This window comes from Bacteroides sp. Ga6A2 (assembly GCF_000702225.1).
GTDB lineage: Bacteria > Bacteroidota > Bacteroidia > Bacteroidales > Bacteroidaceae > Ga6A1.
The window spans coordinates 1-56,966 of sequence record NZ_JNKX01000027.1 but is presented as its reverse complement, the minus strand read 5'-3'; the positions used below and the strand labels follow the sequence as shown (position 1 = coordinate 56,966).

General features: G+C 43.3%; 47 protein-coding genes and 1 pseudogene. 18 read left to right on the top strand and 30 right to left on the bottom strand.

The features are described from left to right. Positions 1-154: 154 nt before the first annotated feature. Both yfcE and T538_RS0108120 read right to left on the bottom strand, forming a co-directional pair. Positions 155-709, bottom strand: coding sequence for a phosphodiesterase (gene yfcE / locus T538_RS0108125; protein ID WP_031535958.1), 555 nt, complete (start codon positions 707-709; stop codon positions 155-157). An 82-nt stretch (positions 710-791) separates the two neighbouring features. Beyond that, on the bottom strand, positions 792-1,283 hold the full coding sequence (locus T538_RS0108120) for a TlpA family protein disulfide reductase (RefSeq protein WP_031535960.1): 492 nt from the start codon (positions 1,281-1,283) through the stop codon (positions 792-794). Positions 1,284-1,591: 308 nt separating this feature from the next. Here T538_RS0108120 and T538_RS0108115 point away from each other — a divergent pair, with 308 nt between their 5' ends. Continuing rightward, complete coding sequence (locus T538_RS0108115) at positions 1,592-2,950, top strand: DEAD/DEAH box helicase (protein ID WP_051655967.1); 1,359 nt, start codon at positions 1,592-1,594, stop codon at positions 2,948-2,950. A gap of 408 nt (positions 2,951-3,358) precedes the next feature. On the opposite strand, the gene T538_RS0108105 is transcribed toward T538_RS0108115, so the two are convergent. Continuing rightward, a complete protein-coding gene (locus T538_RS0108105; RefSeq protein ID WP_051655966.1) occupies positions 3,359-4,087 on the bottom strand; it encodes a DUF4738 domain-containing protein in 729 nt (242 codons plus the stop codon). Between the two features lie 240 nt (positions 4,088-4,327). Between T538_RS0108105 and T538_RS0108100 the strand changes: the two genes are divergently transcribed. From T538_RS0108100 to T538_RS0108090, 3 genes are read left to right on the top strand one after another with little or no spacing between them, the layout of a single operon-like run. Continuing rightward, the gene (locus T538_RS0108100) at positions 4,328-5,443 is read left to right on the top strand and encodes an HU domain-containing protein (RefSeq protein WP_051655965.1); all 1,116 of its coding nucleotides are present in this window, start codon (positions 4,328-4,330) and stop codon (positions 5,441-5,443) included. Between the two features lies 1 nt (position 5,444). Then, a complete protein-coding gene (locus tag T538_RS0108095; protein ID WP_031535970.1) occupies positions 5,445-5,984 on the top strand; it encodes an FHA domain-containing protein in 540 nt (179 codons plus the stop codon). Then, positions 5,977-6,792 (top strand): Cof-type HAD-IIB family hydrolase, encoded by an 816-nt coding sequence (locus T538_RS0108090; protein WP_031535971.1) that lies wholly within the window; start codon positions 5,977-5,979, stop codon positions 6,790-6,792. The genes T538_RS0108095 and T538_RS0108090 overlap by 8 nt, the downstream gene beginning before the upstream one ends. 6 nt (positions 6,793-6,798) lie before the next feature. Here the strand turns inward: T538_RS0108090 and T538_RS0108085 are convergent, their stop codons facing one another. Further along, a complete protein-coding gene (locus T538_RS0108085; RefSeq protein WP_031535974.1) occupies positions 6,799-7,674 on the bottom strand; it encodes an AraC family transcriptional regulator in 876 nt (291 codons plus the stop codon). Positions 7,675-7,932: 258 nt separating this feature from the next. Here T538_RS0108085 and T538_RS0108080 point away from each other — a divergent pair, with 258 nt between their 5' ends. The 3 genes from T538_RS0108080 to T538_RS0108070 are packed head-to-tail and all read left to right on the top strand — an operon-like array spanning position 7,933 to position 13,519. Continuing rightward, positions 7,933-8,967 (top strand): efflux RND transporter periplasmic adaptor subunit, encoded by a 1,035-nt coding sequence (locus tag T538_RS0108080; RefSeq protein WP_231497087.1) that lies wholly within the window; start codon positions 7,933-7,935, stop codon positions 8,965-8,967. After that, a complete protein-coding gene (locus T538_RS0108075; protein ID WP_031535977.1) occupies positions 8,967-12,164 on the top strand; it encodes an efflux RND transporter permease subunit in 3,198 nt (1,065 codons plus the stop codon). The genes T538_RS0108080 and T538_RS0108075 overlap by 1 nt, the downstream gene beginning before the upstream one ends. After that, positions 12,164-13,519 (top strand): TolC family protein, encoded by a 1,356-nt coding sequence (locus T538_RS0108070; RefSeq protein WP_031535980.1) that lies wholly within the window; start codon positions 12,164-12,166, stop codon positions 13,517-13,519. Before T538_RS0108075 ends, T538_RS0108070 begins: the two co-directional genes overlap by 1 nt. Positions 13,520-13,569: 50 nt before the next feature. On the opposite strand, the gene T538_RS0108065 is transcribed toward T538_RS0108070, so the two are convergent. The 4 genes from T538_RS0108065 to T538_RS0108050 all read right to left on the bottom strand — a co-directional run bounded on the left by T538_RS0108065 (position 13,570) and on the right by T538_RS0108050 (position 16,839). Further along, positions 13,570-14,019 (bottom strand): tetratricopeptide repeat protein, encoded by a 450-nt coding sequence (locus T538_RS0108065; RefSeq protein ID WP_155993071.1) that lies wholly within the window; start codon positions 14,017-14,019, stop codon positions 13,570-13,572. Positions 14,020-14,231: 212 nt separating this feature from the next. Further along, positions 14,232-14,633 carry a hypothetical protein gene (locus T538_RS0108060; RefSeq protein WP_155993069.1) on the bottom strand — a complete coding sequence of 134 codons (402 nt, stop codon included), beginning with the start codon at positions 14,631-14,633 and terminating at the stop codon, positions 14,232-14,234. Positions 14,634-14,833: 200 nt separating this feature from the next. Then, a complete protein-coding gene (locus T538_RS0108055; protein WP_031535985.1) occupies positions 14,834-15,352 on the bottom strand; it encodes a GNAT family N-acetyltransferase in 519 nt (172 codons plus the stop codon). A gap of 119 nt (positions 15,353-15,471) precedes the next feature. Further along, a complete protein-coding gene (locus T538_RS0108050) occupies positions 15,472-16,839 on the bottom strand; it encodes a TrpB-like pyridoxal phosphate-dependent enzyme (protein ID WP_031535987.1) in 1,368 nt (455 codons plus the stop codon). A 202-nt stretch (positions 16,840-17,041) separates the two neighbouring features. On the opposite strand from T538_RS0108050, the gene T538_RS0108045 reads away from it, so the two are divergent. Beyond that, positions 17,042-17,908 (top strand): patatin-like phospholipase family protein, encoded by an 867-nt coding sequence (locus T538_RS0108045; RefSeq protein WP_051655969.1) that lies wholly within the window; start codon positions 17,042-17,044, stop codon positions 17,906-17,908. On the opposite strand, the gene T538_RS0108040 is transcribed toward T538_RS0108045, so the two are convergent. From T538_RS0108040 to holA, 4 genes are all read right to left on the bottom strand, one after another. Next, positions 17,892-18,806 carry a dihydroorotate dehydrogenase gene (locus T538_RS0108040; RefSeq protein ID WP_031535991.1) on the bottom strand — a complete coding sequence of 305 codons (915 nt, stop codon included), beginning with the start codon at positions 18,804-18,806 and terminating at the stop codon, positions 17,892-17,894. The two genes, T538_RS0108045 and T538_RS0108040, sit on opposite strands and share 17 nt — an antisense overlap. Next, the gene (locus T538_RS0108035) at positions 18,794-19,570 is read right to left on the bottom strand and encodes a dihydroorotate dehydrogenase electron transfer subunit (protein ID WP_031535993.1); all 777 of its coding nucleotides are present in this window, start codon (positions 19,568-19,570) and stop codon (positions 18,794-18,796) included. Before T538_RS0108035 ends, T538_RS0108040 begins: the two co-directional genes overlap by 13 nt. A 152-nt stretch (positions 19,571-19,722) precedes the next feature. Further along, positions 19,723-20,430 carry a helix-turn-helix domain-containing protein gene (locus T538_RS17685; RefSeq protein WP_051655962.1) on the bottom strand — a complete coding sequence of 236 codons (708 nt, stop codon included), beginning with the start codon at positions 20,428-20,430 and terminating at the stop codon, positions 19,723-19,725. Positions 20,431-21,370: 940 nt separating this feature from the next. After that, positions 21,371-22,405 carry a DNA polymerase III subunit delta gene (gene holA, locus T538_RS0108025; RefSeq protein WP_031535997.1) on the bottom strand — a complete coding sequence of 345 codons (1,035 nt, stop codon included), beginning with the start codon at positions 22,403-22,405 and terminating at the stop codon, positions 21,371-21,373. A 64-nt stretch (positions 22,406-22,469) separates the two neighbouring features. Here holA and T538_RS0108020 point away from each other — a divergent pair, with 64 nt between their 5' ends. Continuing rightward, on the top strand, positions 22,470-22,919 hold the full coding sequence (locus T538_RS0108020; RefSeq protein WP_031535999.1) for a type I restriction enzyme HsdR N-terminal domain-containing protein: 450 nt from the start codon (positions 22,470-22,472) through the stop codon (positions 22,917-22,919). A 307-nt stretch (positions 22,920-23,226) separates the two neighbouring features. Here T538_RS0108020 and T538_RS0108015 read toward each other — a convergent pair whose 3' ends face one another. Together T538_RS0108015 and T538_RS0108010 are read right to left on the bottom strand one after the other, a co-directional pair. After that, a complete protein-coding gene (locus tag T538_RS0108015) occupies positions 23,227-24,054 on the bottom strand; it encodes a zinc ribbon domain-containing protein (protein ID WP_031536001.1) in 828 nt (275 codons plus the stop codon). Position 24,055: 1 nt separating this feature from the next. After that, positions 24,056-24,835 carry a Nif3-like dinuclear metal center hexameric protein gene (locus T538_RS0108010; protein WP_031536003.1) on the bottom strand — a complete coding sequence of 260 codons (780 nt, stop codon included), beginning with the start codon at positions 24,833-24,835 and terminating at the stop codon, positions 24,056-24,058. Positions 24,836-24,986: 151 nt separating this feature from the next. Here T538_RS0108010 and T538_RS0108000 point away from each other — a divergent pair, with 151 nt between their 5' ends. From T538_RS0108000 to T538_RS0107980, 5 genes are all read left to right on the top strand, one after another. After that, positions 24,987-26,105 carry an agmatine deiminase family protein gene (locus T538_RS0108000; RefSeq protein WP_031536005.1) on the top strand — a complete coding sequence of 373 codons (1,119 nt, stop codon included), beginning with the start codon at positions 24,987-24,989 and terminating at the stop codon, positions 26,103-26,105. A 10-nt stretch (positions 26,106-26,115) separates the two neighbouring features. Further along, complete coding sequence (locus T538_RS0107995; RefSeq protein WP_031536007.1) at positions 26,116-27,000, top strand: carbon-nitrogen hydrolase; 885 nt, start codon at positions 26,116-26,118, stop codon at positions 26,998-27,000. A 277-nt stretch (positions 27,001-27,277) separates the two neighbouring features. Then, positions 27,278-28,123: a diaminopimelate epimerase gene (gene dapF / locus T538_RS0107990; RefSeq protein ID WP_031536009.1), complete on the top strand. Its 846-nt coding sequence runs from the start codon at positions 27,278-27,280 to the stop codon at positions 28,121-28,123. Between the two features lie 41 nt (positions 28,124-28,164). After that, on the top strand, positions 28,165-29,394 hold the full coding sequence (locus T538_RS0107985) for an LL-diaminopimelate aminotransferase (protein ID WP_031536011.1): 1,230 nt from the start codon (positions 28,165-28,167) through the stop codon (positions 29,392-29,394). Between the two features lie 98 nt (positions 29,395-29,492). Further along, positions 29,493-31,685: a glutamine synthetase III family protein gene (locus tag T538_RS0107980; protein ID WP_031536013.1), complete on the top strand. Its 2,193-nt coding sequence runs from the start codon at positions 29,493-29,495 to the stop codon at positions 31,683-31,685. A 145-nt stretch (positions 31,686-31,830) separates the two neighbouring features. Here the strand turns inward: T538_RS0107980 and T538_RS0107975 are convergent, their stop codons facing one another. The 4 genes from T538_RS0107975 to glf form a co-directional block, all read right to left on the bottom strand. Beyond that, the gene (locus T538_RS0107975; protein WP_031536015.1) at positions 31,831-32,529 is read right to left on the bottom strand and encodes a macro domain-containing protein; all 699 of its coding nucleotides are present in this window, start codon (positions 32,527-32,529) and stop codon (positions 31,831-31,833) included. A gap of 3 nt (positions 32,530-32,532) precedes the next feature. After that, entirely contained in the window at positions 32,533-36,954 is a 4,422-nt protein-coding gene (locus T538_RS0107970) for a DarT ssDNA thymidine ADP-ribosyltransferase family protein (RefSeq protein WP_031536016.1), read from the bottom strand. Next, the gene (locus T538_RS0107965; RefSeq protein WP_081835071.1) at positions 36,951-40,766 is read right to left on the bottom strand and encodes a DEAD/DEAH box helicase; all 3,816 of its coding nucleotides are present in this window, start codon (positions 40,764-40,766) and stop codon (positions 36,951-36,953) included. The genes T538_RS0107970 and T538_RS0107965 overlap by 4 nt, the downstream gene beginning before the upstream one ends. A 367-nt stretch (positions 40,767-41,133) precedes the next feature. Beyond that, complete coding sequence (glf, locus tag T538_RS0107960) at positions 41,134-42,267, bottom strand: UDP-galactopyranose mutase (RefSeq protein ID WP_031536018.1); 1,134 nt, start codon at positions 42,265-42,267, stop codon at positions 41,134-41,136. A 549-nt stretch (positions 42,268-42,816) separates the two neighbouring features. On the opposite strand from glf, the gene T538_RS0107955 reads away from it, so the two are divergent. Genes T538_RS0107955 through T538_RS0107945 form a run of 3 tightly spaced genes read left to right on the top strand, consistent with a single transcriptional unit; the run spans position 42,817 to position 45,611 of the window. Beyond that, positions 42,817-43,500, top strand: a complete 684-nt coding sequence (locus T538_RS0107955; RefSeq protein ID WP_031536019.1) for a DUF4230 domain-containing protein — start codon at positions 42,817-42,819, stop codon at positions 43,498-43,500. 2 nt (positions 43,501-43,502) lie between these two features. Continuing rightward, on the top strand, positions 43,503-44,243 hold the full coding sequence (locus tag T538_RS0107950; protein WP_081835072.1) for a DUF4230 domain-containing protein: 741 nt from the start codon (positions 43,503-43,505) through the stop codon (positions 44,241-44,243). A 6-nt stretch (positions 44,244-44,249) separates the two neighbouring features. After that, positions 44,250-45,611 (top strand): alanine/glycine:cation symporter family protein, encoded by a 1,362-nt coding sequence (locus T538_RS0107945; protein WP_031536023.1) that lies wholly within the window; start codon positions 44,250-44,252, stop codon positions 45,609-45,611. A 77-nt stretch (positions 45,612-45,688) separates the two neighbouring features. Here T538_RS0107945 and T538_RS0107940 read toward each other — a convergent pair whose 3' ends face one another. The 5 genes from T538_RS0107940 to ndk form a co-directional block, all read right to left on the bottom strand. Beyond that, the gene (locus T538_RS0107940) at positions 45,689-46,045 is read right to left on the bottom strand and encodes a GntR family transcriptional regulator (protein ID WP_031536025.1); all 357 of its coding nucleotides are present in this window, start codon (positions 46,043-46,045) and stop codon (positions 45,689-45,691) included. Further along, a complete protein-coding gene (locus tag T538_RS0107935; protein WP_155993067.1) occupies positions 46,042-46,569 on the bottom strand; it encodes a hypothetical protein in 528 nt (175 codons plus the stop codon). The genes T538_RS0107940 and T538_RS0107935 overlap by 4 nt, the downstream gene beginning before the upstream one ends. 148 nt (positions 46,570-46,717) lie before the next feature. Then, positions 46,718-47,389, bottom strand: a complete 672-nt coding sequence (locus T538_RS0107930) for a hypothetical protein (RefSeq protein ID WP_031536031.1) — start codon at positions 47,387-47,389, stop codon at positions 46,718-46,720. Between the two features lie 5 nt (positions 47,390-47,394). Next, the gene (locus T538_RS0107925; protein ID WP_031536033.1) at positions 47,395-48,198 is read right to left on the bottom strand and encodes an ABC transporter ATP-binding protein; all 804 of its coding nucleotides are present in this window, start codon (positions 48,196-48,198) and stop codon (positions 47,395-47,397) included. A gap of 261 nt (positions 48,199-48,459) precedes the next feature. Continuing rightward, positions 48,460-48,924 carry a nucleoside-diphosphate kinase gene (gene ndk, locus T538_RS0107920; RefSeq protein WP_031536035.1) on the bottom strand — a complete coding sequence of 155 codons (465 nt, stop codon included), beginning with the start codon at positions 48,922-48,924 and terminating at the stop codon, positions 48,460-48,462. A 139-nt stretch (positions 48,925-49,063) separates the two neighbouring features. Here ndk and T538_RS0107915 point away from each other — a divergent pair, with 139 nt between their 5' ends. Next, positions 49,064-49,879: an alpha/beta hydrolase gene (locus T538_RS0107915; protein ID WP_051655961.1), complete on the top strand. Its 816-nt coding sequence runs from the start codon at positions 49,064-49,066 to the stop codon at positions 49,877-49,879. Positions 49,880-49,898: 19 nt separating this feature from the next. On the opposite strand, the gene upp is transcribed toward T538_RS0107915, so the two are convergent. From upp to T538_RS0107880, 7 genes and pseudogenes are all read right to left on the bottom strand, one after another. Next, positions 49,899-50,558: a uracil phosphoribosyltransferase gene (upp, locus tag T538_RS0107910; protein WP_031536039.1), complete on the bottom strand. Its 660-nt coding sequence runs from the start codon at positions 50,556-50,558 to the stop codon at positions 49,899-49,901. Positions 50,559-50,572: 14 nt separating this feature from the next. Next, positions 50,573-51,349: a leucine-rich repeat domain-containing protein gene (locus T538_RS0107905; RefSeq protein ID WP_081835073.1), complete on the bottom strand. Its 777-nt coding sequence runs from the start codon at positions 51,347-51,349 to the stop codon at positions 50,573-50,575. Between the two features lie 5 nt (positions 51,350-51,354). Next, a complete protein-coding gene (locus T538_RS0107900) occupies positions 51,355-52,089 on the bottom strand; it encodes a hypothetical protein (RefSeq protein ID WP_031536043.1) in 735 nt (244 codons plus the stop codon). Between the two features lie 11 nt (positions 52,090-52,100). Next, positions 52,101-53,426, bottom strand: a complete 1,326-nt coding sequence (locus T538_RS0107895; protein ID WP_051655960.1) for a GH25 family lysozyme — start codon at positions 53,424-53,426, stop codon at positions 52,101-52,103. Continuing rightward, the gene (locus T538_RS0107890) at positions 53,423-54,547 is read right to left on the bottom strand and encodes a hypothetical protein (protein WP_031540982.1); all 1,125 of its coding nucleotides are present in this window, start codon (positions 54,545-54,547) and stop codon (positions 53,423-53,425) included. The genes T538_RS0107895 and T538_RS0107890 overlap by 4 nt, the downstream gene beginning before the upstream one ends. 106 nt (positions 54,548-54,653) lie before the next feature. After that, positions 54,654-56,441 (bottom strand): 30S ribosomal protein S1, encoded by a 1,788-nt coding sequence (rpsA, locus tag T538_RS0107885; protein WP_031536049.1) that lies wholly within the window; start codon positions 56,439-56,441, stop codon positions 54,654-54,656. 205 nt (positions 56,442-56,646) lie between these two features. After that, positions 56,647-56,966: pseudogene (locus T538_RS0107880) on the bottom strand (transposase); the annotation flags it as partial.

Below are 56,966 nucleotides of genomic sequence, written 5' to 3'. Positions count from 1 at the left end.
CCTTCTTCCTACCTTCTTCCTACCTTCTTCCTACCTTCTTCCTACCTTCTTCCTACCTTCTTTTTTATATATACCAAGCGAACAATTTCTGACGAAATTGTTCGCTGTAAGCCCTCTGCTATTATGAAAGCAATTTTGAATTATTCATTGTGAATTATGAATTATGAATTTTCAACTTTAAACTCTTCAGAACAGAGCCGTCGAGCTGACGGATAGACACCTCGCCGTTGCTCAGCACAGCAAAAGTCGGTACGTTTCCGCCTTTCGGAAAAGTTACAGAGCCAGTGTTGCACACAAGCAGACCGTCGGCATTGCGTTCAAGTTTCCACAAGTGCGTGTGACCGCAGAACAAGGCATCAGCCCCAAGCGGAAGCGATGACTCGCCGTATTTGTGCCCATGCGTAAGGAAGAGCTTCTTGCCGTTGTCAACCACAATGGTATAATCAGCCATCATCGGGAACGAGAGCAGCATCTGGTCAACCTCGCTGTCGCAGTTTCCGCGCACCGCCACAATACGGTCTGCCATTGCGTTGAGCCTCTCAACGATGGCTGCGGGATTTATATCGCCGGGAATACGGTTACGCGGTCCGTAGTTTAGAATATCGCCCAAGATAAGCAGCATATCGCCTTTCTCCCTCTCGAAGAAGGCAAGCACCTTGTCGAGTGCCGAGATGCTACCGTGAATGTCAGAAACAATTATATACTTCATAATGAAAACAAGTTTTTTCGTGAGTAAAAAAGAAGGAGTCATCATTTTTGTGTGATGACTCCCTTCTTATTTCAGAAACAGATTAGTCGAGATATGTCTTTATCTGTTCGGCAGCGACATCGCAAGCAATAACTCTGCCCTCTTTGTCGAGGAGATAATTGTGAAAATTACGTCCGAGATAATACTTGCGGTACAAAGGCGAATGAGTGCCTCTTGTATCAACAAAACTCAAATCAGCGTTGAGTTTGTCTTTCCTTACCACCTCATCAAAAATTGATGAATACTCATCAAACGATACAGACACCATTTTTATCTCTGAGCCAAGCCCCTTCACAGCGTTACTGCAACGTACGTTCTGCAATCTTGATTTTGCATCGTAACTTGCCCAGAAACTTACTAATACGTAGTGGCCCTTTAAGTCTGTCAAGTTCATCTTTTCGTTTCCTGCCGGACTTATTACGAAGTCGGGAGCAATCTCGCCCACCTTCAGTCCAGAGATTTCGTGATCCTTACCTACAAACGAGATAAATGTGGTGAACAACAACAGAACAAAAATCCATCTAACTCTTTTCAAAATAAATAACTTTAATTAAACATATCCAGCCTGACCGCAGCCATGGTTTCGCGTCTGGACGTTAATTATCCCAGAAAACACAATCATATGTCTTCGCAGTATCAGTGAAACCCGCTGCAAAGATAATGTTTTAAAGCATAAATTGAATACAAATCGGTGTAAAAAGTATGTTTTCGAGCACAATTCTTGACATTTGTCACTTTTCTGTACAAATTAAATGTTATTATAATCGTCTATTATTGAGTATATTTAAATATTTTTTCATAATTTTGTACACATTTTTTTAAAGAACAAAACATTACAACACTGTGGATTTTTACGATTTAGATTTGGAAGACTGCGTTTTCGACGCGCTCGATGCAATGAAATTCAAACAATGCACTCCGGTGCAGGAACAATCTATACCCATAATATTAGAAGGACACGACCTTATTGCCGTGGCTCAGACAGGAACAGGAAAGACTGCCGCCTATCTGCTGCCCGTAATCAGCGAACTTTGCCGATATTCATACCCCGAACATGCCATAAACTGCGTGGTGATGTCGCCTACACGCGAACTGGCCCAGCAGATTGACCAGCAACTCGAAGGATTCTCGTACTACAACGACCTTACAAGCATTGCCATCTATGGCGGAAACGACGGCGACCGATACAACAACGAGGTGAAGAGCCTTCAGCTTGGAGCCGACATCATCGTTGCCACTCCGGGACGACTTCTGAGCCACATAAAACTTGGAAACGTAGACCTATCGCAGGTTTCGTTCTTCATTCTCGACGAGGCAGACCGTATGCTCGACATGGGCTTCTACGACGACATCATGAGCATCATCAAACTAACTCCAAAAGACCGCCAGACAATAATGTTCTCGGCAACCATGCCGCCTAAAATCCACGAACTGGCAAAGAACATTCTGCACAATCCAAAGGAGGTAAAGATAGCCAACTCAAAGCCTGCCGAGAAGATAAAGCAGACGGCTTACATCTGCTACGAACCGCAGAAAATAAAGATTCTGAAGAGCATAATAAAGAAAGACGATCCTAAGCGCGTAATCATCTTCTCATCGTCAAAACAGAAGGTAAAGGAAGTTACTCGCACGCTCAAGCAGATGCACGTAAACACCGCCGAGATGCACTCGGATCTTGAACAGGCTGAACGCGACGTGATTATGCGCGATTTCAAGAACAACCACATCGACATTCTGGTGGCAACAGACATCGTTTCGCGAGGCATCGACATCGACGATATCACGCTCGTTATCAACTACGACGTTCCGCGCGACAGCGAAGACTACGTTCACCGCATAGGCCGAACGGCTCGCGCCAACCGCGATGGAGCCGCCATCACCCTCGTCAGCGAGGACGACCAGATTCGCTTCCGCCTAATTGAGAAAATGATTGAGAAGGAGGTAGAGAAAACGCCCGTGCCTGCCGAATTTGGCGAGACACCGGAATACAAGCCTCTGCCAGAAAAGAAAGGTCGCGGCAGAAGAAAGAACTACGGCAAGCCTAACAACCGCAACGGAAAGGGCAACAACAAGCCAAAGCCAAATGGCGGTCAAGGTGGCGGAAAGCCCCACCAAAAGGGCAGAAAAGGCAAGCCTCAGGGCAACAAGCCTCACACCCATTCCGAAGGTAACAAGTCAAACGGCGCTGAAAACAAGCAATAAAAAACATCTCGCAGAAAGATTCAGATTCTTTTTGCGAGATGTTTTTATCATATTCATCACTCCGTCTATAAGAATCCTCACTAATGTCTGCTCCAACAGAATCAATCTTAATGTATCCGTTAAACCGACAAAGATTCTGTTTCACCCTGCTTACGCCCTTTACAATGTTGCGCGAAGCATCGTTTTTATCCTTGTAAACGGTGTCGAAAGCATGTAAAGCCCTTGGAAATTATTCCCGATATAACCAAGAGGATTTACTTCTTTGAAAATTTGGCTATAATCAAAGTTTAGCATATTGGCCTTAGTCTGACAATGCCCATAAACAGCAAAAAAGGCAGACATAATCATTGCGATTAGCTGTCTGCCAAATATTGTCTCTGTAGTCTTTCGGACTGATTTTCAGCGGTATCAGTATTCAAGCAACTCGCTCGAAGATTTGCCGTCGAAGCCCACGGTTATCTCTACCATATAGCAGCTCGAGCCCTCTGGCGCACAGATTGTAGCATCGAACTTGCAGCCCTTGGCATCAATTCCGGCAAACACAACATCGCTCAGAATCGCACTCTTTATAAACTGCGGCGGAATCATCTTTCCGAAATCCTCCTTGTGAATATCTTTTTTATAAAGGCACTGCGTTCCGTGATATACGCAGATGTTAATCACGTTGTCGTAATAGATATTGTCAACGCTCAGTCCCTCAGCCGAATATGAAGTGCAGACAACCTTTCTCTTCGTTGGATTCACAGCCACATAGCAGTGATAACGCTCTTTGTTGTAGTTGAGCACCGTATCGCGCTTTGTTACCTCGGTATAAATTTTCGGAGAATATGAACTGCTCTTGAACTGTACGATATCATCCTCACTATCAGACTTATGCAGTTTTAAGACATCATCGTTGAGAGAATGTAACCAAACCACGCTTTCGGTACGCTTATCAATCTTGTAATGCGTTTCTGTTCCGCCCTTAAAAACAAGTGTATCACCAACAATCTCGAAGTAAACAGGTGCAACCGAACCGTCCGGGTAGAATATAGAATCGCCTTTGGCCTGAAAAATGGCCTCTTCGGTATCATCATCAACCCAAACTCCCTGAAAAAGTTTTTTTGCCTCCTCGTCTTCTCCCGACTGTTTTGTCACCTTGTCCGAAGAACAAGAAACGACACAAAAAAACGTTGCCAATCCTGAAAAAAAGTTTAATATTTTCATCTTCTTTTATTTAAGGCGGAACAAACAATCTGTAAACGCAAAATGCTATCTCGTCTTATTTTTCTGCAAAGGTAGAAAAAAAAAACAAACGGCAATATTATAGTCAAAAAAATTAGGATTTTTTGGTCAATAATATGGTGGAATGTGGATTTTTTATTATAATTTTGCAGCATGATAAATTTAGCAAGACATATTGAGGTCTTATTGTTGACAAACGACTGCGTAATTGTGCCGGGGCTGGGAGGCTTTCTGGCACAACATGTGTCAGCGCGTCGTGTTGAGGAAGAGAACATCTTTCTTCCACCAAGCCGCACAATCGGCTTTAATGCACATCTGAGCATGAACGACGGACTGCTCGTGCAATCTTATATGGAAACGTACGACGATTCGTTTCCCGAGGCAACGAAAAGAGTTGAAGAAGAAGTTAACGAACTAATCGAAGTATTGCGCAAGGAAGGCGAATACGAACTTAACGGCATCGGCACACTTTCAATGAATATAGATGGTGTTTACAGTTTCTCACCTAATCAGGCGGGAGCATTGTCACCATATTTATACGGATTCAGTTCTTTTGAGATGAAGGCACTTTCGGACGTTGCAGAAACCGAAGAGAGCGCACAGAGAAGAATTGCCGCAGCACAGCCTGCTGAGAAGAAGCACGAGAGCAAGGCTGCGCACCAGTCGGTATTCACAATCGTGAAGCCAGAGGCTGGCAGCAACGACAAGAACAAATCTATTAACATCAATCTGAAATTGAGTTGGATAAGAAATACGGTTGCCGTAGCAGCCGCTATTCTGCTTTTCTTCCTTGTTCCAGACAAGGTTGAGAACACTTATGTAAACAAAGCATACTACGCATCGAACAACCAAGGCAAGCTGTTCGACGCAATAAAGGATAAATCGCTCGCAACAGCCATCATCAGCCTTGAGCAGCCAATGGAGACTGTAAACGCCGCTCCTGCTATTAAGGCTACTCCAAAGCCGGAGGTTGCTGCAAACCAGAGTGCAGGCACAACAGCCGCAGCAGTTCCAGCCGAGGCAGCAACAATTTCTTCAGACGAGAAGTATTGCGTTGTTGTGGCAAGCGCAGTTCCACGCACATCGGCACTAAAGTTTGTCGAGGAACTGAAGAGCGAGGGCTTCAAGAAGACACACCTTTACGAAAGCAACAATATCATCAGGGTTGTTTACGGCAGCTATTCTTCAAAAGAAGAGGCTCTGAACGAACTGAAGAAGTTGAGAGAAAACAAATTTTTCACCGATTCTTGGGTTCTAAAGCAAGAATAAGATGAAGAGAGTAAGGTGTCCTAAATGTCAGAACTATATTCTGTTCGACGAGACCAAATACAAAGACGGTCAGTCGCTTGTATTCGTATGCGATGAGTGTAACAAACAATTCAGCATACGAATTGGTGTGTCTAAACTGAAAGCCACACGCAAGGAAGAAAAGATTGACGAGCAGGAGAACAAAGAGGCTTTCGGCAGCATCGTTGTCATCGAGAATCAGTTTGCATACAAGCAGGTTATTCCGCTGCGAGAGGGCGATAACGAGATTGGACGCTTCAACCGCGACACCAACATCAACTGCCCTATCGAGACAACCGACCCAAGCGTTGATTTCCGCCACTGCATCATAAATGTTAAGCGCAACAAAAAAGGCGAACTCGTATACAATCTGCGCGACGCGAAAAGCGCGGTGGGCGTATTCTACAATAACGACATTCTTGGAAACAAGGAACAGGTAAGACTCGAAGACGGAGCCATCTTCACACTCGGCGCAACAACACTAATTCTGCGCGCCGCAGAACAATCGGACAACAATGAGTAAATACAAGATTCTGGTGCTCGACCTCGACGGCACTCTCACCAACAAGAAAAAGGAAATTACGCCACACACTCTTTCGGTTCTCGAAAAAGCACAGCAGAAGGGACTGAAGATTGTATTGGCTTCGGGCAGACCGACTTTCGGAATAATGCCACTTGCCGAGCAACTGAACCTGAAACAATACGGAGGCTACATTCTGTCGTACAACGGCGGCAAAATAATCAATCTTGCCAACGGAGAGGTTCTTTATCAGAATGTGCTCGACAGTTCGCTTCTACCTTATCTATATAAATGCGCAAAGGACAACGATTTTCAGATTCTTTCGTACAAGAACGAATATGTCTTCTGCGAGAATCCTTCGAACAAGTATGTTGAATACGAAGTAATGCTCAACAAAATGAAGAGCATGAAAGTAGAAAACTGGCTTGATGCCGTTGAAGGAGAACTGCCTAAATGTCTTATAGTTGGCGACCCAGAACCGCTTGCCAGACTCGAAAAAGAGATGTTCGAACATCTGAAGGGCAAGATGAACGTGTTCAGATCGGAGCCATTCTTCCTCGAACTCGTCCCAATGGGAATTGACAAAGCGAAGTGCCTTGCCATTCTGCTCGAAAAGATTGGAATGACAAAGGACGAGATGATTGCCTGCGGCGACGGATTCAACGACCTCACAATGATTCAGTATGCCGGTCTTGGCGTTGCCATGGCAAATGCTCAGGATGTGGTAAAAGAGGCTGCCGACTTTGTTACACTATCTAACGAAGAAGACGGCGTTGCTTTTGCCGTTGAGAAATTCTACCTCAACGACTAAACTTTTCTATCTGGCATTTCGCTTGCGATACTGGAACGGAGATATTCCCGTGTGCTGACGGAAATATTTTCCGAAGAACGACTGGTTGCTGAAACCAAATTCGAGCGCAACCTGCTTTATCGACATAGAAGTCGATTCGAGCACCTGCTTTGCCTCGGCTATGATGGTCTGGTCAACCCACTGAACAGGCGACAAACCGCTTCTGTCTCTTATCAGCTTTGAAAAATATCGAGGCGTAAGACTCTGCATTTCAGCATATTTCTCAACCTTTCGCTCTGTCTTGTAATTTGCGTTGAGGTCGAGCATAAACTGATGGAAAATCTCATCAGCACGGCTAAGTTCAAGCGGCTTTACCGGATGGTTTCCGAAGAAAAGCAAGAACAGCTCGTAGCAGATGCACTGCGCCTTCGCCTTCATCAGTTCAACAAGAAGCAGTTCGGTCTGATTCTCGTTATCCATGAAACGGTCGCTGCCAATGCTGTCGTACAAATCGAGCACCTGACTCTTGAACTTGTCGAAAGCATCGGGTGCAAGCGAAATACATGGATTGCTTCGGATATATAGAATGTTCTGCGGACTCGTTGCCTTGTGTACGAGCGAGATAACGAAATCGACCTTGGAAACGAGAATAACGCCCCTGAAATTTGCGCTGCGACTTAGAAGGCGCAATATAATAGACGATGTGTTTAGATACACATCTCCTCTCTTCATCTTATAGATAGTGCCGTCGTGCGAGATTCGGATTTCACCCTCAAGACAGATGAGAAATCCACACAATCCTATGGTAGAAACAAAGTCTCCATCAGAAATCTCCTTTGTTAATCCAACCGCACTGTTGCCGTTTAGCAATACAAAATAAAAAGGTAATCTTTCTGTTAACATACAAAAAATTTTGATTCTACAATTCGACACAAAAATAATACATATAGAACAAATACAAAAGTATCGGCAATAAATTTTAACATTTTTTTGTACTTTTCGTATAAGGATAATACATTTAGGCGTCATTTTTGCTTTTTTTGCGCTTTCAAATGTTAAATATTATGTTTATCTTCGCAGAGAATTTTAATTATTTTACTGGATAATCTTATAAACTCACAAAATAATATGAAAGTATCTTTTCTATTTAAGTTTCTTGCTATGGGATTAGTACTCACAGCATGCGGAAAAAAAGAAAGCAACGAGAAGGTTGCAAAAATAGTTCAACTGGATGTTGTAACTAATGCCGACAGTCAGAACAGCATGCAATACCCGGGAAAAGTAAAGGCATCGGAAGAGATAAACCTGTCGTTCAAAGTGGCAGGCAATATTTTGAAAAACTACGTCACCGAAGGTCAGCAAGTTAGACAGGGACAACTTATTGCCAGAATTGACCCTACCGACTATCAGATTCAGCTCGACGCTACAGAGGCTGAGTACAGTCAGGTAAAGGCTGAATGCGAGCGAGTTATGGAACTGTACAAGGAAAATGGAACGACAGCCAACAACAACGACAAGGCTGTTTACGGTCTGAAGCAGATTACAGCCAAGTACAAGCACCACAAAGACCAACTTGGCTATACATATCTTTATGCTCCATTCAGCGGAAGCATACAGAAGGTTTACTTCGACAGCCACGAGATTGTTGCCGCAGGAATGCCTGTCGTAACAATGATGAGCAACGGCGTTCCGGAGGTAGAGATTAACATTCCGGCACGCGCCTACACTAAGCGAAATACTTTCAGCGGATATCAGTGCACATTCGACTCATATCCGGGAGTTGTGTACCACCTTAAGCTAATAAACATCAGTCAGAAAGCCAACACAAACCAGTTATACACCATGCGCCTTCAGATTGTGGGCAACGGCAATCCAATGCCATCGCCGGGCATGAACACAACGGTAAGCATCTTCAGCAGCGAGAACGGAGCAACGAAACTTACCGTTCCTAACTCTGCACTGAAAGAGGAGAACGGAAAGAGCTACGTCTTTGCATTCAACAACGACACAAAGAAGGTTGAGCAGAAAGAAGTTGAGATTAAGCAGCTTCTGAGCAACGGAAAGTGCATTGTTACAAGCAACGCACTCCAGCTTGGCGAACAGATTGTTAAGTTCGGCGTTCACCACATAAGCAACGGAGAGACAGTTGAGCCGGTAAAGGCTAATTCACAAACTAACGTAGGAGGGCTGCTATAATGGATTTCAGTAGTTGGGCTTTTAAGAACAAGAATCTGGTTTACTTCCTGATAGCCATACTTATCTGCGGAGGCCTCTTGGCTGCATGGCAGATGAGCAAGTTGGAAGACCCGGAAGTGAAGGTTAAGCAGGCTCTCGTGGTAGCCGTATATCCGGGAGCCGATGCACATCAGGTGGAACTCGAAGCCACCGACATCTTGGAGAAGAGTATACGAACCATGCCGAACGTATCGAGCGTGGAGAGCTACTCTTACAACGACATGGCAATCATCACAGTAGAACTGAACACAACGGTTGCCGACAAGGACGTTGAACAGTGCTGGGACGCTCTGCGCCGAAAGGTTAGCGATGCCACCTCAAAACTTCCTGACGGCGTTACCACTCAGGTACGCGACGACTTCGGAAACGTGTTCGGAATGTTCTACGCCCTTACCGGCGACGGACTTTCCGACCGCGAACTTGCCGACTATGCCGAACTTGTGAAGAGAGACGTGATGAATATGGACGGCGTTGACCGCGTTGACATCTACGGAAAGCGTTCGGACTGCATATACATCTCGCTTCTGCAAGACAGAATGGCTAACCTCGGCGTTAAGCAGATTGAAGTTCTGATGACTCTTAACGGTCAGAACAAGACGACTTACAGCGGATATTTCGACAACGGCGACAACCGCATCCGCGTTACCGTGAGCGACCGCTTTAAGAGCATAGACGATATTGGCAACATGATTATCCAAGGTCATGAGAACGACCAGCTCAGACTGAAGGACATTGCCCAGATTACCACGGGATATGCCGAGCCAACAAGAAACGAGATGTTCTACGACGGCAACCGCTCACTCGGACTTATGATTGCACCGACAAGCGGAGCCGACATCGTAAAGGTGGGAGCTGAGGTAGAGAAGAAAATAAACGAGTTACAAGAGACTCGCCTGCCTGCCGGAATAAACATTCACAAAGTGTTCTTCCAGCCAGACAGAGTGAACGATGCCCTCGGCACATTCCTCATCAACCTTATCGAATCTATCGCCATCGTAATCCTTATCCTGATGTTTGCTATGGGCATCAAGAGCGGAATAATCATCGGAATAAGCCTGCTGATTACTGTCTGCGGCTCGTTCCTGTTCCTTTCTGCCGCTGGCGGAACAATGCAGCGAGTTTCGCTCGGCGCATTCATCCTTGCAATGGGAATGTTGGTCGATAATGCCATCGTAATTATCGACGGAATCCTTATAGATCGTAAGAATCCCGACAAATCCAAGTTCGAGGCTCTTACCGACATAGGAAAGCAGACTGCGATGCCTCTGCTGGGCGCAACAATGATTGCCATCATCGCCTTTCTGCCAATATTTATGTCGCCAGATACAGCCGGTGTTTACACGCGCGACCTATTCATAGTGCTTGCCGTGTCGCTCTCGCTTAGTTGGCTGCTTGCCCTCACACACGTTCCGCTGATGGCAAGCCGATACATAAAGTGGAAGAAGAAAGAAAAAGATACCGACACAACAGACAAGGATTTTGTTGACGACAATGAAAACGTCGACGACGAACAGAACGAAAAATCAGATTTCGATGCCTACACAGGAAAGGGATACGACTATCTGCGCAAGATTCTGATGTTCGGTCTGTCGCACAGACTTGTGTTCACCGTTGCGATGGTCGGACTGCTGCTGCTCTCAATCTTCGGCTACACGCAGATGAAGCAGAAGTTCTTCCCTGATATGACTTACGACCAGCTTTACATGGAGTACAAGCTGCCGGAGGGCACAAACTACACCCGAATAGAGAAAGACCTCCAGAGCATTCAGGATTACCTGAAGACGCGCGATGAGATTACGCACATCACAGCCTCAATCGGCGGAACTCCGGGACGATACAACCTTGTGCGAAGCATCGCCACCCCATCGGTTTCGTACGGCGAACTGATTATCGACTTCAAGAGTGCCAAAGCGCTCATCGAGAACATGGACAGCATTCAGCAGTACCTCAACGCACATTATCCCGACGCTTATGTCAAACTGAAGAGATACAACCTGATGTTCAAGAAATATCCTATCGAGGCTCAGTTTGTAGGTCCTGATCCCGGCGTATTGACACAACTTGCCGACAGTTGCCGCAAGATTATGGAAGAAAGTCCGGAAGTCTGCCTTATCACATCAGACTGGTCTCCGAAAGTTCCGAACATCACTGTTGAGTACGACCAGAGCGCGGCTCGCGCCCTCAACCTGAGCCGAAACGATGTGAGCATGTCGTTGCTTTCTGCCGCCGGCGGATTGCCAATCGGCTCGTTCTACGAAGGCATTCACAAGAACTCTATCTACGTCAAGACGCTCGATTCGAACGGCAATGCCATCGAAAATCTGAACAACGTTCAGGTGTTCTCAACAATGCCGTCGCTCACCGGACTTCTCGACAAGAATCTGCTTTTGCAGATAAAGACCGGAAAACTCGAGAAACAAGACATCATCGAGTCTGTAATGAGCTCAACACCACTCGACCAGATAGCAAAGAGCGTTGACGTTAAGTGGGAAACGCCAGTTGTGCCAAGATGGAACGGACAGCGATGCCTTAGAATGCAGTGCTCGCCTGCCGCTGGCATTGAAACGGAAAAGGCTCGTCAGGTTATAGAAAAGAAACTGGCACGAATCGAACTGCCAAAAGGCTACAGCCTTAGATGGCAGGGCGAGAAGGAAGCGAGCGACAAGAGTATGAAGTATCTGTTCAAGAACTTCCCGATGGCGATAATTCTGATGATTGCAATACTTATCATGCTGTTCAAGGACTATCGCAAGCCAACGATTATCTTCTGCTCAATACCATTCGTGCTGATTGGCGTTGTGTCAGCAATGCTCGTTACAGGCAAGGCATTCGACTTTGTTGCCATTGTCGGAACGCTCGGACTCATTGGCATGATTATAAAGAACGGCATCGTGCTTATCGACGAGATTACGCTCGAACTGAACAACGGTTCTGCTCCGATAGACGCTCTGATAAACAGTGCGATGAGCCGATTCCGCCCTGTGCTTATGGCATCGCTCACCACAATCCTCGGAATGATTCCGCTGCTGTCCGATGCCATGTTCGGCTCGATGGCTGCCGCTATCATGGGAGGTCTGTTCGTGGGTACATGCATCACACTTCTGTTCATGCCAGTACTCTATGCCATTTTCTTCAACATCAAAAAAAAAGATAAATAATGAGATACATAAATATATTAGCACTTGCACTGCTTGCTTCGGCACAACTATCGGCCCAAGAAACGCTTAACATAAAGCAGTGCAGGGAGATGGCTCTGCAAAACAACAAGCAGATAAACGCTTCGGACAAGAAGATAGGCATAGCCGACTTGCAGATTAAGAGCATGAAGGGCAACTTTCTGCCCGACATTTCGGTGATGGGAAACGCCCATTTCTCGACAATGAAAGGCGATCTTTCCGACCGCATAAAAATTGGCGACATGACGCAGATGCTCAACACATTCCTCACTATGTCTGGACTGCCGATGACCATTCCTGCGCCCGACCTAACATACAATCTGCATCAGCTTTATCAGGCAGGCGTGATAATAAAGCAGCCAATCTACATGGGCGGAAAAATCACGGCTGGATACAAAATGTACCAACTAAAGAAAGAGGCTCTGCTCGCAAGCCACAGCCTTACAGAAAGCGAGGTGATTGTACAAACCGACGATGCCTATGCAAAACTCGTAAAGGCTTCGGAACTCGAAAAAGTTGCCAAGCAGTACAACGAACTTCTGCTCGAACTTCAGCGCAACGTTCAGAGCGCGGTAAAACACGGAATGGCTACGCAGAACGACTTGCTTAAAGTAAAAGTGAAACTAAACGAGAGTGAGTTGCAGATGCGCAAGGCTCAAAACGGAATCCGTCTGGCAACAATGAACCTTTGCCACTACATCGGCAAGCCTCTGACATCTGAAATAAAGGTAGTTAGCGAATATCCAACAGTCAACTACCAACCAAGCAACACGCAAGACATCTCTGCGCGCCCAGAATATCAGATGCTCAGCAAAAAGGTAGAAGTGGCACAGCAGAACGTAAAACTCGTGCGTAGCGAACTTCTGCCAAAAGTATCGGTGATAGGAACGGCAAACTATTTCTACGGCGGAGAATTCAGCAACAAAACGATTCTCGACAACAAGGCGTTGGGCGGACTTGTAAACGTAACGATTCCGATTTTCCACTTTGGCGAGCGAATAAATAAACTGAAGGCTGCCAAACTCGAATACGAGCAGGCGCAGATTGAGCAGAACGACCTCAGCGAGAAGATGACTCTGGAGCTTGCCCAATGCGCCAACAAACTCGACGAGGCTAAACTCGAAGCCGATTTGGCAGACAAATCGCTCGAACAGGCTGCCGAAAACATGCGAATGAGCAAAAAGTCGTACGACGTTGGAATGGAAACTCTTTCGAACTATCTCGAAGCACAGACTCTATGGCAAAAAGCCTACGAGACAAAGGTTGAGAGTTATTTCCAACTCTACCTCAACTACATAGCATATCAGAAAGCACAAGGCACTCTGACAAACAATTAACATTCAAAAAGAAAAACGAGGAAGTTTTTAAGGCTTCCTCGTTTTCTTTCTTATAAATCTTTCAACGCTTCTTCAGCGACAGATTTTAATTCTTCATTTTTGCTTCCTAGTAATTTTTCGTAGTACTTTTTTGCTTCCTTTTTATTTCCAAATTTCATGTTGATGAATGCGATGTTGCTTATTACAATTTCATCCGAAGGGTCTATTACATGAATTTTCTCAAAAAAGCCAAGTGCCTCTTTTTCGTTTCCACTCATTGCCAAAAGAGCACCTTTGTTATTTAGAAAATACACACTTTCGGGATAATGCGCAAGAAAATCGTCCACGAGAGCCATTGCCAACGAATCCAACTTGTCATCATACAATTCTGCAAAATATCGCTGATATGAATCCGTTAACATTGTCATTCCATCTTGAATAGCCTCGTCGCCCGACCATTTCCACCTGTTGTTGTTTTCTACGGAACGGTCAAGAACCCTGTGAAGTTCTTTCAGAGCCATATCGTACTCACCGCACGAAAACAAAACATGAGTCTTACCAAAAGCCAAATCAGCTCTATCAGGATACTTCAGAATACCCTCGTTTATCCCAAATCGGTTATTAGGATGGCTATTTTCGTGGTTACTTTCATAACCGTTTGATAACAAACACTTTACAAATTGAATTTTCTAATGACCACCATTAGAAAAACGAACTTACAAGTAGCTTACTTTCAAGGCTTTACAAACTTAACCACGGATTTATGTACTTCTAACGACCGATTTGGGTTTATTGTTTTTATGGCAAGATTCAGATTCACACTGTGCATTCCTAAATCTCCAAAATATGCAACAGCATTGCCTGTTGAATCTACAACGGCAAGCGACTCGCCCTTAGGCTGAGAAGACGTGAAAAGAATCGGCTCACTTCTTTTCTTCAAAATATAGTAGTTGAACCATGCGGCATAAACATCGGCTGTTTTTCCCTTTTCATTCTCCCACTTTTTTATGTAAGAGGCGATAGTCGCAGTATCCGAACTGTTTAGCAACTGCACAAAATCCTTGTAATGTTTGTCTTGCGCAAACAAAGGAGTTACAAAAAGTAACAACAAGATAGATAATCCTAATTTTTTCATTATATCAGTTTTACGGTGAATAAAAATATGCCATTTTTTTGTATCTTTTTGTACTAAAAAAGATAAGTATAGCATCTATGACGAAACAAAATTATAAATATTTTCCGATTCTGCAACATTACTACATCAAAAAGAATATCTGGCAAAATAAAAAGGCATGCCGATGAAAAACAACATGCCTTTTTTATTATTGAAATGTGTTATTTATGCTCGCCAAGCATCTTCTCCATCCACACCATGTCGTACCACTTGCCAAACTTCTTTCCGCATTTATGAAAGTGTGCAACTAATTCATAACCAAGTTTTTCATGAAAGTGGACGCTGCCATTTGTAAGATGGTCATCTTCCACCTCGGCATACGAGATACATGCATTGGAATTCAAGATTCCCTGCTCTCTTAAACGCTGTTCGAGGGCTTCGTAAAGCAGACGCCCAACTCCGTTCTGCCTCTTCTGCATATCAACATAAATCGAGGTCTCGACTGCCCACTGATAGGCGGCGCGCTCCTTAAAGGCACTGGCGTATGCGTAACCAACAATTTTTCCGTCCTCTACCGCGGCAATGTAAGGATATTTGCTGCTGATTTTCTTTATTCGCTCTACAAATTCACCAACCGACGGAACGTCATACTCGAACGTTATTGCTGTCTGCTCCACATAAGGAGCGTAAATGTCAAGCAGTTCCTTGGCATCGTCTACCGTTACTTTTCTAATCTCCATTTTTTACTATTCATTTTTCTGCGGCAAATGTACAATAATAATTCAGAAATCCGATAGTCTGACAATAAAAAAAGGCTGCCGCAACGGGCAACCTTTCAGTTTATAACTTTTATCTGTTATCAAATTACTTTTTCCAACTCTGCGATGTTCTTTGAAACGTCTTCGTCGGTAATTTCGAAATCTTGCAGAGAACCAGACAAATACTGGTCGTATGCAGTCATATCGATAAGTCCGTGGCCAGAGAGGTTGAAGAGGATAACCTTCTCCTCGCCTGTCTCCTTGCACTTGTTTGCCTCCTTGATGGTTGCCGCGATGGCATGGCAACTTTCTGGAGCTGGAATGATTCCCTCGGCCTGAGAGAACAGCAAACCAGCCTTGAAAGTCTCAGACTGCTTAACATCGACTGCTTCCATAAGACCGTCCTTCAGCAACTGGCTCACAATAACGCCCGCACCGTGATAGCGCAATCCGCCGGCATGAATGTTTGCAGGCATAAAGTTGTGTCCGAGAGTGAACATTGGTAGCAGCGGAGTATATCCGGCAACATCGCCAAAATCGTACTGGAACACGCCGCGAGTCAATTTCGGACAACTTGCAGGCTCGGCAGCCACAAAGCGAGTCTTCTTGCCTTCGAGAATATTATGACGCATGAATGGGAACGAAATTCCACCGAAGTTACTACCACCGCCAAAGCATCCGATAACAACATCAGGATACTCGCCAGCCTTCTCCATCTGCTTCTCAGCCTCAAGGCCGATAATTGTCTGATGCAGAGCTACATGACTCAACACAGAGCCAAGAGTATAACGGCAGTTTGGAGTGCTTAGAGCCAACTCTATAGCCTCGGAAATGGCAGTTCCGAGCGAGCCCTGATTGTTAGGGTCTTCAGTCAGAATTTTACGACCAGCCTTTGTTGACATTGATGGCGAAGGTGTTACCTGAGCACCGTAAGTCTGCATAATCAGACGGCGATATGGCTTCTGGTTGTAACTGATTTTTACTTGATACACAGCGGCTTCCAACCCGAACACCTTAGCTGCGTAAGAGAGGGCTGCACCCCACTGTCCAGCACCAGTCTCGGTTGTTACGTTGGTTATGCCCTGCTGCTTGCAGTAGTAAGCCTGCGCAAGAGCCGAATTCAATTTGTGTGAACCAACCGGGCTGACACTCTCGTTCTTGAAATAGATGTGCGCCGGTGTGCCAAGAGCCTTCTCCAATCCGTAGGCACGGACAAGCGGAGTTGAACGATAGTATTTGTACATATCGCGAACCTGCTCAGGAATGTCAATCCAAGCATTGGTCTGATCAAGTTCCTGATGACACAGCTCCTTTGCAAAGATTGGGTACAAATCTTCAGGCTTCAGAGCCTCTTTTGTCTGCGGATTCAACGGCGGCATAGGCTTGTTAACCATATCGGCCTGAATGTTATACCACTGAGTCGGAATCTCTTCTTCTGTCAGAAAATATCTCTTTTGTTGTTTGCTCATTGAGTTTTTATCTTTTTTATCAGGTTAATCAAAAAAATTCAGTATCGGAATGCAAAGTAAAATCTTTTTTTTCAAAACCAATAACATTTTATCAATAAAAAGCGTATTTATGTTTTAAAATATTAAATCATTTGCATTTTTAACAGAAAATATTTATTTTTGTGTCTCATTACAATAAACAGAACAATAACAGAAAATGAACATGGACAATAACGAAAAGAATGTAGCCTTGGTTCTTGCAAGCGGAGGAGCAAAGGGATACGCACACATCGGGGCAATCGAGGCTCTCCTTGACGAAGGTTACACAATCACCTCGATAGCCGGGACATCTATGGGAGCACTAATCGGAGGTATCTATGCTGCCGGCGGACTGGAAGAAGTGAAGAAATGGATGTTCGAACTTAACAAAAAGCAAGTTTTCTCGCTCGCCGACTTCAAGATTGGCAGAAGTGGCATATTAAAAGGTGAAAGCGTTATCGAGGCTATGAAAGATATTGTTCCAGACAGAAATATTGAAGAACTTGACATTCCGTTCTGCGCATCGGCAACAGACCTAAACACCGGCTCCGAATATGTTTTCAGAACGGGCAAACTTTACGATGCCATCAGAGCGAGCATATCCGTGCCAATGTTCTTTCATCCAGTTACTTACAAAGGCATGAAACTCATAGACGGCGGAATAACAAACGGGCTACCCCTTAACAGAGTAGCCCGAAATGAAGGCGATATTCTTGTAGCCGTGAATCTGGACAACTATCATCACGAGACGATTTTCAACGAAGAGGTCGTTCCGAAGAAAAAGACAAAATCGAAGAACAAGTTAAGCGGTTTTGTTGAAAACACGCTCGAGAACTTCAAATCGCTCGGCAACAACGTGTCGCAGATAAACGATAGCATTTCAATCTTGATGCGTACAAACGTAAATCTGTCGCTACAACTCAACAAACCAGATATTTACGTCAATATCGACCTGAAAAACAAATTCGGAAGCTATAACTTCGACCATGCCGAAGAGATAGCCCGAATTGGCTACGAGCAAATGCTCGAGAGGCTTAAACAAGTCCAATAATCTCGTTTACCGACTTGTAGCCCTTGCGGTCGAGATATTCGTTTATTCCCTTTGCCACCTTAACCGTTATGGCTGGGTCGATGAAGTTTGCCGTACCAATCTCTACCGCCGTTGCGCCGGCAAGAAGGAATTCTATGGCATCTTCAGCCTTCATAATTCCGCCCAGACCAACAACAGGGATGTTAACGGCGTGAGCAACCTGCCATACCATTCTGAGAGCCAGCGGCTTGACTGCCGGACCGCTCATTCCGCCGGTTTTTGTAGAGATTACAGGCTTCTGCTTTTCAATATCAATAGCCATTCCGAGCACCGTATTTATAAGCGAAACGGCATCTGCTCCGGCACTTTCTACGGCTTTTGCAATACTAACGATGTCGGTTACATTTGGCGTGAGCTTAACAATCAGCGTCTTGTCGTACACCTTTCTTACAGCTTCTACAACCTCGGCCGCGCTCACAGGGTCTACGCCCCACGCCATGCCTCCGCCGCCAGTGCTGCGTTGGTTCGGGCAACTGATATTCAGTTCGATAGCCGGAATTTTATCTAATCCGTTCACAACCTTGGCACACTCAACATAACTCTCAAGAGTTGTTCCACCGAGGTTTACAATCATGTTTGTATCAATATCCTTTACCTTCGGATAAATATTCTCGGCAAAATAATGAACGCCTTTGTTCTGCATTCCAACGGCATTAATCATTCCCATCGGAATCTCAGCCATTCGCGGATAAGGATTTCCCTCGCGATGCTCGATTGTTGTACCTTTCATTATAATGCCGCCGATTTCGTCGAGATTAACAAAATCGGCAAATTCCAATCCGTAGCCGAATGTTCCTGACGCGGTCATCACCGGATTCTTCAGTTCCAGACCGCCCAACTTAACACTTAAATCTGCCATAGTAGTTTTTCGATATTAAAAACAGGACCGTCTTTACATACGCACAGATGTCCTTCAGTAGTATTCTCAACACAACACAGGCACGCGCCCAATCCGCACGCCATCATATTCTCGAGCGATGCCTCGCACTGCACTCCGTTAGCCTTGGCATATTTTGCCACCGAAACCATCATTGGCTTTGGTCCGCAGGTCGATATACGAGTGAATTTCTGGCTTGCCAGAATTGAATGATTCGTAACAAAGCCCTTCTCGCCAAGCGAGCCATCCTCAGTAGTGACGTATACGTTGCCGTATTTCTTGAATTCGTCGAGTTCGAGAACATCGGCAGCCGAACGTGCTCCAAGCAGGAAGGTTGGAACAGCACCGCCTTCAACAAGTCTCTTGCCATATAATAAAAGAGGTGCAGTTCCGGCACCGCCGCCGATAAGCAAAACTTGCTCGCCCTCGACAACTGGCGAAAATCCGTTTCCAAGCGGAAGAACAATGTTTACCGTATCGCCTTCGCTCAATTTTGCAAGTGTTCGTGTTCCCTTGCCGACCAACTGAATGAGAAGCCATAGTTCGTTTGTCTCCTCGTCGACAAAATTTATAGAGATTGGACGACGCAAAAATACATCGCTGTTACCATCAATCCGTACCTCGACAAACTGCCCCGGCAGCATCTCCGGCAACTTATCACCTGAAGTCAACTTTAGTAAAATAAACTTGTCGTTCATCTTAATATTAGCAGAAACCTTCAGATCGAGAATATGTTTCTTTACCATAAAAAGTTTGTTTAATTTTGCTGGTTGCAAAGATATTACAATTAGCGCGTAGTACAAAAAAAGCGCACTTGTTTTTGCTTTACAAATATAGCCAAACAAGTGCACAGATATTTTTCATTTTCGTGTTCCGTCTTTTTTTGAAGCGACAAATATCAATGATTTCCCGGATACAGAATCTGGTAAGTACCGTCGTCGAAAAATACGCGAATTTCAGTAATCTGTCTGAGGAACTGCTTAGGATTGATGTTCTGTACATTCAACGGCTCAGTTCCGTTTTTCTTCGTCGGTTCCCCTTGCTGGTTATGCTGCGAATCAACCGAATAGTTATTGTATATTTTTTGTTTTTTTGATTCCTGCTGATAAACGCCTGCCATCGGCTTCTGACCACCAGCGAACACATCGCTAAGCTGAGGTGAATAAGCATTGGTCTGCTGTGCAGACTTCGTATCGTTAATAAGCGATGACGAACCAGACTGTTGGTAAGTACTGTCTGATATCTGCGCCTCTGGCGCAGCCTCGAAAAGTGATTGCGAGACACCATTATGTACGCTGTCGTTTACCGGATTTATACAATAAGGTGTATTATCCCCGTCAGGGGTCGACGAATTTACACCATTATTATATGTATCTGCGTTAAGCAGATTTCCAGATGCGGCAGCATATTCTCCTGTGCCCTCAACCAGCCAATCGAATGTTACGTCAGGAAAACGCTTCAATATTTTCTGGACTATTGGTAGGGTAGCGTTGTTACGCCCAGAAAGTATATGAGACAAACTTGCCTGAGAAATTCCAATTGCCTCGGCAAAACTTTTAGGGCTCAAACCCTTTACTTGCATTATGTGGTTTATGCGATCCTTCATTTTTTACTGTATTTTTGAAAAACTTTACAAAAGTAAGCATAATTTACAACTTAACAAAATTTTACATGTATAAATTTATACCAAATTCACATTGTTTACAAATGTATTGTTTTGTTTTTACTTTATATATTTGCAGATGTAAAATAATAAGCTATAGTTTTGTAAATTACATTGATGTATAAGACCTTAAATAATATGTATAACACACATAATTAAGATGTTACAGATGTATAAAAAGTCATTTTATCCCAATTTTACAAGCAATATAAACCAAAATGAATAATTTACAAGTATTTAGCACTTAAAACAGACTAATAAAACAGGTTATTTCAATATAATTCAGCGAATTACAAGCGTCGAAAAAATATGCATAAATATAAATTTACTTATGTTTATTAATGTAAATTAATATAAAAGCTTAATATATTTTACATTTGTAATATTACAAAAAGTGCGATTCAATTCTTTATTATTTACATTTGTTAACCACATAAACATTTAACAAATGTAATATAATACTATTATAACTTTACAAACATAAATTCAAATAATTAAAACTCATCAGATTATTTAAATTTTGAAAAATCCGAACAACCGTTCATTCCGACTTCAAATTTTAAAATCTCATGCATGTTGAATTTACAGAAATCCGTTACAGAATAGTATTTTAAGCACATTTTTAACCACCTATCCAAATCCTCAAAATAGACTAAAACAGAATCATTTTTAAGCAGAATTTACGACTTCCCCACCATAAAACATCCCGAAAATCACATTTTCGGAGCACAGAAATACAGATTTTACATTTGTTCAACTCTTCAGAACGAACAAAAGAAAAATCTCTGCCAATATTCATCAAAATACAGGCAGAGATTCTTGTTCGGATTTTTCCCCGAAATAGAGATTACGAAATTTTACACTAAGATAACGACACCAAAAACTAATGCAGAATATAATAAACAAGTTCGCGCAGAAGGTCGGAATCTGAAGCACCACCATTCCCTACGCCTTTCGATTTTGCATCCGTTGCCCTCAAGCCACCAATTATATTCATACACTTAACACCGTTGAAAACCCTCATCCCTTTCAGGTATGGTTCTACCCTATATCGTATCTGACCGGGTGCACCCTTAATGTCTAAAAATTGTGCAATTCCGGCTTCAGTTTTTTGCGGCGCATAATAGGCAACCATCAAATTTGAGAAGTACGAATACAGTGCTCCGATTGTAAGAACCAACGGATTGGATTTCGGATTAGCCTCGAAATAGTTTACAATTCTGTTAGCCTTCAATACATCTTTATTAATGAGAGCATCACGCAGTTCAAAGACGTTAAATTCCTTACTTATGCCAATGTTCTTTTCTACATCTTCGGGACGAATAATATTTCTGCCAGACGGCATTGTCAATGCAAGTTTTTCAATCTCGCCGTCCATGCGGTTTAGGTCATTTCCAACATATTCGCACATCAGATTCAGAGCCTGCGCATCAATCTGAACCTTGCGACGCTGACAGCATCCCTTCACAAAATCGGGAAGTTGATTGTCGTAGAGTTTCCTTGATTCGTACAGCACGCCAACCTTTGCAATTATCGGAGCCAGTTTCTTTCTTCTGTCCAAAGTCTTACCCTTCATGCACACTATAAGAACGGTGCTTGGCATTGGCTTTTGCAGATAAAATTCGAGAGCTTCGATATCCTTAACATTCTGGGCTTCGCGAAGCACGACCACCTGCCGTTCTGCCATCATCGGATAGCGTTTGCAGGCGTTTATAACATCGCCAATCTGAGTTTCCTGCGTGCCATAGACGATGGTGAGATTAAATTCCCTGTCCTCTGGCTTCTGCGCCACATCCATTATATAGTCAGAGATGCGGTCGATATAGTAAGGCTCTTCACCCATCAGAAAATAGATTGGCGCAAAGTTGCCGTCTTTAACATCCTTTATTATTTCTTGATATGTTATATCCTTTGCCATTTTGTAATTTATGCGTATTTTTGCCACGAAAAATTAGAAATGCAAACATACACAAAAAATTCTTATGAAGCAACTCAATCTTCCACCTTTTAAATACAAAGTGATAAAGCAGAACGGCAAGCCTGCGATTTTCGATGTCATAAGAAAAAAATATGTGGCGCTGACTCCGGAAGAATGGGTAAGACAGCATTTCGTTCATTATCTGATTGAGCACAAAGGCTACCCTGCCGCACTAATGGCAAACGAGATGGCGATAACGCTTAACGGCATGACGCGCCGATGCGATTCGGTCTTGTACGATATAAAAATGCAGCCAAGGATGATTATCGAGTACAAGGCGGCAACCGTGCCGATTACTCAGCAAGTTTTTCAGCAGATATGTTCGTACAACTTTGTTTTAAAAGTAAAATGGCTGATTGTAAGCAACGGTTTACAACATTATTGTTGCTATTTACATCCTGAAACACAACAATTTACCTTTGTAAAAGATATTCCATTTTACGAAGAATTATGACTTTACGGAAGTTTACCTTCAGACAAAATTGCGCATTTTTCGGCTTTTACACTCGAAAAAAGCGCGATTTTCTTAAAAAGCCGAATAGCCAGTGAAAAAAATCACCGGCTATTCTCCAATAGTCTAAATCAAGACTAAGGGGACCCAGCTTCGCGGGCTGGTTTCAATGGTCATATCTCCCATGTCCCCAAAATACACCATAATTTTCAGCCAGCAAAATTTTCACAGAAGTTTTTTTACTACTTCACAAAAAGGTCCCACAACTAAAAAGTCGCGGGGCTTGAATATTTCTTGAAATGAGATAGAATTACTCCTCAGTCTTACGACGACGGATGCTTCTCTTCTTTGGCTTCTCCTCTGATGCCGATGCAGTATCAAGTTTAACACCAGCAAGTTCTGGGTCGATCATGATTCTACCGCAATACTCGCAAACGATAATTTTCTTGCGCATACGGATATCCAACTGACGCTGTGGCGGAATCTTGTTGAAGCAACCACCGCACGCATCACGCTCAACATAAACAATACCAAGACCGTTGCGGCTGTTCTTGCGGATACGCTTGAAAGCAGTGAGCAGACGAGAGTCGTCGAATGAAGCCTCGAGGTTCTTAGCCTTCTCACGGAGAGACTCCTCCTCAGCCTTAGTCTCGGCAACGATTTCCTCAAGTTCGGTACGCTTTACGTCGAGATCCTTCTCGCGCTCAACAAGAAGCGCGCTGCTTCGGCTGATTTCGTCCTGCTTCTGAGCGATGCTCTGGCCTGCCTCTCTGATTTTCTTCTCGCAAAGTTCAATTTCAAGACCCGTAAACTCAATCTCCTTGTTAAGAGTATCGTACTCACGGTTGTTGCGAACATTGTCGAGCTGCGACTTGTAACGGGCAATCATTGCCTCGTTCTCGCCTATGGCATGCTCTTTTTCCTTAATGGCATTGTCCAATGCCTCGATGTCGCTCTGAGCCTTTTCGATACGAGTCTTCAGACCCTCGATTTCATCCTCAAGATCCTGAACCTCAAGAGGAAGTTCACCACGCAAAGTTTTAATTTTGTCAATCTCAGACAACAGTGTCTGCAACTGATACAAGGCTTTCAATCTTGCCTCTACCGACATTTCTGCCTCTTTCTTTTCTCTAGCCATTTTATAAATAAATTATAGGATTAGTGTTTACATTTGTCACAAAGACAGGTACGTTTGTATCCACTTCCTTTATAATTGATGTAAATATTTCTGTCGTAAACTGCTCGCTCTCGTAGTGTCCGAGTGCGCAGAGCATCATTTTGTCGTCGTAGCCGAAATAATCGTGATACTTTATCTCGCCCGTAACAAAGGCATCTGCCCCACTTCTCAACGCATCGCCAATTAAGAACGCGCCGGCTCCTCCGCAGAGGGCAACCTTTCTTATCGTTCCGCCGAAAGCGTTGTGCGCCAGAGCCTTTACGTTGAACGTACGTTTCAGAAATCTCACAAAATCTTCAGCCGAAAGCGGAGTCGGAAGATTTCCAATCAGTCCGTCGCCAGAACCTTCGGCAAAGCGTGGGTTGATAATCTCGCAATCGGCAAGTCCGATTTTTTCGGCCATTTTGTACATAACCCCGTTCTTTGCCGAATCAAGATTTGTATGTGCCGAATAAATAGAGATTCCGTTACGTATTGCCATAGCTATGCAGCGTTCAACATACGTTGTGCCGGTTATGTGCTTCACACCTCTGAAAATCAGCGGATGGTGCGAGATTATTAGGTTGCAGTTTTTCTCAACCGCCTCCCGAATCACAGGCTCGGTCACGTCCAAACACAACAATACCCCTGTAACTTCTTCCGTCTCTGTTAATCCGATTTGCAGGCCGGCATTATCATAGTCTTCCTGCAATGGCAGAGGCGCGAAATTCTCAAGGGCATTCACAATTTCCTTAATTATCATTTATTCGCTCCTTATTTGTAGCGCGCGAAAGCAATAAAGATATTGCCTCCACTTAAATTTGGCGCAAAAGTAACCATTTTATTTTGAAACAACAAATTTTTTTCGCACCATTTAAAAAATAGCATTATCTTTGTGCTCAAAACAACAAAATATGGCTCTTACATATAGCAAAAAGGAAGATGACTTTGCAAAAATAAGCACTTTGAAGTTTAACATTGTTGAAGACACCGTTAAGCCCAAACGTTTTCTGCCAGCCGAGTGGTTTCCGCAGAGCGGCGTTCAGTTAACGTGGCCTAACAAAGATACCGACTGGAACTATATATTGGACGAGGTGGTGGATTGCTACAAAAAGATGGCTTTCAACATAGCCTCGCGCGAGCATCTGCTCATCGTGGCAGCCGACGTCGAGAGTGTACGCTCGGAGCTTAGCGCAACTTTTCCTTCGCACGTTTTTGCAAACATCACTTTTGCCGAAATGCCTATAAACGACACATGGGCAAGAGACCACGGTTTTATAACTGTAATTTCCGACGAATCACCTCTTTTGATGGACTACACCTTCAACGGATGGGGAATGAAATTTGCCGCAAACCTCGACAATCAGATTAACAAGACCTTATATAATAACGGATTTTTCTGGGGAAAATACTGCAACAATCAGGATTTTGTGCTCGAAGGCGGCTCTATCGAAAGCGACGGATGTGGCACTCTGCTTACAACGAGCGAATGTCTTCTGTCTGAAAACAGAAACAGTACGCTCTCGAAAGAGCAGATTGAAAGCCAACTGAAGCACGACTTCTGCGTTGAGCGCGTGCTGTGGCTCGACCACGGATATCTTAGCGGCGATGATACTGACAGTCACATAGATACACTCGCACGTCTCTGCCCTAACGATACAATCGTCTATGTCAGATGCACCGACAAAGACGATGAACATTTCGAAGAACTCAACAAGATGGAAGAACAGTTAAAACAGTTCAAGACATCCGACGGCAATCCGTACCGACTGCTCGCGCTGCCGATGGCAGACGAAATTGTGTTCGACGGCGAAAGACTGCCTGCAACATACGCCAACTTTCTGATTATAAACAAGGCGGTGCTCTACCCTACATATAATCAGCCAGATAATGACGAAAAGGCAAAGGAAGTGCTTCAGCAAGCATTTCCAGAATATGAAATTGTGGGCATAGACTGCACACCTCTTATAAAACAACACGGCTCACTTCATTGTTGCACAATGCAATTTCCGAAGGGAGTTCTGATACAATAGACGAAAGAAAATGAACAAGTTAAAAGTAGGAATAATACAGCAAGCCAATTCTGCAAACGTCGAAGACAATTGCAACCGACTTGCACAACGCATAGCAAAACTTGCACAGCAGGGCGCACAACTCGTTGTTTTGCAAGAACTTCACAACAGCCTGTACTTCTGTCAGACTGAAAATGTCGATTTATTCAATCTGGCATCGCCAATCCCAGGCAAGGATACCGAGTTTTATAGCAAGGTTGCCAAGGAGAACGGCGTGGTGCTGGTTACATCGCTTTTCGAGAAACGCGCCGCAGGATTGTATCATAACACAGCCGTTGTTTTCGAGAAGGACGGTAGCATCGCCGGAAAATACCGCAAGATGCACATTCCCGACGACCCAGCATACTACGAGAAATTCTACTTCACCCCAGGCGACTTGGGCTTCCACCCTATCCAGACATCTGTAGGAAAACTCGGAGTGCAGGTATGTTGGGACCAGTGGTATCCAGAGGGAGCAAGACTGATGGCTCTTCAGGGTGCGGAGATTCTGATTTACCCAACCGCCATTGGTTGGGAGAGCAGTGACACCGACGACGAGAAAGCCCGTCAGCGCGAGGCATGGATAACCGTTCAGCGCGGCCATGCCGTAGCCAACGGCCTGCCAGTGATAACCGTAAACCGCGTTGGTCACGAACCTGACCCATCGGGACAGACAAACGGAATCCAATTCTGGGGAAGCAGTTTCGTTGCCGGTCCGCAAGGCGAATTCATCGTTCAGGCATCGTCAAACAAGGAAGAAGACATTCTGACAGAAATCGATCTTGAACGCAGCGAAAACGTAAGAAGATGGTGGCCATTCCTCCGCGACAGGCGCATCGAGGAGTTCACACCTCTTACAAAAAGGTTTATAGACTAACAAAAAGATATTTTATTCTTGAAATAAAACTCAAAATGATAGTCTTAAACAAGATTATCTTACAAAATTACAGCTAAAGATTGAGTATCAAATTACATTTTGTATAAAAAGTAATGCGATTTCGTTACAAAATAGCATCAATCTAAGCAGAATAGTTACAAATTAAAAGCAGAACAAGAAAATCTACAATTAAAAAGACAGAACAAATCAAGAAATTGAATTAAATTGCTACTTTTGCATCGTAAAAAGTAATTTTTTGATAACGAAACAGAGTTATATGATGATAAAGTTCACCAAGATGCATGGAGCGGGAAACGATTACATTTATGTATACACTCCCGAGAACCAGATAAGCAATCCGTCGCAAACGGCTATCGAATGGAGCAAGCCTCATTTCGGTATAGGTTCAGACGGCCTTATTCTGATTGGTGACAGTGAGATTGCCGATTTCAGTATGCACATTTACAACAACGACGGCTCGGAGGCCATGATGTGCGGAAACGGCGTGAGATGCGTTGCTAAGTTCGTTTACGACAAGGGGCTGACAGACAAGAAAGAAATATCGGTCGAGACTTTGTCGGGAATCAAAAAAATACAAGTTAATACCGACTCTGACAACAAGGTTGTGAGCGGAAGAGTGGATATGGGCGAGCCGATTCTCGAAGACAAGAATCAGTTGGCAACACAAACCGGAAAGATGATTGCCGGAACCGTAAAAACCGACACAAAGGAATACACAGGAACGTTTGTAAGCATGGGCAATCCCCACTTCGTTACATTCGTCGACGACATCGATTCTGTAGATGTTGCTTCGGAAGGCAAAAACCTCGAATTCAACCCGTTATTTCCACAGCGATGCAACATTGAGTTTGTACAGGTAATGCCCGACGGCTCGCTGCGAATGAGAGTTTGGGAGCGCGGAAGCGGAATAACCTTCGCCTGCGGAACAGGTGGATGCGCCACAGCCGTGGCTGCCGTTCTTAACAAAAAGGCAGGACGAACATCGCACGTTGTAATGGACGGCGGAACGTTGCTCTACGAATGGGACGAGGAATCGAATCACGTTTTCATGACCGGACCGACGACCACAGTTTTCGAAGGAGAAATTGAACTGAAGGCATAAAAACAACGCAAACAAGACAACACATAAAAGAAAATAGGTATATGGCATTAGTTAACGAAAATTTCTTGAAGTTACCACAGAACTACTTGTTCTCTGATATCGCCAAAAAGGTAAACGGATTTAAAATAGCACATCCAAAAGCAAACATAATCCGACTTGGAATTGGCGACGTAACACTGCCGCTTGCACCGGCTGTAATCGAGGCAATGCACAAGGCAACAGACGAACTTGCCGACAAAAAGACATTCCGCGGATACGGTCCTGAGCACGGATACGACTTTCTGCAAGAGGCTATCATCAAGAACGACTTCGCTCCTCGCGGCATTCATCTCGAACCAAACGAGATTTTCATCAACGACGGAGCAAAAAGCGATACAGGCAACATAGGCGACATCCTCGGTCTTGACAACAGCATAGGAGTAACCGACCCAATCTACCCTGTCTACATCGACAGCAACGCTATGTGCGGAAGAGCGGGCGACCTCATCGACGGAAAATGGACAAACATCGTTTACATGCCATGCACCAAGGAAAACAACTTCGTGCCACAGATTCCCGACAAGAGAGTGGACATAATATATCTGTGTTATCCTAACAACCCAACAGGAACGGTCATCACCAAAGCCGAACTGAAAAAATGGGTCGACTACGCTCTGAAAAACGATACGATAATAATGTACGATGCCGCATACGAGGCATACATTCAGAATCCTGAAATTCCACATTCAATATACGAAATCAGAGGAGCGAAAAAGGTTGCGATAGAGTTCCATTCATACTCAAAGACAGCCGGATTCACTGGCGTACGATGCGGATATACCGTTGTGCCTAACGAACTTACGGCAACGACAATCGACGGCAAGCGAATTCCTCTCAACCAACTTTGGAACCGCCGTCAGTGTACCAAGTTCAACGGAACATCATACATTACACAGCGCGGAGCCGAAGCCACTTACTCTGCCGAAGGCAAGAAGCAGGTAAAGGAAACCATCGACTACTACATGACCAACGCCAAGATAATGCGCGAGTCGCTCAGTTCGATAGGACTGAACGTGTACGGCGGAACAGACGCACCGTACATCTGGCTCGAAACGCCGAACAACATGCCAAGCTGGAAGTTCTTCGAATCGATGCTGTATCAGGCAAACGTGGTGAGCACTCCGGGAGTGGGATTCGGTCCGAGCGGCGAAGGATATCTGCGACTCACGGCTTTCGGAAACCGCGAAGACTGCGAAGAGGCAATGGCAAGGCTGAAAAAATGGCTCGGCTAACCGTCTCAGAAACAAAGAGAAAAAAACATCCCTGAGCAGACTTGGTTGCTCTCTCAGGGAACGAAATATAAATTTAACAATCAATAAAAAATTGACTTATGTCATCAAAACTAAGATTCAAGGTTGTTGAGGAGGCTTTCAAAAAGAAAGCACTCGACGTTGAAGCTCCAAAAGAGAGACCTTCAGAGTACTTTGCAAAGTACGTGTTCAACAAGCAGAAGATGTTCAAGTATCTTCCTGCCAACGTGTACGCAAAAATGTGCGATGTAATCGATAATGGCGCTCCACTCGACCGTTCCATTGCCGATGCTGTGGCTGCGGGAATGAAGAAATGGGCCATGGAAATGGGTGTTACACACTACACTCACTGGTTCCAGCCTCTGACAGAAGGAACAGCCGAGAAGCACGACGGCTTTGTAGAGCACGACTGGAAGGGCGGCATGGTAGAGGAATTCGAAGGAAAACTCCTCGTACAGCAGGAACCGGATGCTTCATCTTTCCCTAACGGTGGCATACGTTCAACTTTCGAGGCTCGCGGATATTCGGCTTGGGATCCAGCATCACCGGTATTCATCGTTGATGACACTCTGATGATTCCTACCGTATTCATCTCATACACAGGCGAGGCTCTCGACTACAAGGCTCCTCTGAAGAAGTCGCTCCGCGCCATCTCTCAGGCAGCCCTTGACGTTGTTAAATTCTTCAACCCTGAAGTAAAGAAGGTTCAGAGCAACCTTGGCTGGGAGCAGGAATACTTCCTCGTAGATGAAGGTCTTTACGCAGTACGTCCTGACTTGTTGCTTACTGGCCGTACACTTATGGGACACGATTCTGCAAAGAACCAGCAGATGGACGACCACTACTTCGGTGCTATCCCAAGTCGTGTGGCTGCATTCATGAAGGAACTCGAAATCAAGGCTCTCGAACTTGGTATCCCTTGCAAGACTCGCCACAACGAGGTTGCTCCTAACCAGTTTGAGCTTGCACCTATCTTCGAGGAAACAAACCTTGCCGTTGACCACAACATGCTTATTATGGGCTTGATGCGTAAGATTGCGCGCAAGCACGGATTCCGTTGTCTGCTTCACGAGAAGCCATTTGCAGGCGTAAACGGTTCAGGAAAGCACAACAACTGGTCGCTTTCAACAGATACAGGCATCGTTCTTCATGCACCGGGCAAAGACCCTATCAGCAACCTTCGCTTTGTTACATTCATCGTTGAGACATTGATGGGTGTTTACAAGCACAACGGACTTCTGAAGGCTTCTATCATGAGCGCGACAAATGCTCATCGTCTGGGCGCAAACGAGGCACCTCCTGCAATAGTTTCTTCATTCCTTGGCAAGCAGCTTACAGAGGTTCTCAACCACATCGAGAACTCTAATGACGACGAGGATGTTATCGTAAAGGGCAAGCACGGCATGAAGCTCGATATTCCTTCTATCCCAGAGCTTTTGATTGATAACACAGACCGTAACCGTACTTCGCCATTCGCCTTCACCGGAAACCGTTTCGAGTTCCGCGCCGTAGGTTCTGAGGCAAACTGCGCATCTGCAATGATTGCACTTAACACAGCGGTTGCAGAGGCTCTTTCAGACTTCAAGAAGCGCGTAGACGCTCTTATCGAGAAGGGCACTCCAAAGGTAACAGCAATCCTTTCTGTTCTTCGCGAGGATATCAAGACTTGCAAGCCTATCCGCTTCGACGGCAACGGCTACTCTGACGAGTGGGTTGAGGAGGCTGCAAAGCGCGGTCTCGACACAGAAAAGAGCTGCCCAGTAATCTTCGACCGTTACCTCGACGAGGCATCAATCAAGATGTTCGAGTCAATGAATGTAATGACAAAGAAGGAACTTGAGGCTCGCAACGAAATCAAGTGGGAGACTTATACAAAGAAGATTCAGATTGAGGCTCGTATCTTCGGCGATCTTGCCCTCAACCACATCCTGCCTGTTGCAACAAAGTACCAGAGCTCACTCATCGACAATGTTCACAAGTTGCTCGAAATCTTCCCTAAGGAGAAGGCTTCAAAACTTGCCGAGAACAACCTGAACATCATCGAGAAGATTTCAGAGCACTCTGCATACATCTCAGAGCACGTAGAGAAGCTTGTTGACGCCCGCAAGGCTGCAAACAAGATTGAGAGCGAGCGCGAAAAAGCTATCGCATATCACGACAACGTAGCTCCACTGCTCGAGGATATCAGATACCACATCGACAAACTCGAACTAATTGTCGAGGATGATATGTGGACTCTGCCAAAGTACAGAGAATTATTATTTATGAGATAAAATAGAGTTATCTATTTCTTTTGTTGGTTGTTTTTAAATTAGCAAAGTCATCACCTGCGAAGGTTATGACTTTGCTGCTTTTTTATAACTACTAATCCTAACAAGAGTCACAACCCCCGCATACTTGTTGAAATGGTAACATATACTACAAATCCAAAGTTGGTTCTTTTTGATAATTCATAACGAGACGAAAACATTTCTGCATCGTCACAAGACCAATTCCTTGGTATTCGATAAGGGCAATCATAGACTTAACATTGTCAATATTAACAGCCTTGTCAATAGTGTCTATTTGCTTCTGTTGTCTTATACCAAGGTGTTTCTTTCTATCCGCATTTGGTATCTCATTCCATTTTGCCTTAAAGGTTTCAAACAAATCATCTGGAGCCATAGGATCGTACATGAATATCTCAACAGGAATATCACATTTAGAAAGATAACGTAACATAATGTCCATCACCTTATCTTTGTCAAGTCCACCATTATTCGCCCCTAGAAGAGGAAAAGCAATAGAAGTAATACCTTTTTCTTTATAAGTGTCAAGAAACTTTTGAAGCCCCTGTTCAATATATTCGTACTCACTAGGAAGTTTCCAGTGTGTTTTTGTTGGAAAATTCAAGACCCATGGATCAGATGATTCTCCTTTGTATATCCATAACTTTCCTATAGCAATTAACTTTTGCTTGCAATAATTCTGATAAACTTCAAACATTGAAGGATATCTAAGTTTGAAAACTAATGCAATCCCTTTTCCCATTACACCTACACAGTTAACCGTATTAACTATTGTCTGTGCTTTTGTATTAAAAATATTACCTTTAATAATTGTTACGTTATTAGCCATATATTATTTATTTCTATATACCAACCAACTGCCTGTCCTTGGACTACTTACTTCAAAGTAGACCTCGAACGAACAGTCTTTTTTTATCTCAACAGATGATGACACATATATATTATTACCACGTTGCCGTATAACATTTTCTTTATTTACAATAGTCGGAGTTTGATTACCACTATATGCAACTCTTAGTTCAAAAGGAGATCTATAATCAGTATTTACAGTAATTGTTTCGTTATTCTCTCTAAAATACAGAACCTTATTAGTATGTAAATAAAGTTCTGGACAACAAGATACTATATACGCCCATTTTGTCCCCTTAACTTCTTTTCTTAACATTTCTGCTTGAAAATCATCGTAGCAACAAATTTTAACATCTTTTAGTTTTGAAAAATCAAGTTCTCCATCAATAAGGAATTCTTGTTGCCTTTCGTCAAAAGTGTCGGAACTGTTTATGTATATTTCTCGCGCCTTAATTCTGTTAGGATCATCCACCACCTTAAAATATCTTGATGAATCCTTTTGCATATTACCATTGCTATAGTAACACAAATCCGGCATGACAGATAACAATTCTTCAATATCAAATATAAAAAATACAGGAAGTGGGCATTTGGGTAATCCAAGATTCAACGCTCTACTATAATACTTGTTGTCATCAATATCCTTACCTAAACATTCATTATAAAACTGAGTAGGTGTTTTTGGTCTAAAGTAGAATCTTGCAAATCTGTGAGCTTTTCCCGTCCTATAGACATTACTTCCAGCACTATTAGAAAAGTTTCCTTCTACACAATTACGACTTTGCAGTTTCATAGCACGAATAATCTTTATAGCATTATCCATATGTGTAAAATGATATGCTTTCGGCCTTCTTGGGAATTTAGAGACAAATTCCACAACATTAATCTGTTTAGAACAAAGCATGTCTGAGGTTTCAAACGTATTGCTGAAGGCTTTATTATTAACTAATACTGGCCAATTCCACTTGCCTCTATACTTGTCAACCAATTCTCTGGAGAAATATATATCTTTCGAATCGGATGCCAGACTCCAATCAATATAATCTGCAAACGAATCAAGAATCTCTTTAGTGAATTTAAAATCACTCTTCTTACAAATAATACTCCAATCGACATAATCCTTATATTTATTTAGAAATTCTAGTGTGGTCGATTTTACATATTGGTTATTTGATAGAACTCTCCAATCAATGTAGTCTATATAATCATCAATGAAAGGTACTATAGATTTTCTACTTGATATGTACTTCCAGTTAATATCTTCAATAGGAACAACACTCAAAACTTTGTTTGTAATAGGAAATTCTTTCAATGACGAAATAGAATACCAATCAATTTGCTTACTGATAGAATCATTTTTAGCTACTGCAATTATCAATTCTTCGTTTGACCATGCTTGATTATTTTGTAAAGATAATAATTTCCAATTGATTTCACAATCTATATGAGAAAGTAAGAACTGGACTGTTGGATAGAACGTTGAAGTTGAAGAAGTAAGAAGCTGCCAATCCCATGGATAGTCTGGCATTTTTTCAACAAACTGCATTGTTGGCTTGACTATACCATGTTCTATAAGCTTATTGTAATCGTATTCTGCTCGAGGATTGATTTTAATAATCTGTTCAATATCTACATCATTTCGTTCGGAAAGAGATTTAAAATTTACATACCTTTTGTATTCTTCAATAATTTCATTCAGTTGTTGCTCATCTCGTACACAAAAAACTCTGCTAAATTTTGAAATATAGTTCCAATCGATTTTATCCTTGTGCTGAGATAAGAACCATCGTTCGTCACGAAGGCTTTCAAAATGAGACAGCAAAGCGTAATTCCAACGATTTCTTTCGTCGGAAAGTATCTTGCGGATTTCGTCTCGCCATGCCTTTTCTTTAATACCTAATTTTGGATTATACTTAAAACTCTCATCTACAGTTTCTGAACTTGAGAGAATATTCCAATCAACAATATTCCTACATTCATCAAGATCACGGAACACATAGAACTCCTTATGTCGGCAGAAATAATCCATATCCCACCAGTATTCCCGTTTTCTAATTGTTTCCCTGATAATCTTCTTGAGTTCCCTGAACGAATACTGCTTTGTCATTGCACTCCATGCTGCTTGACATCGTTCTCTCCCTGGTATGTCTGTAAGAATAACTGCTAGTTTATCAAGAAAGTTATAATCAAATCGTTTTGCAGGAGTCAATATACGTGGCAGTGATACTTCCCAATTCCAATACTTACTGAACTTTTCAAGATTATCCATCAAGAAATCGATACCAACATGCCCTGAGATGTATGTCCAATCCCACTGTTCTACAAATAACCTATTTCCTAAATTTTCTAATTTTAATCTTGGAAACATTCTTTCTGTTAAAACTGTCCAATCCCATGGATATTTAAAATCTTTGTATTTACTGATAACATAGTCTATGCTTGCAATTGAAGAAAATGCAGTCCAGGCATCTTTATCTTCTCCAATCATCAACTCGATGCCATTTATTGTCTGCAGAAATGTTGCATCCGTCTGATTTGCCAATACAACCTTCCAATTAAGTTTTGATCCGAAACAAGAGAACAGAAGTTTTTCAGAAAGAAGGGACTTGTTAGAAGAAATTGAATCCCAGTCCCATTGATAAGATTTCGAATCTATTAATATATTGATGTCAGAAATCCTAGAGGAAACATACTTTCTACCTTCTTCTGTAAATTCATTTACAGAGTATTTATCAAAAAATTCTTTTGTCCATACTAAATAAGGATTACATTCGAAACCCTTCATGTACAACGTTGATTGCCAACACAAAAGCCCATTTTTGTATAACAAATCAATTATGTCACTTGTCCATAGATATTCTTTATCATTAAAGATTGCCGAAGACAAAACTCCATCACCCTTGCTCGCTTGGGCTATAATATCAGCAAATGAATCATTACATACAAACTTTGATGCCCACTCAGTATTTGTAAAAACTCGGTCTAAAAGTTTTACTAATTCAAAATGTACACCTAAAATTGAAATGTTCTCATATATAAAATCAAGACAAAACTCATTTTCTACTTTATTCCAATCCCACCTTTTATCACTATAGCGAAGAATTGCTTTACGAACTTCCTCTGAATCATTAGTATATGAAGCTAGGTTCACCTTAACGAGGTCAAGGTGTGCAAGAACAAAATTCCGAGATAGTCTATTCTCTAATTCTTCCCAATTCCAATCTTCTTCGGTTTCTTTTTGGAATAGAATGAGTTGCTCTATAACTGATTCTTTCCTATTAACATCCTCGGATAAGACTTCTAAATTCCAAGGATAAATAAGGAAACTGTCGATGAGAAATGAATCATCTATTCGCTCTGTAAGAATTGGCCAATCAAGAAAATCTTTATAATCTTTTATGTGCTCCTTAAGTACTTCTATATTACAATGTCGTGTTATATTCCTCCAGCATGTAGCTGTTGCCCTATCAACAATTACTTCGAAAAGTTTAGAATCTGTCCATATTGTACGGGAATCTTTAGTTAATTCTTCGTAATCAACTAAATCAAAGTATGGCTCCAATGATTCATAGCTTAAAATAGACGACTTATCATCCCATAATTTCAGGAACAAACATTCAAGGACAATATTTTCTTTTCTGATTTTATTGAGTTCTTCATTGAGAAGCTCCGTTGCACATACTGCAATACAATCACCATTCATTATAGCTGGAATATACTCATTGCCAGCCTTAAACAACTCTACAGAAACATTTATTGTCTCTAAATCAAAATACGCCTGTAATTCTGCAAAATAAATATTCGACCTTTCTTTTGACTGAAGTTCAATTCGTTTCTTTAATTGATCATTATTATAATATATAACTTTCTCTATTTCTTCATCTTCTGGCCATATATTTTTTTTAGTCTTAATAGAAGAATAGATACCCATATCTTTATAAAACGGGAACATGATCATAGCCATTGGCGTCCTAGACTTCACCATAGAATGTTCATAGACGTCCTGAGTGCCTATAAAGAATTGATAATGCTTACCTTCCTTCAAAGATATCCTACCTAACTCCGTCAGAATAACTTCATTACCGACAATTTTAACTAGGTGTTCTTTTTCTACCCTTGACAGTATATCTTCAAAGATTCTCACTTCTGCTACATCATAATACACCTCACGTTTTCCATCCAATTCTTGATCAGACATACAAAAACCTAATAAAATGCCAAGACTATGTTTGTCATAACACTTTTCTTCTGTAGAATCAAGTATTGAGCAAATTACATAATACAGGTCATCGAGAGGTTCTTCTGTAAAGTATGCAACATCACAGATATATTTTTTCACCCCCCACTTAGTGCAGGCTGAATAGATGTACTCTGAAGAACTAATTTTATCTGTTATTACACTCATACTTCTTGTTGTTTTAGCACCTTGTTATTTTTATTTGAATCTATCGTAAGGAATAATCGCTGATAAATTTCGAGAGATGAGAATAGTTCTCTATTACCGACAATAATTAATAATCGTTTCGCACGAGACAATGCAACATTCAATCTGTTTGGAGATTGTGCAAAGCCTAATGATTTTTGCTTTGGAAAACCTAAATCAGGGTAACGTTTCCAATCAGGTTGCTGATTCTTGGAACTTTGAATTGTATTGCTTCTAACCATTGACACAATTACTATATTTCGTTCCATACCCTGGAAACGATCAACAGTACTTACACGAGTTAATAAAGTTGAGTGACTATGAGCAATCATTCTTAGCTGCTTAATCTGCTTTCCATAAAAACTTATAATGCCAATCTGTTTGTCCTCTTCTTTCGTGAATTTACCAAGATATCTATGGAACGAATCAGACTTCTCAAATTTTGTCAAAAGTTTATCAACTGTTTCAATTTCACCATAATTAACACGAGACGTTCCATCCATCATTTCCGGTGAGTTTGTATCAATGAACAATACATGAGTATTATGATCTATCAATCCAGGAATATCAATTCCATGATAGCGAGAAGCAGGATTACTCATATCATGATCGTTAACTCCAAGGTCTATAGGTTTTACTAACCCACAATATAAACCGCCATCTGCTCGATAGAATTGTTCGATAACTTCATTTATATCAGGGTGCATTCGATACTGAAAATTGAAAGAACCTTTTAATGACTCATCAATATTATTATATAGATTTTCAAAATGAGAGACTTCCATCTCTTCAAAGTGTTCATCAACAAACTTTCTAAGCTTGCAAATTTCTGCCCTATCGTTATCGTCAATAGCAATCTTTTGTGCATAATCTAACGTCTCTTCAAATTCTTCTTTGTCAAGCATAGGAGGAAGCTGTCTATGGTCACCTATTACGATTGCTCTTTGACCATATACAAAAGGCAACACTAATTCTGCAGGAGTTGCTTTAGAAGACTCGTCCTGAATTACTGTTGTAAATTCTATTCTCGCTTTTCCTCTTTTCTGTTTAAACACCTCACAAAAATTTCGGAAGAATAAAGTGAATCCATTAAACTCCTCATTGCCTGCTCGTCTATCACCTATTGAACTACATGTCGCACCTATCACATTTACATTTTCAATGTATCTATTGTATACTATTTCACGCAATGCCCTACTTGGATGATTAAGATAGTTGCGCCAACGTTCAGACACATTATTTTCATTACTATTGGTTCTATTAAATGATCTTGCAGAGATATTGTCAAGCCAGTTTTTAAGAATCAAGTTATTCTGAACAGTTGTATGTGTTTCCTCGTCTGCTTCGTTTTCGATAAGACAAGATTCACCCTCTTCTACCCATCGCTTCATCAGTTCAATAGAAAACTGAAGGCCTTCTGATTCTAGTTTTTCCTCATCACCAAATCGTACAGGCTTAACCAAATTGGTTTTGTCATTAACTATTCTGGAAATGGCATTATCAACCGCCAAGTTCGTTTCGGATGTTAGCAATATTCTTTCTCGTTTATTTCCTTGCTGTAGTCCCTTTCTTACAAGTTGCCATATCATTTCCGCAATTGCTGTTGATTTACCAGTACCCGGAGGACCTTGGATTACAGCAAGATCCTCTGCATACATAGCTTTAATAATAGCTTTTTTCTGTGGCTCATTAACTCTAGAATTGAGCAGATGCTCACACAAATCTCTGTAAACTACACCATCCCTACGAAGCAAAAAATCGATATCCTTTGTTTTCACGGCTTCTGCAGAATTGAAAATAAACCTTTGTAAGCGTGGATTTACCAATTCTGTACCAGTCGCAGCCATAGTGAAGGTATTCTTCAATCGTGAGATTTTTTCTAATTCTCCAGTTAATACAGGAATTATAGTTGTTATTGCTTTTGATTCAAATGCTTCAATAATATGTTCTTTCTTATCATCAGACACATCGATATCGAATACTAGTTCTGGATAGTTTGCCTTCAAGAGTTTACCAAACTTTAATTCCTTATCGTCAAGCATAAAACCAAAATCAGCTCTACGCATCTCTGTAATACTTTCTTGAAGATCCTCTAATCGCGATTTTTTGTTATAGCTGACGTTAAGACGTATCTTACCTGGTATTTTTTCGGCAAACTGTACATTAATACCTGTAACCAACAATTGAAGCAGATCACTTTCTAGACGTGCTCGCTTAAGCTCATAGTAATCTGGTTCAAGATATGGTAATCGAATCTTAATTTGATGATAAACACTATCATTTTGAATATCTATATTATCATATTTGTCCTCTAGAACTTGCTTCAGTGAGTCATAACCAACTAATTGAGAATTAACAGAACACTTAAAACGATGTTCATCATGAACGTTTACCTTTACAAAAGGATTTTTACTTTCAATTTCAGACAGAATCTCGTCTATATTGTCTGTCCTCCAGTTGAAGTCAATTCCAATTGCTCCTGTTTCATCATTGAAACTACACCCCACACCTTTGTTTCTGATATATTGTCCAATCTCTGCAAATTTCGATTTTACAAGTTGATGTTTTGATATAGAATACCCAAACAGAATTTCTATTTCAATATCGTCATTCGAGCAATAAATCATTGCTTCATTCATAAAGGCTTGGATATTATCGTTTACTTCAATTACATAATCCTTATGACACGGATTATTTTTAGTAAAACTACGACAAAATTCAAAAGTATCAGTATTCGGGGAATAGCAGTCATAACAATCTTTCAGTTTTTCTTTTGCTTTCGGATTATTTATCTTAAAAATAAGAGTATATTGTTTACAATTTAGGCCTATATGAGAATATTGCTGCATCACATCCCATGGTATATATTGGTTATGATATTCTAACAATTCTATAATTTTGGACTCTTGTTGATTTTTCTTCTTTTTCTCGTATGTAACGTAGTGCTCACCAAAAAGATACTTTATATAACCTTCTAGATCAATGCGTACTTTGGATATAAAAGTAGCTTTATCGTCTATTGTTCCTTCAACGAGATTCCCATCTTTGAGAATTGAATCCATTTGATGCAACTCACCAATTGACAACAGGTCAGAACGCTCCATGTCACCACCGTAATTGATAATGACATTTATTGCAGGAGTGGTATCAAGCTCAACATAACACTCAGAAAGGCCTTTTCTGACTTGTTCCAGTTCCGTTTCTTGCAAAGTATTCCACTTTGATTCATCTACAAGAATATAACCAGATTCAAGATCATATGAATCAAGTTCTAATTTACCCTTCAAAATAGAATCCAATTGCTGTTCGTTACGACTTTCATCTACAGTCACATAGAGTTTATCATTATCAACCTCTATACTTTCTGGTATTATTGAAATAGGAGAGCAACGCAGTTTAATAAGCTTTTCTTGAATATCTACAAAACGTTGCCAAATATCCCGAATCGCAACCAGAGTATTGCTCGATTCAATAGACGTTACACGCTTACGACCATTAGATTTACGTTGATTATTGCGTTCATCACGTTCCCTTCTTTCCTCTTTAGTTTTTCTTTGAGGACGAGTTGCAATACTTTGACCATTAAGATCAATCGTGCCTAATCCAAATGACTTAGAAACATTTATATTTTTATCGGCACAAAAATTTTCAACAAGCATCTCATATTGCTTTTCAGTAATCTTAACATTAGGTGTCGCATCTTGAATTGGGACACCTTTTTTTTGTAGGAATTCTGCTGCAGCATTAATTCCTATATTTAATTTCTTTAAAACATTATTTAGTCTTATTACCATAATAATCCCTCCTTTGAGTTTTAATATTGATCAAAACTACAGACTTTATACCAATTATTTTTCAATAAACCTCACAGCGCCTATCAGAGAGACATACTTATTTGTCTCCAAAAAAATATTTCTATAGCTACTTATTTTTGAGTGCCAGCATACTCTTGTTAAATAATGCGAAGAACAGCAAATTCTTCCAAAGTGCAATTTTTGCACTTTGAAAGCAACAAACAGGCAGAATTTATACTTTGAAATCCTGTTTTTGCCTTTGACTCTCCACTTCCAGTTTCCAATCTAAATGTATCTCACAATTTCCAAGAGGAGTGTTTTCTCCAAGCATCATATTGCGATATTTTATATTCTAAATTCTATTTAACTACCCTATTTCAAGCCCTAAAACCTGCTCTATTATCGGAGCCATGTCAAAGTACTTATATTGTGCCAAACGGCCGCCAAACAGCACGTCAGGCTCTTGTGAAGCCAACTTTCTGTATTGCTCAGCCAGAGCGTTGTTGCGGTCGTCGTTTACAGGGTAATAAGGCTCCATTCCTTCGGAATATTCGGTTGAATATTCCTCGCTTATAACGGTCTTTGGGCAGTCGTAAACCTCCTGACCGAACATCTCAAAATGCTTGTGCTCAATCACTCGTGTGTAAGGCTGCTCGTGCGATGTGTAGTTTACAACGGCATTTCCCTGATAGTTAGGCATATCCTCTACCCTCGTCTTGAACGAGACGGTGCGCCAGTCGAGTTTTCCAAGTCTGAAGCCGAAATACTCGTCTATTGCGCCTGTGTAGACCATTTTGTTAGCAATATCACGCCAGCCGTCCTTGAATTCCGACTTGAAAAAATCAACGTTTGTCCTGCACTCAATGCCTCTCAGCAAGCCCTCTGTGAGCCTGTTGTAGCCTCCTATCGGAATGCCCTGATACTTGTCGTTGAAATAGTTGTTGTCGAAAATCAACCGCACTGGCAGTCGCTTTATAATAAATGCCGGAAGTTCGGAGCATTTTCGCCCCCACTGTTTCTCGGTATATTCCTTTATTAGCATCTCGAAAATGTCTTTTCCGACCAAGACAAGAGCTTGTTCCTCGAGGTTCGACGGTTCGCGACCGCCCAGAGCCTCCACGGCCAGTATCTTCTGCTCCTCAATCTTAGCCATTGCCATTGCCGGAGTAGTTACGCCCCACATCTGGTAGAACGTATTCATATTGAAAGGCAGATTGAAGAGTCTGCCCTTGTAGTTTGCCACCGGCGAGTTGGTGTATCTGTTAAACTCGACTATCGAATTGACAAAGTCCCACACCTCTTTGTTGGATGTGTGGAAGATGTGCGCACCGTACTTGTGGACGTGGATTCCCTCGATGTCCTCGCAATAGATGTTACCGCCCAAATGAGGTCTTTTGTCGATAACCAGACAGCGCAGTCCTGCCCGATGCGCCCTGTATGCAAAGGTGCTGCCAAACAAGCCTGCACCGACAATGAGATAGTCAAAATCTTTGTTTTTCATGCTTGCAAAGATAAGAAATTATTTCAGAAGGAAGTTTTAAAAAGACCGTTTTTATTTGTCGCAGAAAAGCAAACGGCTATATCCAAAGCTACACAGCATTAAAAAAGGATTCGTTTCACAACGAATCCTTTCCATGAGAAAACTAAAAACTCAACATATTTTATGTATCAATCCTTATATAAATTTCTTAACACCTAAATAGCAAATTTCTTTGTCCCAATGTCTTAATTTGTGTTATAATATCCTTAGTAGATTTATCTAATGGAATTTTACGATGCAAATATCTGCATTTTATTTTTATCTGACAAACTTTCTGTTTAAAAAATACACATAAATTATACAATTAAAGAATAAATAACGATAAATAAGCAACATTTCCGTAATTTCACATAAAATACCATTTAAAAGAGACAAATCGGCAAATGGCGGAAAGAATTTAAGAAAGCGCAGAAAGTGTTTTTTCGAACTTCTGGAACGTATATCATTTTTTTTATGTAAGTTTGCACCACTTTTTCTACAGAATAATGCCAAAATAACATAATCCAGACAATGAGCAAATTTGTTAAAACGATATTCGCCCTGTCGCTCGTGCTGCTTGCATCGTGCGGCAAGAAGGAAGAAAGCAAGCCTGCCACCGAGGACGCGCGCGACTCCATCCCGCAACTCATTCTTCGCGTAAGCCAAAGTTCAAAGTTATATACTTCTGAATATCAGATTCATAAGATTATCACTCACGACGATGTTGTAAGGCTGAACGGCTCGTTCTTTGCAAAGAAATTCAGCATGAAACTGCCGCTTGCCGACCGCAAGATTGCCATTCCGATTGATGCCACGCTGAAGGGCTATGTTGACATGAGTTCGTTCAGCGAGAACAACATACGCAAGATGCCAAACGGCAAGATAACCGTAATCTTGCCCGAACCGCACATCATCGTGTCGGGCTCAAAGGTTGACCACAACGGCATAAAGCAGTACGTCTCTTTCTCGCGCTCAAACTACAGCGACGAGGAGATGAGCAACTTTGAGCAACAGGGCATGGCAAGCATCATCGAGAGCATTCCCGAACTTGGCATCATCGAGAGCACACGCGACGGAGCGGCGCGCATCATCATTCCTATGCTCGTAAAAATGGGCTATAAGGAAGAGGACATAACCGTTGAATTCCCTCAGCAATACATGGGCGATGCCCTCATCGGCATTCTGGAAGGAAACACAATGAAATTAAAGAAATAACGATGGAAGAACACAATATCAAACCCGAAAACAAGGCTGCCGAAGAACAGATTTCTGTCGGCAACGGCACTACCGTCAATGGCGAGAAGAAGCCCGAAAACAAGTGGACAAGACGACTGAAAAGGCTGATTCCGGGCGCAGCAGTAGTGAAATTCGCACGCGAGCACTGGAAACTGACGTGCATTGTGGCTGCCATCGCAATAGGCACGGCATACGCCATCACGAAGATGGTGTACAATACAGCTACGAGTTTCGAGATTGTGCGCGACGAACGCATCGACATTACTCCTGCGGAAATACGAAGCATAGAGGAGATTGGCGAATGGGAGTTTCTTTCGGTAAATATGGAAGAACTTGTAGACACCACCAAAAAAGGTTTCTTTACGGGCACAAGCACGCTTGCACGCATATACAAAGGCACGGTACGCATAGGCATAGACATGCACGAATGTAAGGACGGATGGCTAACCACTCAGGGCGACACTCTTCGCGCCAGTCTGCCGGCAATCAAGGTGCTCGACAAGAATTTTATCGACGAGGCTAACACCCGCTCGTTCTACGAGGACGGCTCATGGACCGGCAACGACAAGGAGCGCATGTATCAGAAGGCGCGCCGCATGATGCTACAGAAAGGCTTCTCGGCACAAAACCGAAAGAAAGCCGAAGAAACGGCACGACAGCAACTTACAAAATTCTTCCGCTCGTTTGGATACAACAACGTTGAACTAACCTTCGGCAAATAAAAAGGCATGGAAAAATTCGAAAGCATAATTGGTGATATCAGCTCATTTCTGTGGGGATGGCCAATGATGATACTTCTTGTGGGAATCCACATCTATCTGACTATAATTCTGAGATTTCCGCAGCGCAAACTGTTTACGGGCATCAAGCTGTCGGTTAAGAAGGACAAGGATGCCGACGGCGACGTCAGTCAGTTTGGAGCGCTCGCCACATCGCTTGCCGCCACCATCGGCACAGGAAACATCGTGGGAGTGGCAACGGCAATAGCCCTCGGAGGTCCGGGAGCGGTGCTGTGGTGCTGGCTCACAGGCGTCTTCGGCATCGCAACGAAGTATGCCGAGGGACTTTTAGCAATTAAATACCGCGTAAAGACCGATAAGGGCAAGATGCTCGGCGGACCGATGTACGCCCTCGAAAAGGGGCTTAACTGCAAGACGCTCGCCATAATGTTTGCCGTTTTCACATCTGTCGCCGCCTTCGGAATTGGCAATACCGTACAGGCAAACTCTATTTCGATGCTTCTTCGCGAGAGCTACGGCATAGAAGCGTGGATTACGGGCGCAATAACGGCCATTCTGGTGGCTCTCGTCATCATCGGCGGAATAAAGGGCATAGCCAAGGTATGCACGGCTTTCGTGCCGTTTATGGCGATAATGTATGTTCTGGGATGCTTTTATATTCTCTGCATAAATCACGCCTATATTGGACAGGCAATTAGCGTTATAATCGATTCTGCATTCCATCCGCAGGCGGCAGGCGGCGGTTTCGTAGGCTCTACGGTGATGATTGCAGCACGATACGGCATTGCACGAGGATTGTTCAGCAACGAGTCGGGAATGGGCTCTGCCCCTATCGCAGCGGCCGCAGCACGCACGCGCAACCCGGTGCGTCAGGCTCTGGTATCGTCTACGGGAACATTCTGGGACACCGTGGTGGTATGTGCCATCACTGGCATCATGCTTGTTAGCAGTATTATTGCATTTCCGGATATAGACTATCACGACGGCGGCGCGCTGACCAAGGTCGCATTCAGCAAGATTCCGTATCTTGGAACGCCAATCCTAACGTTCGGCATCATCACCTTTGCCTTTTCAACCATCTTGGGATGGAGCTATTACGCCGAGCGGACCATCGAATATCTGCTGGGGCACAAGTTCATCTGGAGTTACCGAGTTTTGTGGATTATAGCCGTTTTCTCCGGTGCTGTGCTGAATCTGAAACTTGTGTGGGACCTTGCCGACTGCTTCAACGCGCTGATGGCGATACCTAACCTGCTGTCGCTCGTGTTCCTTTCGAAGGTTCTTATAAGCGAAACGCGAAAATATCTGTGGGAGGGCAATCTCGAAGAGGACGCTCCCGAGGAGGAATAAAAAAGAATCCGCAGCATCTTTTTACAGACAGATGTTGCGGATTCTTTTTTTCGTATGCCTCAAGAGAGACACGGATGTCATTTCGTTTTCTCCCACGCCTCGGCTATGGCATCAAGTCCGATGCCCAGCAGACGAGCCTGACGGAAGATTTCGGGCAGAGTCTTCTGCATGAATTCCTCGCGCTGAGCCTTTCGCAGTCGTTTCTTGGCATCGGTACAGACAAAATAGCCGATGCCGCGTTTCTGGTACACAATCTCCTCGCGTTGCAGCACCTCCATAGCGCGGATTACCGTATTGTAATTGATTTCGTAGGTCGCGGCAAGGTCGCGCACGCCCGGAATACGGTCTTCCTCGTTGTAGTTGCCCTTCAGAATCTCCTCGCAGATGAGATATGCCACCTTGCCGAAGATTGTCTTTTCGTTGGATGAAATCATATCATTAAAAGACCGTTATTTGCTGGCTGACAGCGTTTGAATAGCTTGTAGTTAACCACATTCAACACTACCACCAGCAAGAAAATAAATACCTGTACCATACCATTCTCCAAGAATTCATATACTTCTGGCACTTTGGATACACCAGTCCAGAGGACAAGAATTACAGCGCATCCAATACGAATGATATTTGAACGGAACAGAAAAACAAAGAACAAGGAAATCGTCTCTAAATACATGAACTTCAAGCAAGACATTGGTGTGAGCAAAGTTATAACAATTGAGCAGCTATCGCCAACAAAATAACGTGTAATAAGATAATCCACAACCGCTGCCATCGGCAAAAATGCCACATACGCCACCCACGGATGTAACAACACATACAGATATTTTGTTTTTACCGAAACAGGAAGCAACTGTATTGTCTTGTTTCCCATTAGGGGGATAAGCACAAAGATATGTGCAATAAAAACTCCGCTAAAAAAAGGAGACATCGACAATTTCCCGACATATCCATCTCTCACACAATTTGTGAGAATAAAATAAAGGAAAATAGCATACACCAGCAAAAACACACAGTTCTTTATCAATATAAACAACGACTCGTCTTTCAGAAATGCTTTATATCGTAACATAATGAAACGTATTTAAAAGTTATAATTTATGTTGAAATCATCCGTTTACGTTTTGTGAGAAACAGACAAACTTATCGTACTTCTTGCGTATAAACATAAGCCAAGATACAGGCAGTAAGATTACTGCATTTACAAGTAAAATCATTGTCATGGTCTGAATTCCCATTCCATGACCGTATGCAAAAGAAAAAATCTTCATGTATACAAATGCCAGCAATACGAATATAGAAATCGACATGGCTCCGTAGCCAATACTGAGCGTAAGCAACCACATGCAACCAAGCAACATCGCCACCAAAGCAATTGGGTCCAACACTAAAAAGTCACAAGCCTGCGTCAAATCTATCGTATTTCCGCCAAAACAATGAAGCAAGACATTTCCGCAACCTAAAGCCAACGCATAGCCCAAAACAACCGTAGCAACAGTCAGTGGCATCTGGAACAGCAGCAAAGACAGATATTTCTGCGACATATTGGCTGGCACAAGAATATTATGCTTGACATTGAAAACATTACACACTTCACTCAGTCTGGAAACTAATATCAATACCAGTATTACATCGAGGATGAACCACGGCAAAGTAAACAGATGAAACATTCCATCTGACATGACAATAACCCAGAGTGTCCCTATCAGCCAAATGACAAGAAAAGTCCACAGATGGTTGAACCGTTCTTTCATCCACAAGAAACGAATAAGATTCTTCATGATTTTCAGCGTTTTGCGTTAACATATTCGAATAGCAGTTCAAGATTAACAGGCGTTTCGTCCTCGTCGGGAGTGCGTCGTGCCATGCAGATTTCACCGTCCAGACTCTTCTCGCTGTACAGAATTTCGCCCGCAGGATTCACCCCGAAAGTGTATTTCTCTGCCAGCTCCATCGTGCTCGAATCGAGCAGAACGCCGTTGCCACCAATAATTGCAACATGGTCGAGCAACGTCTCAACGTCGTGTACCTGATGCGTAGAGATAACAATGGTGCGGCCTTCGGTCATGTTGCTGGCAATGACCTTGCGGAACTGTCGTTTCGACGGAATGTCGAGTCCGTTTGTAGGCTCATCCATCAGCAGCACCTTTGTGTTGGTAGCCAAGGCGAAGCTCATCATCACCTTCTTCTTCGTTCCCATAGACAGTTTGGCGAGCTTCATGTCGGTTGGCAGTTCAAACTCGCGCAGGCACGAATCAAGAATCTCCTGACTAAAGTCCTTGTAGAAAGGGCGGTAGATGTCGATGTACTTCTTGAGCGACCAGTTTGGCAACATGAATTCCTCGGGCACGAGATAGAGTTTTTCGAGCAGAGCCTTGCTCTTTTCGCCTGATGGCAGTCCGTCGATGCAGACAGAGCCTGATTTTGGCAGCAGAAGTCCGCTGATAAGGTTGAGCAAGGTCGATTTGCCTGTGGCATTCTTGCCCAGAAGCCCGTAGATGCAGTTGTCGTGCATCTCCAGATTAAAGTTGTTGAACACGTTTTCGCCAGAGCGTTTGTAGCCGAAGGTGAGGTCTTTGATTGTAATCATAATCTGTTTTTTTAAGTAATTGTTTTTCTATATTATGCCGAATCAGATTGTACATATAGCGTTTCCTATCAGCGATTTATGTTTGCAAGTATAGTGTCATAGTTAAATATGACGGTACAAATATAAAGGTTTTATTTCTTCCGCCAAAATAATTGCAGATTTTTTTCAGAAAAAGTGCATAATAATTAAAAACAATCACAAAAAAAGAGTCCGAACCTCCCAAGAAAGAAGATTCGGACTATTTCGTCACGAAAAATGCGTTTAAAGCTCGTCTGAAGCGTAGATGAACTCCATTCCCGGCTTCTTGTAGTCGAATATCTCGCCTTCGTTAAAGAAGCGTTTCAACTCAATCTCAGCGGCTTCTGCGCTGTCGCTTGCATGAACGATGTTCTCCTGGAAAGACATAGACAAATCGCCGCGGATTGTGCCCGGAGCAGCCTTTCTGCCGTTTGTAGGGCCTGCCAGCTGTCTTACAACCTCAACGGCATCAACGCCCTCGTAGCAGCACACAACCACCGGAGTAACGGTCATGGCATCCTTCAGTTGCTGGAAGAATGGCTTCCCTGCGTGATGAGCATAGTGCTCGCTCATCTGCTCGTCGGTTAACTGACACATCTTCATGCCTGCCAAACGCAAGCCTTTCTGCTCAAATCGCTTCGTAACCTCACCTATCAAGCCGCGCATCAGGCAGCTTGGCTTCAGTATTACTAATGTTTTCTGTATCATTTTATTTAAATTTTTGGCTCGTAAAGATACAATAAAAACGGCAGAAGAAGCAAAACTTTCTAAAAGATTTTTACAAAATACTACTCCTGAAAGTTCAAAAAAATAGTATTTTTGCACTGAAATTTTAATACCATAAAAAATGAGAAAAATAAAAAGTACAATTTTAGCAGCATTGACGCTTATCGCGCTTAATCTGTCGGCAAAGACCGATACCATTCAGGTGAAAGGCTCAGTAGGTATGTTGTCGGCCATCGTTCAGAAGCCCGAACTGCAACCGGGACAGAAATGTCAGATGGTTATCATCGCACACGGATTCATGGGTAACAAGAACGAGCCTCTGCTGAAGGACATCGCCGAGAATCTGCTGAAGAAAGGCGTAGCAAGCATCCGTTTCGACTTTAACGGTCACGGACAGAGCGAAGGCAAATTCGAGCACATGACCGTTCTGAACGAGATTGAAGACGCCAACTGCATTTTCAACTACGTCTCATCGCTCGACTATGTTAAGTCGGTATCTATGGTAGGACATTCGCAGGGCGGCGTGGTTACAGCCATGCTAAGCGGACAGTTGAAGAACAAAATCAAGAAGGCTGTACTGCTCGCTCCAGCCGCTGTTTTGCGCGACGACGCAATTCGCGGAACAATCATGGGCGTTATGTACGATGCAGCCAATCCGCCAGAGGAAATCAAACTGCTCTTCGGCAACCTAAAACTTGGCGGAAACTACGTTAAGATTGCCCAGACTCTGCCTATTTACGACACAGCCCGACAGTTTACAGGTCAGCTTTGCGTTATCCACGGCACTTACGACCGCGTTGTTCCTTATACCTACGGCGAGCGTTTTGCCTACGAACACAAGGGCAGCGAACTGCATATAATAAATGGTGCCGACCATGGATTTAGTCAGCACCATAATGAGGCTATCAAATTTACAATTGATTATCTAACAAAGTAAGAACCTTAGTCCTGACAGACTAAAGTTTTTCGCCATACATCAAGTCGCCAGCATCGCCCAAACCCGGCACAATATATTTGCGTTCGTTTAGTTTTGGGTCGATGGTGGCGCAATATAGCACCACATCATCTGATGGGAAACACTTTTTCAGATGGTCAACTCCCTCCTGAGCGGCTATAACGCAAGCCATTATTAGTTTTCCCGGCTTTCCTTTCGACTCAAAAGCCTGATATGCCAGTTCCATGCTCTCGCCAGTGGCAAGCATAGGGTCTACAAGCATCAGGGTCTTTCCCGTCAAATCGGGAGTGGCGATGTATTCGATATGCACGCCTACATTGCTGCAATCGCGGTCGGTATAGTAGCGATAAGCCGATACGAAGGCGTTTCCAGCCTTGTCGAAGACATCCAGAAAGCCCTCGTGCAGAGGCAGTCCGGCGCGGAACACCGTTCCTATCACAATATCATCGTCGAGCACCGAAACAGTTGTCGTCTCCAACGGAGTTGTTACCAGAGTTTTCTTGTATCTTACCGACTTGCTCACCTCGTATGCCATGGCGTTTCCTATGCGGCGCACGTTGTTGCGGAATCGCATTCTGTCATTCTGCACATTAACATCGCGCAATTCAGCCAGATACTGACAGATGATATTATTTTCTTCGCTTAAATTTATAATCTTCATAAGTGTAGAACGTTTTATTCCTTGATATCTACTATTGTTCCGAAATCCTGCCAGACAGGGGCATTCTCGTATGCGCTGCGAGCACCGGCAGGCACATGCAGAACGAGCGAACGGAGGTCTGACAACTTCTCGCAGAATGAATTAGGCTCGCACTTTGGCGGAACTGTGCCGAGGCAATAAACATCGGCCATACGCTGTGCATCGAAAGCCTTCTTGCCAACATATTTCAGCGTTGCCGGCAGCTTAACTCTGTACTCTTTGCTGAAATTGAATGTGCCCTCCTCTATTCTCTCGAGGTTTGAGCCTATGTCGAAATGCTTCAGATCGCACTCGAAGAAAGCCATCTTGCCGAGTTTCTTCAGGGCAGGCAGTTCTATGCTTTTTACCTGAGTGCTATAGAATGCCTCAATGCCTACGGTCTCCACATTCTGTGTTCCGTTAACCGCCTGAACGGTAGACATCTTAAACGCCTCGTCCTCAATCTTCGTTACCGTCTTTGGCAGATTTACCACCTGCAACGAGTTTGAGTAGTAGAAAGCGCGTTTTCCAACAGCAGTAACGGTGTATGTAACCTCCTTGCGCGTAACTGTTTCGGGCACGTTCAGGGTATCTTTGTAGGTAAAGGCATCGCCTTCCTGGAAGAATGTTACGCTTACGGTTGGCTTGCCGCCCTTCTGCGTTGTGATATTGTAATAGATGATTTTGCCGTCGGCATTCTTTCGGCAGAAATCAGAAGCCTGCGCGCCCAAGACGGCACAGGCAATACATAGGATGGAAATGATTCGTTTCATAAATCTTATCTTGTTATCATACTTTTTTCTTTCAGATACTGCTTGAAATCGTTGCCGTCGGCAAACATGAACACATGATGCAGGATGCCGAAACTAACCGGATGTCCGTCAAGATAGCCGATTGAGAAGAACATACAATCCTTTACCTCTACCGTGCTTGCCACAACGTCTACGACATTATCCATAAACATGCTGATAACGTCAGAAAAAATGCTTCCTCGGTCGAACATATCATAGATGCCGTTGCTTCCGCAAACCGACTCAACCTCGCGAGCCACCACTCTGCGATGAGCGTCCTCGTCGGGACAAGTTACGGCAAGCGCAAAGAGCACCACAAACGCCGCAATCAGAGCCTTACCCTTCCAAGAGATGCTGTCGCGCAGTCTTCGCGGTCTGTTGTCGCGATATTCCTCAACACGCTGAAATCCGGCAGGAATGGCTTCGTCAACATCATTCGACACAACGGTTTCGTCAACTGGCTGTTCTTCGGTCTTTTCTTCTTCAGCAGGCTGATTCTCAGCCTCGTCTTTATCATCATCGATTGGCGACCACGATTCTTTTCTCTCAACCTCAGGATGAGCGGTCTTTTCGCGTATGGCTGCCTTTACATCGGCAAACTCCTTCTTTTCGTAGAACGACTCGCCATTGCCGTCGCCCAAATCTATATACCAATAAAAATAGTCTTCCTGCACCTTCGCTGCCGGAAAGCCCTTTACCGAAATGTCAATATCTTTTCTCATATCCGTTCAGGTTATTTTATGCCATTCTGGCTAACATATTCCTTGAAACGCTCGTGCGAGCCGTTAAACACGTTTATATCTACGTTTCCGTGGATTCCCTTAACTACTCCGTCTTCTGCCAACTGCCAATACTGCAGATGATAGAAAGGCTTGTACTCGCCATAGCGCGCAATCCACAGGTCGTACTTCTTCAGTTCCTCGGGAGCCTTTGCATAGTGGCGGTTCAGGAACAACTGACCGCAATAGAGTATCGGCTTTACGCCGTACTGACGCTGCACTATTCTAACCCATACCAAGATGCGCTGAAACATGCTCTTCTCGCCGCCCATGCGCACAATCTGGTCCTCGGTTGGCTCTATGTCGAGCATCGGAGGCAAATCGCCCTTGCGCAGTTTCACGCTCTTGCAGAAGAATCGCGCCTGCTGGATTGGGTCTGCCGGCGTAAAGAAGTGATATGCTCCGCACACATAGCCGTTTCGGCGCGCAGCATGGATATCGGCGGCATAGTATCTGTTAAGCAGTTGCTTGCCTTCTGTTGCCTTTACATACACGAAGGTTACGGGACAGGTTATGTTATCGCCCTTTATGCGCTTCTGACTCTTTGTTCCGAGGCTTGTGATGCTCAGATTGCCCCAATGTATAGCGTATCGCTTCTTGTCATGCTCATGCTGAAAACGGCTCACGTCGATACCGTAAACGCGGTCGGTAGAATAGAGTATCTTCTCGCCCTGATACTTGCCCTTGACCCAGAAACCGCACTTTACCGGTCCTGTCTTTTCGATGGCAAAGCCGAATCCCGAGCGTACTCCAGCCTGATAATGTCCGTCGTAAACAGAGCCGTCGGGCGTTGTAAGACAGCCTACACCGTCTGCCACGCGACTTGTATTGAAATATCCTTCGTAGATAATGCCTTTAGGATATCTGGCTGTTCCGTAGTCTATGCGTCCGGCTTCCCAGATGCCAGTAAAAATACCTGTCGAATCGGACAAAACGCCGTATCCGTCTTTTCTGTCAGACTTCCACTCGCCTTTGTACACGGCTCCGCTGGCATACTTCAGGATGCCCTGTCCGCAGATTCTATCGTTCTTGTACTCACCACGATACACGTTGCCGTTCTTCCATGTAGAAATGCCGAAGCCGTTGCGCTGTCCTTTCTTCCACTCGCCCTTGTATGTGAGTTGGCTGTCTGTCCACGTTCCGTAGCCCTGTGGCTTTCCGGCAACAACCTCGCCCGTGTACTGTCCCCCAGCCCATGCCATGCTCTCCGTTTTTGTGTCTGAGCACGACATCAGAGCCGTAATGGTTATAATATATGCTGTTATAATATACTTTTTCATTGCATCAATCTCCTCACCGCCTTCACTTCAACCATTTTGTCACCTTGGTTTATGCCAACTACAAAACCTTTCCGACTACGTATTACGCTGCCCTCGCTCCACTGAAGCGTAGGAATTGTGTGCGACCATGTGCGTATAACGTTGTCTGCATTTCCGCTCTGCTGAGACATCTGTCCGAGCGTGCCTTGCATTACGGCAGGCTTTACTTTCTCTATGTTACGGCTCTCAACAGCACCAATGTTAAAGCCTGTCAGCCAAACTCTCATGTCGTGGTCAACGCCGTCGAAAATAGAGAAAGGAGCAATTCTGATGCTCTTAGAGCCTTCGGGCATAACGCTGTCGGTGGTATGCAGAAGGGCGAGTTCGCTGTCGCTCTCGCTCGCCAAGACGCTTGCATTATATCGTCCGACGTACGATGTGTCGGCGGTTTCTGTTCGGTACACAAGACTCATATTAGAACGATAAGAAACCTTTACATTGTTCATTCTCAGAGCCTTTACTACGCAGTTCTCAATCTTGTCAAGATAGCCTTTGCGATTGTCTAATTTTCGGTAGTATAGAAGAACCTGATCGTATCCGTCGTCCTCCTCATTGTGAGTCTCGACATAATACTTGAATTCGCTTGCCTGATGGTCGATAATCTTCTTCTCTGCCAGCACCTTGTTCTGCAAGATATTAAGATATTTGCGAAGTTCCATGTTTAGTTTTGTAAGCGGGATGAGAGGACGGACAACCTGCGTTGAGGTAACAACCCTTCCGTCGCATAAGCTCCACGGCTGCGGGCCGCTAACAAAGAAGCCTGTGGCATACCGGCTCACAACAGCCGAATCCTCAACAATCTGCATTCGTCCGAAGCCGTTCTTGCGGTCGAACGTACTGAAATACAGCGTATCTACACCCGGAACTTCGAGGGCGTAGCAACTTTTATTCTCAACAAGCACAGTAGCCTTTTCAGCCCTATCATCAGAAACAGGCCAGAAACAGAATGCCGCACATCCACACACTATCAACAGGACGAATACGGGTATAACAACGCCCCACCGCACCCTGTGCTGCGAGAGCCTGCTATCATTATAGCCGTAATGTTCGTACCATTTGCGTTTACGTCTGAACAAACCCATAGATAAGTAAATTATTTACATTGTGCAAACTTACAAAAAAAAATTATAAAAACAAAAAAGGCAGGAATAAATCCCTGCCTTTGTAATATTTATAGTGTGTAAAGAATTACTCACCCTTCTCAAGCTGAGCCTTAAGAGCTGCAAGACCGTCGATATCGCCAAGAGTTGTAGAAGCAGCCTTGTTCTGGATTGTAGCTGTCTCCTCCTTCTTAGTTGACTTCTTAGCTGCAGCAGCCTCCTTCTTTGCAGCACGAGCCTCAGCACGAGCAACATCCTCGTAGATACGGCTGTGTGAAAGAATGATACGCTTGCTCTCCTTGTTGAACTCGATTACCTTGAACTGAAGAGTCTCGCCAAGCTGAGCCTGTGAGCCGTCCTCCTTTACAAGGTGCTTAGGAGTAGCGAAGCCCTCAACACCCTGCTCCAAAGATACTACAGCACCCTTGTCAAGCATCTCGATGATCTTACCCTCGTGGATAGAATCAACTGTGAACTGACCCTCGAATGCATCCCATGGGTTGTCCTCAAGCTGCTTGTGGCCAAGGCTCAAGCGACGGTTCTCCTTGTCGATCTCAAGAACCTGAACCTCGATCTCTGCGCCAATCTGAGTGAACTCTGATGGGTGCTTGATCTTCTTAGTCCAAGAAAGGTCTGAGATGTGGATAAGACCGTCTACGCCTTCCTCGATCTCAACGAATACACCGAAGTTAGTGAAGTTGCGAACCTTTGCAGTGTGCTTAGAACCTACAGGGTACTTAGCCTCGATGTTCTCCCATGGATCAGCCTTAAGCTGCTTGATACCAAGAGACATCTTGCGCTCCTCGCGGTCGAGTGTAAGGATAACTGCCTCTACCTCGTCGCCTACCTTCATGAAGTCCTGAGCTGAACGCAAGTGCTGGCTCCAAGACATCTCTGAAACGTGGATAAGACCTTCTACACCTGGAGCAATCTCGATGAATGCACCGTAGTCAGCCATAACGACAACCTTACCCTTAACCTTGTCACCAACCTTCAAGTTAGCGTCAAGGGCATCCCATGGATGTGGAGTAAGCTGCTTCAAGCCAAGAGCGATACGCTTCTTCTCGTCATCGAAGTCAAGGATAACGACGTTAAGCTTCTGATCCAACTCAACAACCTCCTTAGGATCGCTTACGCGGCCCCATGAAAGGTCTGTGATGTGGATAAGACCGTCTACGCCGCCAAGGTCGATGAATACGCCGTAGCTTGTGATATTCTTGACAGTACCCTCAAGAACCTGACCCTTCTCAAGGTGACTGATAATTTCCTTCTTCTGTGCCTCAAGCTCTGCCTCGATAAGAGCCTTGTGAGAAACAACGACATTCTTGAACTCCTGGTTGATCTTAACAACCTTGAATTCCATTGTCTTGCCAACGAAGATATCGTAGTCGCGGATTGGCTTAACGTCAATCTGTGAACCTGGCAAGAATGCCTCGATACCGAATACGTCAACAATCATACCGCCCTTAGTGCGGCACTTAACGTAACCCTTGATGATTTCCTCTGACTCAAGAGCAGCGTTGATACGATCCCATGCACGTGTTGCACGAGCCTTCTTGTGTGAAAGAATCAACTGACCCTTCTTGTCCTCCTGATTCTCGATGTAAACCTCAACAACGTCGCCAACCTTGATATCTGGGTTGTAACGGAACTCGTTCATTGGGATAACACCGTCTGACTTGTAACCGATGTTTACAACAACCTCGCGCTTGTTAAGGGCGATAACTGTACCGTCAACAACCTCGCGCTCGTTTACCTTGTTAAGTGTTCCTTCGTAAGCAGCCTCCTGAGATGCCTTCTCTGCGTTAGCAGCACCGTTCTCGTAAGAATCCCAGTCGAAATCTGCCAATGGAGCAATGTTCTTTAAATCTGACATAATAAATTGATAATAAATTAATTAATAAAGTTAGACATTATATTGTTATAAAATCTGGGCGCAAAAATACGACTTTTTTTTCGTCTGGCAAAGGTTTTTCGTCAGTTTTTTGCTTAAAAATCAAAGTATATGAGGGCGTTACTATATGTCAAAATGCAATCACTCCCTTCCACCCTTATATTTTATACGCCAGTTCGGGATAAGATTAGAGTTCAAACAGCTCAAGTTGTCTTGATTTTTCGACATGCACAGGAAGAGCATCCGGCTTGTTCTCGAAGAAGCAATATGCAGTAAGGGCAGAGCAGATGTTCATGATAAAATTGTGTATCGAGCGATGGCGTGAGTGCACAAGGTTTGCCTTGTTCTTGAGCAGGTCGTTGATGCACTCGATGATGCATCTTTCCTAAGCAGAATCTTCTCCTCAAGCGACATGAGTTTGTTCTTCATGTTCGCCTTGAGACCATGTACGAGAAGGACTCCCTGATCGAACAGTGAGTCGAAGAGTTCCTTCTTGATGTAGCCTCT

What these genes read in the sequence shown, in the direction of transcription:
- T538_RS0108090 (WP_031535971.1), top strand. Translation starts at nt 5,977, where the DNA reads ATGAGTAAATACAAGATTCTGGTGCTCGACCTCGACGGCACTCTCACC.
- T538_RS0107945 (WP_031536023.1), top strand. Translation starts at nt 44,250, where the DNA reads ATGGAAAAATTCGAAAGCATAATTGGTGATATCAGCTCATTTCTGTGG.
- T538_RS0107940 (WP_031536025.1), bottom strand. Translation starts at nt 46,045, where the DNA reads ATGATTTCATCCAACGAAAAGACAATCTTCGGCAAGGTGGCATATCTC.
- T538_RS0108010 (WP_031536003.1), bottom strand. Translation starts at nt 24,835, where the DNA reads ATGATAATTAAGGAAATTGTGAATGCCCTTGAGAATTTCGCGCCTCTG.
- T538_RS0107970 (WP_031536016.1), bottom strand. Translation starts at nt 36,954, where the DNA reads ATGAGTGTAATAACAGATAAAATTAGTTCTTCAGAGTACATCTATTCA.
- T538_RS0108050 (WP_031535987.1), bottom strand. Translation starts at nt 16,839, where the DNA reads ATGAGCAAACAACAAAAGAGATATTTTCTGACAGAAGAAGAGATTCCG.
- T538_RS0107975 (WP_031536015.1), bottom strand. Translation starts at nt 32,529, where the DNA reads ATGGCTAATAACGTAACAATTATTAAAGGTAATATTTTTAATACAAAA.
- T538_RS0107980 (WP_031536013.1), top strand. Translation starts at nt 29,493, where the DNA reads ATGTCATCAAAACTAAGATTCAAGGTTGTTGAGGAGGCTTTCAAAAAG.
- T538_RS0108075 (WP_031535977.1), top strand. Translation starts at nt 8,967, where the DNA reads ATGGATTTCAGTAGTTGGGCTTTTAAGAACAAGAATCTGGTTTACTTC.
- T538_RS0107895 (WP_051655960.1), bottom strand. Translation starts at nt 53,426, where the DNA reads ATGAAAAAGTATATTATAACAGCATATATTATAACCATTACGGCTCTG.
- T538_RS0108015 (WP_031536001.1), bottom strand. Translation starts at nt 24,054, where the DNA reads ATGGCTAGAGAAAAGAAAGAGGCAGAAATGTCGGTAGAGGCAAGATTG.
- T538_RS0108020 (WP_031535999.1), top strand. Translation starts at nt 22,470, where the DNA reads ATGAAGCAACTCAATCTTCCACCTTTTAAATACAAAGTGATAAAGCAG.
- holA (WP_031535997.1), bottom strand. Translation starts at nt 22,405, where the DNA reads ATGGCAAAGGATATAACATATCAAGAAATAATAAAGGATGTTAAAGAC.
- T538_RS0108040 (WP_031535991.1), bottom strand. Translation starts at nt 18,806, where the DNA reads ATGGCAGATTTAAGTGTTAAGTTGGGCGGTCTGGAACTGAAGAATCCG.
- yfcE (WP_031535958.1), bottom strand. Translation starts at nt 709, where the DNA reads ATGAAGTATATAATTGTTTCTGACATTCACGGTAGCATCTCGGCACTC.
- T538_RS0107905 (WP_081835073.1), bottom strand. Translation starts at nt 51,349, where the DNA reads ATGAAACGAATCATTTCCATCCTATGTATTGCCTGTGCCGTCTTGGGC.
- T538_RS17685 (WP_051655962.1), bottom strand. Translation starts at nt 20,430, where the DNA reads ATGAAGGATCGCATAAACCACATAATGCAAGTAAAGGGTTTGAGCCCT.
- T538_RS0107930 (WP_031536031.1), bottom strand. Translation starts at nt 47,389, where the DNA reads ATGAAGAATCTTATTCGTTTCTTGTGGATGAAAGAACGGTTCAACCAT.
- T538_RS0108080 (WP_231497087.1), top strand. Translation starts at nt 7,933, where the DNA reads ATGGGATTAGTACTCACAGCATGCGGAAAAAAAGAAAGCAACGAGAAG.
- T538_RS0108060 (WP_155993069.1), bottom strand. Translation starts at nt 14,633, where the DNA reads ATGAAAAAATTAGGATTATCTATCTTGTTGTTACTTTTTGTAACTCCT.
- ndk (WP_031536035.1), bottom strand. Translation starts at nt 48,924, where the DNA reads ATGATACAGAAAACATTAGTAATACTGAAGCCAAGCTGCCTGATGCGC.
- T538_RS0107985 (WP_031536011.1), top strand. Translation starts at nt 28,165, where the DNA reads ATGGCATTAGTTAACGAAAATTTCTTGAAGTTACCACAGAACTACTTG.
- T538_RS0108100 (WP_051655965.1), top strand. Translation starts at nt 4,328, where the DNA reads ATGATAAATTTAGCAAGACATATTGAGGTCTTATTGTTGACAAACGAC.
- glf (WP_031536018.1), bottom strand. Translation starts at nt 42,267, where the DNA reads ATGAAAAACAAAGATTTTGACTATCTCATTGTCGGTGCAGGCTTGTTT.
- T538_RS0108000 (WP_031536005.1), top strand. Translation starts at nt 24,987, where the DNA reads ATGGCTCTTACATATAGCAAAAAGGAAGATGACTTTGCAAAAATAAGC.
- T538_RS0107915 (WP_051655961.1), top strand. Translation starts at nt 49,064, where the DNA reads ATGAGAAAAATAAAAAGTACAATTTTAGCAGCATTGACGCTTATCGCG.
- T538_RS0108070 (WP_031535980.1), top strand. Translation starts at nt 12,164, where the DNA reads ATGAGATACATAAATATATTAGCACTTGCACTGCTTGCTTCGGCACAA.
- T538_RS0107900 (WP_031536043.1), bottom strand. Translation starts at nt 52,089, where the DNA reads ATGAGAAAAGATATTGACATTTCGGTAAAGGGCTTTCCGGCAGCGAAG.
- T538_RS0107995 (WP_031536007.1), top strand. Translation starts at nt 26,116, where the DNA reads ATGAACAAGTTAAAAGTAGGAATAATACAGCAAGCCAATTCTGCAAAC.
- T538_RS0107965 (WP_081835071.1), bottom strand. Translation starts at nt 40,766, where the DNA reads ATGGTAATAAGACTAAATAATGTTTTAAAGAAATTAAATATAGGAATT.
- T538_RS0107890 (WP_031540982.1), bottom strand. Translation starts at nt 54,547, where the DNA reads ATGGGTTTGTTCAGACGTAAACGCAAATGGTACGAACATTACGGCTAT.
- T538_RS0108085 (WP_031535974.1), bottom strand. Translation starts at nt 7,674, where the DNA reads ATGTTAACAGAAAGATTACCTTTTTATTTTGTATTGCTAAACGGCAAC.
- dapF (WP_031536009.1), top strand. Translation starts at nt 27,278, where the DNA reads ATGATGATAAAGTTCACCAAGATGCATGGAGCGGGAAACGATTACATT.
- T538_RS0108045 (WP_051655969.1), top strand. Translation starts at nt 17,042, where the DNA reads ATGGACAATAACGAAAAGAATGTAGCCTTGGTTCTTGCAAGCGGAGGA.
- T538_RS0107925 (WP_031536033.1), bottom strand. Translation starts at nt 48,198, where the DNA reads ATGATTACAATCAAAGACCTCACCTTCGGCTACAAACGCTCTGGCGAA.
- T538_RS0107955 (WP_031536019.1), top strand. Translation starts at nt 42,817, where the DNA reads ATGAGCAAATTTGTTAAAACGATATTCGCCCTGTCGCTCGTGCTGCTT.
- upp (WP_031536039.1), bottom strand. Translation starts at nt 50,558, where the DNA reads ATGAAGATTATAAATTTAAGCGAAGAAAATAATATCATCTGTCAGTAT.
- T538_RS0108065 (WP_155993071.1), bottom strand. Translation starts at nt 14,019, where the DNA reads ATGGCTCTGAAAGAACTTCACAGGGTTCTTGACCGTTCCGTAGAAAAC.
- T538_RS0108055 (WP_031535985.1), bottom strand. Translation starts at nt 15,352, where the DNA reads ATGGAGATTAGAAAAGTAACGGTAGACGATGCCAAGGAACTGCTTGAC.
- T538_RS0108035 (WP_031535993.1), bottom strand. Translation starts at nt 19,570, where the DNA reads ATGGTAAAGAAACATATTCTCGATCTGAAGGTTTCTGCTAATATTAAG.
- T538_RS0107950 (WP_081835072.1), top strand. Translation starts at nt 43,503, where the DNA reads ATGGAAGAACACAATATCAAACCCGAAAACAAGGCTGCCGAAGAACAG.
- T538_RS0108095 (WP_031535970.1), top strand. Translation starts at nt 5,445, where the DNA reads ATGAAGAGAGTAAGGTGTCCTAAATGTCAGAACTATATTCTGTTCGAC.
- rpsA (WP_031536049.1), bottom strand. Translation starts at nt 56,441, where the DNA reads ATGTCAGATTTAAAGAACATTGCTCCATTGGCAGATTTCGACTGGGAT.